Origin of the sequence: Sphingobium sp. S6 (assembly GCF_905120495.1) — a bacterium.
Lineage (GTDB): Bacteria > Pseudomonadota > Alphaproteobacteria > Sphingomonadales > Sphingomonadaceae > Sphingobium > Sphingobium agri.
Genome location: NZ_CAJHOG010000002.1, coordinates 673192 through 727950 on the forward strand (window position 1 = coordinate 673192; position 54759 = coordinate 727950).

A 54759-nucleotide genomic window follows, 5' to 3' on the forward strand; every position below is an offset into this window, starting at 1 on the left:
TCCTGCGCGAATTGTTCGGACGTGATCAACTCGCGGAAGGAGACGCCTTCGCGATTGGCGTTAGGCAGTTCGATGCCGATGACGGTGCGGCCGGGGATCGTGGCGACGCGGGCAGACAGCGCGGACATGTTGCGGGCGATGTCGTCAGCCAGCGCGATCACGCGGCTCGCCTTTATGCCGGGCGCGGGTTCCAGCTCGTACATGGTGACGACCGGGCCGGGGCGCACTTCGACGATGTTGCCTTTGACATGGAAGTCATCAAGCACGGATTCGAGCAGGCGCGCATTGCGTTCAAGCGCCGCCTTGTCGATCTTCTGCGCCTGGCCAGCCGGAATCGGGTTGAGCAGATCGGCCGAGGGAAGCGAGCTGTTGCCGAACAGGTCATCCTGAGACACCGGCGCCATTTGCCGTTGGGCGGGCGCAGGTTTGGGAGTCTGGATGGTGATTGGCGGCTTGGGCTCGTTCGACACGGCGCGCCGGGGCGCGATGACGCGTTCCTCTGCACCTTCATCATCATCGTCGGCTTCGGCGGGAGCGTTGCCTGCGAAGGCAAGCGCGGGCTTGGGCAGGCTGAGACGCGGCAGGGTCGGACGGCGCAGCGCTAATATCGGCTTTTCCAGCGCGAGACTGCGATACCAGGTGAAGAAACCGGCGATCAGCATCAAAATGACGAGAATGCCGGTGATCCACCCCTGCGCGGCGGGTGCGGCGGAGGTGAGGCTGCGCACGCCGTTGGCGGTGGCGAGGCCGATGAGGCCGCCCCAACCCGAAGGCAGGTCGATGAGCGAGTCCGGTTGGAACATCGCAAGCGCCATGCCGATGAGGACGATGCCGAGCAGGCATTTGCCGAACTGCCCTTTCCAGCCCGACATGTCCTGATCGCCCCAAAGCCGGCGGGCGGTGATCGCCAGCAGCGGCAGGACAAGGGCGACGGGGACGCCGAGCAGGGTGAAGAGGAAGGCGGAGACCCAAGCGCCGGGCCAGCCCATGATGTTCTGCACCTGATTGTCGGCGACAGTCATCATCGATGGGTCGCTCAGGCGGAAGCTGAGCAGCGCGAGCGCCAGGAACAGGGTAGCCAGCATCAACGCTATCGCGCTGATCAGCGCGCCGCTGCGGATGAGGCTGCGTTTCAGCATTTCGCGCCATTCCGGCGTGCGCTTGGCTCCGCGGCTGACAGCCATGGCTTTCGAATGTCCCCCAAATGTTCCGTTCCGGCACAATGCGCCGAGCGGGGAGTGTGCGTCAAGAGTCCGCTGTTTCGGCTGGTCGTGGGAAAGTCATGAAGGAAGTGGTGAGAAAAACGCGTTTTTCAGCGGACGTCGAAATCGACAAGTCATGCGATTCCTTCATGCATTTGCGCTGGTGGACCGGAGCGCATCGCGATGAGACAGCCCGCGACGATCAGGGCCGCGCCCGCGATGGTGGAGAGGGTCAGCCGTTCGCCAAAGGCAAGCCAGCCGATGATCGCGGCCCAGAGGAAGGCCGTATATTCAACCGGAATCAGATGCTGCGCCTCCGCCCGCGCATAGGCCCAGGCAAAAGCGGCGAGTGAGGTGAAGGCGAACGCCGCGCAGGCGGCGATCAGCAGGAAGGAGGCGGGCTCGGGCAGATCGAGACGGAGCGGCACGAGACCGGGTGCCGCCCAAGCAGCGATGGCGCAGAGACCAAAGAGGATGAACATGATGCCATGCTGGAAGAAGGCGACCTCCACCGGCGAGGCGAGCTGCGCCTGCTGACGCTGGATGATGAGGTTCCATGCGAAAAGGACAGCGGAAACCAGCACGGCGATGGCGCCGAGCAGGGCGTCCCAATCATAGCTGTCCTGCATCCGGCCGGACAGGATGACGGCAACGCCGACCAGGCCGAGCAGCGACGCGCTGATGGCGCGCTTGCCGATCCGTTCGCCAAGCAACAACGCGGCGAGATAAAGGGCGATGAGCGGCGCGATAAAGGATAGCGCGATGGCTTCGGCAAGCGGCATGCGCATCAGCGCCCAGAAGAAGAGGCTGGCCATCAGCGTCACGACGACGCCGCGCAGGACATGGAGGCGCAGCACCGCCCTGTCCGGCCAGCGGTGGCCGGTCGGCAGCATGATGGCGAGGCCGAGCAGCGTTCCGGCAAGCGCGCGCCAGAACAGGGCGTTGAAGAGGCCGATCGAGAGGCTCAAGCCCTTCATCGTCGCGTCCATGATGGCGAACAGCAGGACGGCGAGACAGGAGACCGCGAAGGGGATGGCGAGGGAGCGGCTCTGGGTCATGGGGTCATGGCATCGGTTAGGATGGTTGGAGTTTGCCTAAGAAAGGGCCTTCGGCTGCCTGCTTGCAGCAGACGCTCAGGAGGAGGCTTCGACAAGCTCAGCCCGAACGGGGGGTTGGGCGGAACAGCAGAGGAGAGGTCAAGCTCAGCGGGACCGTCTTAGGCAAGCAGGCTGGTGCGATCGAGAAGAAAGCCCCTCCCCTACTCCGCCGCCTCGGCCCGTCCTGCGTCCGTTGTTTCCGCCTCGATCTTTGCCGCTTCGATCTCCGCTGCCTTCGCTTCGACCAGCTGGACGATATGGTCGATCATGCCTTCGTCCTGGATGGTGTGGTCGGTGAGGCCGGAGAGATAGACCATGTGCTTGCCTGCGCCGCCGCCGGTAAGGCCGATGTCGGTTTCGCGCGCTTCGCCGGGGCCGTTGACGACGCAGCCCAGGACCGAGAGCGACAAGGGCGTGTGGATATGCTGGAGTCGTTCCTCCAGCGCCTGAACGGTGCGGATGACGTCGAAGCCCTGGCGCGCGCAGCTGGGGCAGGAGATGACCTTCACCCCGCGCGTGCGGATGCCGAGGGACTTCAGGATCTCATAGCCGACGCGCACTTCCTCTTCTGGTTCGGCGGAGAGGGACACGCGGATGGTGTCGCCGACCCCGGCCCAGAGCAGGTTGCCGATCCCGATCGCGCTTTTCACCGTGCCGCCGATCAGGCCGCCCGCTTCGGTAATGCCAAGGTGCAGGGGGCAATCGACCGCGTCGGCAAGTTGCATATAGGCAGCGACGGCAAGGAAGACGTCGCTCGCCTTCACCGCGACCTTATATTCGTGGAAGTCCTGATCCTGCAGCAGCTTGATATGATCGAGCGCGCTTTCCACCAGCGCTTCCGGGCAAGGCTCGCCATATTTTTCGAGCAGGTCCTTTTCGAGGCTGCCTGCATTGACACCGATGCGGATCGCGCAGCCATTCGCCTTGGCGGCGTCCACCACTTCCTTGACCCGCGCCTCCGATCCGATGTTGCCGGGATTGATGCGCAGGCAGGCCGCACCCGCGTCGGCCGCTTCGAGTGCGCGCTTATAGTGAAAATGGATATCGGCGACGATCGGCACGCGGGCGGCGCGCACGATCTGCTTCAATGCGGCAGTCGATTCCTCGTCCGGGCAGGACACGCGGATGATGTCGACGCCGACTTCCTCGCAGCGGCGAATCTGGTCGATCGTCGCGCGCACATCATGGGTCGGCGTGTTCGTCATCGTCTGCACGGTGACAGGCGCGCCGCCCCCGACCGGCACATTGCCCACCATGATCTGGCGGCATTGACGCCGGGCGATGTCGCGCCAGGGACGCAGGCCGGGATTATGGTCGGACATGAACTGGGGGCTCCGTGCTGATGGAGCCCCTATAGTCATTCGCGGGCCAAGTTAGAAGCGTGCCGTCACCGATGCGGCAATCTGATCGGCATTGCCGCTGATCCGGGACAGGGTGGTGACGGTCGTCGCCGCCGCAGTTCCGGCATAATAGGTGTCGGGGCGGACGATCGTCGCCTTTTCCACGAAATTATGCGCGTAGCTGAGATTGAGGGCGAGACTGGGCGAGACATTATAGGTCGCCCCTGCCGACAGCCAGGCGCGATCGCCATCGGGCACGCGGGTCGTCAGGAACTGCGCATTGGTGGGCGTGCGATCGAACATCGTGCCCGCGCGCAGGGTCAGCGCCGGATTGACATCATATTCGCCGCCCAGGCTGACGCTGTAGCCGTCCCTGTAATCCAGTTCCTTGACCGAGGTGCGGCCACCGGCCGTGATCGCGATCGATTTGAAAACCGACCAATTATACCAGCGCGCGCTGATCAAGGCGCGCAGGCGCGGCGTCAACCGGTGCATGAAACCGGCGGTCACGATGTCGGGAAGATTGAGCGGGGCGCTGACACCGGTGCTGCCATTCTGGGCGGCAAGGAGGCTTTGCAGGCCCGATATGGTCTGACTGCCCGTCATGCTATGATCGATGCCCGACCGATAGGAAATGCCAATATTTGTCACGCCGTTGGTGTAGAAAAGGCCAGCGTGCCATCCGACGCTCCAATCCTTCCCTTTCACCTCCGCAAGCCCATCGGCCGCGATGAGCGGCGAGAGCTGCGGCAAGGCGTTGGTCAGCGTGACTTTCACATATTGCACGTCCACGCCGCCGCCGATGGAGAAATGATCGTCCAGCTTGTAGGCGGCCGATCCCTGCATGTTATAGGTCTTCAGGTCGGTGTGGAGGGAGTCGTAGCGGCCAAAAAAGCCGTCATCATAGGCAAGCTTCAGCCCGAACGGCGCATTGACGCCCGCGCCGATCCAGAGCCGGTCCGTGACCTGCCCCGTGACATAGAAGCTGGGCACGGGGATGAGTTTGTCGAACGGATTGCCGCCGGAATTGCCAGCAACTGGAACGGTGGCGCCGGGCAGCCCGGGAACGGTGCGATTGCTGCCCTGATTTTGCTGGCTCGCAGTCGCGAACAGGGCAATCACGCCAGCAGACAGTTGAACGCCCGGAAGCTCCGTCATGGCGGCGGGGTTGAAATAGATGGCGGAAGGATCATCGGCTGCCCCGCCCGCACCGGAAAGCGCCCGTCCGGTCTCCTTGGGCGATTGTTCCTGAAGATAGAAGCCGCCTGCGAATGCTGGGAGTGGCAGTGCGACCAGCCCTGCGGACAGACAAGCGCTGGCAGCGCGGCGGCTTAGAAACATGCAGATCCCCCTTCTTCAAACCCGTGCGGCGCGAAGCGCGCAGATGTGGCACCGGCTATGGCAGCGATATGGTAAATTTCCCGTTCGGAAAATCCGCTGTGGCTGCTGGAGGCAAAAAAAAGCCGCCCCAAGGGACGGCCTGAAAGTTTTAGGAGAGGATGCCTGAAAGGCCCGTTCCTTGTGCAGATCAGCGCTGCTTTTCGCAACTGCGAAAGAAAACTACACGGTTGCGTTTATTGCAACTGTCGGTGAAACCGGCTGATGCCGTAGCGGAAGATGCAACCAAGAACGTTGACGATTGCCGCTCTTTTTTTCGCTTTCCTCGGCTTGTTTACTCATCAAGGCCCGGCACATGCGGTGACAGATAACTCCACAGGTCGGTCCGAAGACGCTCGAGTCCGGGTTGATCGTGCGACTCGATTCTGGCGACCAATTCCGCCTGGGTGTTGGAGGCGCGCAATAGCCACCAGCCATCTTGCCTCGTCACCCTGGCGCCATCGATGTCGTTCAGGGTCGCGCCCTCCGCCCGCAGCCGGGCGATGATGTCCCGCATGATTGCGAATTTGCGGTCCTCCTCGACGGCAAATCGCAGTTCGGGGGTGTTCACCAGCGGCGGCAGATCGTCATGCAGGGCGGTGATGGTCTTGCCCTCATAGCTTGCCATGCGGATGACGCGCAGCGCGGCGTACAGGCCGTCGTCAAAGCCCAAATAATCGTCGGCGAAGACGATGTGGCCGGTCATTTCGCCGCCCAAGGGGCTTCCGACCTGCTTCATCTTCGACTTGATATGGCTGTGCCCGGTTTTCCACATGAGCGGCTGGCCACCCAGCGCGGCGACCCGGTCGAACAGGATCTGGCTGCATTTCACATCGGCGACGATGGTGGCGCCGGGCCGTTCCTGAAGCACCGGCGCGGCCAGCAGGGCGAGCAGCTGGTCGCCCCAGATGGTGCGGCCCTGTGCATCGACGACACCGACACGATCGCCGTCACCGTCGAAGGCCAGTCCGAAATGGAGCTTGTTCGCGAGGACAAGGTTGCGAAGGTCGTGCAGATTCTCCTCGATTGTCGGGTCGGGGTGATGATGGGGAAAATTGCCGTCTATTTCGGTGAAAAGCGTGTGATGCTCACCCGGCAGCAGCTTGACGAGCTTGTCCACGACCGGACCCGCTGCGCCATTGCCCGCGTCCCAGCCGATGCGCCAGGCGCTGCCGTCAAATCCTTCCATGAGCCGCGCGACATAGCAGTCCATGACGTCGATGGCGGAGCTGCTGCCGCTGCCCTCTTCCCAATCGCCAGCGGCGGCGATGGCGCCAAGACGGGCGATGTCGGCGCCAAAAAAGGCTTCATGCGCAAGTACCAGCTTGAAGCCATTGTGATCGGCGGGATTATGGCTGCCGGTTACCTGGATGCCGCCATCAACATCGAGCAGCGTTTCGGCATAATAGAGCATTGGCGTGGGGCCGATGCCGATGCGCAGCACGTCGATGCCGCTGGCTTGAAGGCCATCAGCCACGGCCTGTTCCAGCATGGGCGAACTGAGGCGGCCGTCGCGCCCAAGCACGACCGCTGAACCGCCCCTGCGCCTGACGATCGTGCCGAAAGTGCGGCCGAGGGCATAGGCGTCTTCCTCGCCCAGTGTTTTGCCGACGATGCCGCGCATGTCATATTCGCGCAGCAGCGAAGGGTGGAAGTGGTGGGACATGAACCCTGTTCTACCGCCCTAGCGGCTGGGCGGCTGCTTTTTTTTGTCCGATTCAGACAGCAGCAGGTCGCGGGCGGCGTTGATTTCCGCCGCCAGGGCCTCGGTGCCGCCGCGATCGGGGTGGACCGAGGCGATCAGCCGCCGGTGGGCTGCGCGGATCATATTTTCGTCGGCATCCTGAGGGACGCCGAGCAGGGCGCGCGCTCTGGCGATGCTGGCGGGTTCGGGGGCTGCCTTGGGAGTGGCGGAGCGCTTTTTATGGCGCGACTGGTTCATAAAAAAGAGCGCCGCGCCAAGCAGCAACGGCGCTCCGGCGAGCGGCTTGCCCTTGGCGGCCATGACCGCGCCCACCAGCGCGCCCCCCAACACCATGCCATCCTTCACACTCATGCGCTGCAAACGTCCCGTCCAGATGAGCCAGGCGGCGAGCCCGAGAAGAAGAAAGGCGAAAAGGCCCATCAGGCCGCGCCGAGAAGATCGACCGGCGTCCTTTCTTCACGCGAGGGAAGGGCAAGGCCGGAGACCATCTCGCGCAGTTCCTGGCGGGCGGCGATGTGGCTGACGCCGAGGTCGCCCAGATGCCCCTTGTCGAGGAGGGTGAGACCGGAGGGGAAAAGCTCGCGGAAGATGACGCGCTCGGAGAGGCCGGGAATGACGCGGAACCCGACGCGGCGGGAGAGTTCCATCAGAGCGTCGCCGACGCGCTTCTTGTTGCGGGCGTCATGATGCTGGACGCGGTTGCGCAGGACGACCCAGTCGATCGAGACACCATCCGCCTTGGCGCGGGTCTTGCGGGCTTCGAAGATGAGTTCGGAATAGAAGGACAGGCGGCGGACCTTGAAGGTTTCCGCATCGACCTGGCCGATGAGGTCGAAGTCCACGAAGCTGTCGTTCATCGGCGTCACCAGCGTATGGGCGCGGGCGGCCATGTGGCGGGCGAACAGGTCATCGCGACCGGGGGTATCGACGACCAGGAAATCCTTGCCCTCGGCAACCGCGGCGGATTCTTCCTCCAGCGCTTCTATCGTGTCACCCTTCAGCACGGCGAAGTCCGGCGCGGGCAAGTCGATGTTGCGGCGGCGGGCGGTTTCGGCGCGATTTTCCATGTAGCGCGTGACGGTGCGCTGACGCGGGTCGAGGTCGATCATGCCGACCTTGTAGCCGAGCGCGGTCAAGGCGATGGCGGTGTGCACGGCGGTGGTCGACTTGCCGGTCCCGCCCTTTTCATTGGCGAAGACGATATGATGCGTTTGGGTGTTCGTACCCATTGATAACCCCGTTTATTGCCGCAACGATTCTTGACCCTATTGTCGGGTCGTGCCTTTAGCAGGATAGTCCCCGTGCCCCTGCCATATCGGAGCCCCTCGTCCCGTGCAAACCCTGCGTGACCTTCCTTCCTTAAGAACCGCGATCGATGCGATGAAAAGCGATGGGCGGCCCGTCGCGCTGGTGCCGACGATGGGCGCGCTACATGAAGGGCATATGGCGCTGGTCGAGGAAGCGCGGCGCCATGCCGGGCATGTCGTCGTGTCGATCTTCGTCAACCCGCGGCAGTTCGGCGCGAACGAGGATCTGGACGCCTATCCCCGGCGCGAGGCCAAGGACGCACAGATGTTGCAGGCCGCAGGCGTCGATGCGCTGTGGGCGCCGACGCCGGACGTCATGTATCCGGCCGGCTATGCCACCAACATTTCCGTTTCGGGGATCACCGAAGGGCTGGATGGCGCGGCGCGGCCGGGGCATTTCGATGGCGTGGCGACGGTCGTCACCAAGCTGTTCAACCAGGTGCAGCCCGATGTCGCCCTGTTCGGCGAGAAGGATTATCAGCAGCTCGCGATGATCCGGCAGATGGTGCGCGACCTCGACATGCGGATCGAGATCATCGGCGTGCCGACGCAGCGGGCCGAGGATGGGCTGGCCCTGTCATCGCGCAACGCCTACCTGACCGACGAGGAGCGCAAGGACGCGCTCGCCCTGCCCCGCGCTTTGGGTGAAGCGGCGCGGCAGATGGAGAAAGGCGCCAGTGTCGAAGCGGCGATTGCCAAGGCGATCACGATGCTGAGCGCGCATGGCTTTGAACCTATCGATTATGTGACGCTGTGCGACGCGGTGACGCTGGAGCCGATGCACGTGCTGGATCGCCCCGCGCGGCTGCTGGGCGCGGCGAAGCTGGGGCGGACGCGGCTTATCGATAATATTGCGGTGGAGCCTTCCTGAACCTCGTCATTCCAGCGGAGGCTTGAATCGGCCGACGTTCAGCGATGCCTCATGAGATCCCAGCTTTCGCTGGGATGACGCTGTTCAAAAAGGTTTGACGATCACGGCGACCACGATGACTGCGGCAGCGATGCCGGGGACTTCGTTGATCAGGCGCAGCTTCTTTTCGCTTAATGGGCGCAGGCCCTTGGCGAGTTTCTTCGCATAGCCCGCGATCCAGCCATGATAGGCGGAAAGGCCAAGGACGAAGAGCAGCTTCAAGTGGAACCAGCCGAAATGCCAGGCGCCGATTTCGACCATCAGCATGAGGCCGAAGACCCAGACCAGGATCAGCGAGGGGTTGAGGATGATCTTGAGCAGCCGCTGCTCGCGGTCGATCCATTTGCGGTCCTCATCCGATCCGACGGCACATTGATGATGATAGACGAAGAAGCGCGGCATCATGAACAGTCCCGCCATCAGGAAGATGACGAAGATGACATGGGCGGCCTTCACCCACAGATAGGCAGCTCCAAGATAGGGCATCAGCTTCTCTTTCCTTGCCGGACATAGGCGATGAGCGCCTCGACATGGGCGATCGGCGTATCGGGGAGAATGCCATGGCCGAGGTTCAGGATGTGGGGCCTTCTCGCAAAGGCGGCGCGGATGTTGTCGACCGATTCCTCGACCGCCCTGCCCCCGGCGATGAGCGCCAGCGGATCGAGATTACCTTGCACAGGCAGCCCCTCCGGCAACACCCGGTTCGCCCAATGGGGATCGATGGTTTCATCGACACCGATCGCGTCAACGCCGGTCCCTGCCGCATAGTCGGCAAGCTTCGCTCCAGCGCCCTTGGGAAAGCCGATGATCGGGACGCCAGGATGCAGGCTTTTCAGCTTTTCGACGATGCGGCGATTGGGTTCGATCACCCAGCGGTTGAACTGAAGCGGCGCCAGGCTGCCTGCCCAACTGTCGAACAGCTGCACCGCCTCTACCCCGGCATCGATCTGGCCTGACAGATAGGTGACGGTGGACTCGATAATGGCATCGATGATCGCGCCGAACCGTTCCGGGTCCTGATAGGCGAGACGTCGGGCCGCGCCCTGATCCTTGCTGCCCTGCCCGGCCACCATATAGGTGGAAATGGTCCAGGGGCTACCTGCAAAGCCGAGGAAGGTGACAGAGGGGTCCAGCGCCGCTTTCACCCGCCGCACTGTTTCATAAACGGCTTCATAGCGGCTGAGGTCAGGCTTCAGCGCTGACAGGTCGGTTTCGCTGAGGATGGGTGCGAGGCGAGGCCCCTCCCCCGTTTCGAACCAGAGATTTTGCCCCATCGCATAAGGAACGATCAAAATGTCTGAAAAGAGGATCGCGCCATCGAAGCCGAAACGGCGCAGCGGCTGAAGCGTGACTTCAGCGGCAGCCGGACTGTCATAGACCAGTTCGAGAAATCCGCCCTTCTGCGCGCGCAAGGCACGATATTCCGGCAGATAACGGCCCGCCTGGCGCATCAGCCACATGGGCGGCACGGACAGGCTTTCACCCTTCAGGACGGAAAGCAGCGGCTTGGAAGGTCCAGCGGAAAGGCCGGCATCTGGTCCCGTCATAATCTCTCTTATTTAGATTCTTAAAAGGATGATGGAGATAGTAGAGGCGTTGGCAGCGGGGTTTATGCGCTGTGCCCGGATTTGCCAACAGCTTGACTCCTTCACGTCAAGGATTCCGGTGCGAGTCAGTCCATTCATCCACGTTACCCACAGGCTGTGGATGAAAATGACGGCCTGTGGGAGCCATGTGGATAAGATTCCGGCTAATGGGGGCTACCTAAAAAGGGGTATTTCGTCCGCAACCTATCCCTTGCTTTATCCACAGGCTCCACACAGAGATATGCGTCATGTCGCGTATCCATCTGCATTTGCTGTCCGACTCCACCGGCGAGACGCTGGAAAATATCGCCAAGGCGGCGATCGGCGCCTTTGAAAATGTCGAGGCGGTGCGGCATTTCTGGCCGATGGTGCGGTCCGATGTCCATCTCGACCGGATCATGGAGGAGATTTCCGCCAATCCGGGCCTCGTCCTGTTCACCCTGTCCAATCACCAGTTGCGGCGGCGGCTGGAAACGCGCTGCCGGGCGCTGGGCCTGCCCCATGTCGCGGCGCTCGACAGCGTGACCGACGCCCTGTCCAACATATTGGGACAGGAAACCCGCAACCGGCCGGGACGCAAGCATATCCTCGACGAAGCCTATTTCGCGCGGATCGAGGCGATCCAGTTCACCATCGCCCATGATGATGGCGTGGGCCATGAAAATTGGGAGGAGGCGGACATCGTATTGGCGGGCGTGTCGCGCGCGTCCAAGACGCCGACGTCCATTTATCTTGCCAATCGCGGATACAAGACGGCGAACATTCCGCTGGTGGTGCAATCGCCGCCGCCGCGCAGCCTTTATTCGCTGAGGCACCCGATGGTCGTGGGGCTGACCGTCAGTCCTGAGCGGCTGGTGCAGATCCGCCGCAACCGGCTGCTCTCTTTGAACCAGGCGCCCGAAACCAGCTATGTCGATCTGGAAAAGGTGCAGGAGGAACTGGCCTTTGCCCGGCGCATGTTTGCCGACAATGGCTGGCCAGTGATCGACATGACGCGTCGCTCGATCGAGGAAGCGGCGGCTGCGATCATCAATCTGTTCAATGACCGCGTATTGGCGGAAGGAAGTGAATCATGATCGTGCTGGCGTCACAAAGCGCAAGCCGCCGGGCGCTGTTGCAGGCGGCGGGCGTTCCGTTCGAAGCGCTTTCGCCCGGCGTCGATGAAGAAGCGGCGAAGGAAGCGCTGCGGGCGGACGGGTTGGGCGCGCGGGCGCTGGCGGATGCACTCGCGGAGTTGAAGGCGCTACGCATATCGCGCCGGGTGCCGGGTGGATTGATCCTGGGATGCGACCAGACGCTCAGCCTCGATGATGGCAGCATGATCGACAAGGCTGTGGATCGCGCGGATGCGGAGCGGATTTTGCGGCTGTTGTCGGGACGGGTGCATCATCTGCATAGCGCGGCCGTCATCGTGCTGAATGGCGAGCCGATCTGGCGGCACATCGAACGGGTGCGGGTGACGGTGCGGCCCTTGTCCGATAGTTTCATAGCTAAGTATCTGGATGAGGAATGGGAGCAGTGCCGCTGGTGCGTTGGCAATTACCGGATCGAAGGGCCGGGCGTGCAACTGTTCAGCAAGGTGGAAGGGAGTCAGTTCGCGATTCAGGGGCTCCCATTGCTGCCGCTGCTTGACTTTCTGCGCGTGCGGGGCGTTCTGCCGTCATGACTGACACGCTTCCCTATGCAGAGGTGATCGGCGATCCGATCGCGCACAGCAAATCGCCGCTCATTCATAATTTCTGGCTCGATTGCCTGGGGATCGAGGCGGAATATCGCAAGACGCATGTCACCGCGGAGAGGCTTTCCGCCTATTTTCTGGAGCGCAGGGCGGATCCGGACTGGCTGGGATGCAATGTCACCATTCCGCACAAGATCGCGGTGATGGACTATACCGACGATCCGGGCGGCGTGCGCGAGAGGATCGGGGCGATGAACACGATCGCCAGCGAAACCGGCGGGCCGCTGATCGGGACCAATACCGATGCGGGGGGATTCCTCCAGCCGTTGCTCCGCGACAAGTGGAAAGGGGAGAGCGCCGTGCTGGTTGGCGCGGGCGGCGCGGCGCGGGCGATCCTGTTTGCGCTCACCAGCCTGGGCGTGGCCGATATCACCGTGATGGCGCGCGATGCCACCAAGGGGCAGGCCTTGCTTGACCGGGCGAAGGTCAAGGGGCGGGTGATCGGCATGGGCGACATGCTTCCGGCGGCGGATCTGCTGGTCAACACAAGTTCGCTCGGCATGGTGGGTCAGCCGGTGCTCGATCCGGATCTTTCCACGCTGCCCGATGGGGCGACGGTCTATGACATCGTTTATGCGCCGCTGGAGACTCCACTGCTCAAGGCAGCGCGGGCGCGCGGACTGAAGGCATTGGACGGGCTGGAGATGCTGATCGGGCAGGCGGCGCTGGCGTTCGATATCTTTTTCGACGCGCAGGCCCCGCGCGAGCGGGACGAGGAATTGCGCGCGTTGCTGCTGGCGGCCTGACGCGTCATGAAAATCTATGGGCTGACCGGATCAATCGGGATGGGGAAGTCGGCCGTGGCGGCCATGCTGCGGCGGGAGGGCGTGCCAGTCTTTGATGCGGATGCGGAGGTGCATCGGCTGCAAGGGCCAGGCGGCAGGCTGTTGCCAGCTATCGAGGCGCGCTTTCCCGGGACGACCGGGCCTGCGGGCGTCGACCGGGCGAAGCTCGGCGCGGCGGTGTTCGGGCATCCCCAGGAACTCAAGGCTTTGGAAGCGATCGTCCATCCGGCGGTGAAGGAAGAGCGGATGGCTTTCCTGCGTCGGCATCGCTCGCGCGCCTTTGTCGTGCTGGACATTCCGCTGCTGTTCGAAGGGCATATGGAGCGCAAGCTGGCAGGCGTCATCGTCGTGACGGCGCCAGCCTGGAAGCAGCGCAAGCGCGTGCTGGCGCGCAAGGGCATGACGGTGGAGAAATTCCGCAGAATCCTGCACTTGCAGACGCCCGATGCTGAAAAGCGGCGGCGGGCGGACTATATCATCCATACAGGCACTACATTTGCGGCCACGCAGCGCCAAGTGCGGCGCTTGGTTGCTTGCCTTGCATCAAAGACCGGCCGATAAGGGACAGGCCGACAGGGTGAGCCGCAGAGTCGGCATGAAGAGGTCAATGCGCGAAATCATATTCGATACCGAAACGACTGGATTTGACCCCGCTTCCGGGGATCGAATGGTGGAAATCGGGTGCATCGAACTCGTGAATCGGGTGCCCACAGGCCGCACCTTCCATGCTTATTACAATCCCCAGCGATTGATGCCCGCCGCGGCCGAGGCGATCCACGGGCTGTCGGACATATTCCTGAAGGACAAGCCGCTTTTCGCCCATGGCGTGGAGGAGTTGCTGGACTTTCTGGAAGACAGCCATCTGGTCGCGCACAATGCGCGGTTCGATTTCGGCTTCCTCAACCATGAGCTGAAGCTTTGCGGCCTGCCGGAAGTCGGCATGCACCGGATGATCGATACTGTCGCGATCGCGCGGCAGCTGCATCCGGGCGCCAAGCATAGCCTCGACGCGCTTTGCACCCGCTACGGCATCGATCGCAGCCATCGCGTCAAGCATGGCGCGTTGCTGGACGCCGAATTGCTGGCGCAGCTGTATATCGAGCTCAAGGGAGGCCGTCAGATCGGCCTTGGTCTTGCACAGGAGGAAGAGAAAGACGCCATTCGGGTGGAACTTGCGGCCAATATCGCGGTTCGCCCTGTTCGTCCCGCGCGGGTTTTCACGGCCAGCGCGATGGAGCTGGAAAGGCATGCAGCGTTTGTCGCGACGCTGGAAAAGCCGCTCTGGCTGGAGGAGGCTTGAAGGCTGGTTTGACATACTGCCCTTCACGCTTCGCCCAACCGGACTGCCTCCCGCAGCCCGGCAAGAACAAGGAGAAGGCATATGGATATTCGTGTTTCCGGACATCAGGTCGATACGGGCGACGCTCTAAAAGAGCATGTGGCGACCCGGTTGGAGGCGATGGCCGAGAAATATTTTTCGCGCACGATTTCCGCCCAGGTCACGTTCCGGCCTGCGCCCCACGGGGCTTTCCACTGTGATATCGTCTGCCATGTGATGACCGGCCTGATCCTGAAAGGAGCGGGCGAGGCGCAGGAAGCGCATCCGGCCTTCGACCAGGCGGCAGAAAAGATCGAGCGGCAGCTGCGGCGCTACATGCGCCGCCTGAAGGACCGTCATCCCCAGGCCGTCGCGGCCGAGGCGCAGCGGGCCAATGGCTATGACCTCAACGGATTGGATGGCGCGGGCTATACCATTTTCGCTTCGTCGCCAGAGGAAGAGGAACCGGCTGACGCACCGTTGATCGTGGCGGAAACGCGGGTCGATATTCCCGAAGCGAGCGTTTCTGACGCGGTGATGATGCTCGACCTGCGCAACACCAACGCGCTGCTGTTCCTGAACGCGGGCACATCGGCCTATAACATGGTCTATCGCCGTCAGGATGGGACGATCGGCTGGGTGGAACCACGGGAGCAAGCACGCGCCTGACCATCGGGTCCGGTCCCGGGCCGCCATTGACCCGAAGCGGCAGGCGGCTTATGGGGCCGGGCTTTATATCCCCGGGCACGCGTGATCAAAAGGGGCGTGGCGCGCGCCCGGCTGTTCCAGGTTGGTCATGGTTCATTTCAACGACATCGTCGCGCCACAAGCACTTGCAACGGACGTTTCGGCTAACGGCAAAAAGCCGCTGTTCCAGAAGATCGCGCAACTCGCCGCTTCCGCTTACGGGCTGGATGCGGCCGCGGTATCGGATGCCCTGTTCGAACGGGAGCGGCTTGGGTCGACTGGCTTTGGCGGCGGCGTTGCCATTCCGCACGCGAAGATTCCCGGCCTGGAACGGATGAGCGGCGTCGTGGTGCAGCTCAATCCACCGCTCGCCTTCGATTCGGTCGATGACGCGCCCGTGGACATCGTCTTCGCCTTGCTTTCCCCTGTGGACAGCGGGGCGGAGCATCTGAAGACATTGGCCCGCGTGTCGCGCTATTTGCGCGACGAGGGACATGTCGCGCGGCTGCGGGGGGCGAAATCGGCCGAGGCGCTGCATGCGCTGCTGGCTGGCGGCGAAGCGCGTGACGCCGCCTGACATGGCCGATGTGCCGAGCGGCGAGACAGCGCATTTTCGTGCGCTGGAGAATCTCTACCGCTCCGCACCGATCAACCGGATGTTCCGGTCGGAACTGACGATTGCCGAACCCGGCCGTTCCATCATCGAATTCGATGTCGATGAAGAGCAGTTCCATGCGGCAGGTGCTGTCCATGGCACCGTCTATTTCAAGATGATGGATGATGCGGCCTTCTATGCGGCGAACAGCCTGGTCAGCGATCGGTTCCTGCTGACGACCGCGTTCAACCTGCTGTTCACCCGGCCGATCGGACCAGGGCGAATCCGTGCGGAAGGCCGTTGGATCAGCGGCAAGCGACGCGTGTTCGTCGCCGAAGCCAGCCTGGTCGATATGGACGGCGAAGAGGTCGGCCGGGGAACGGGCACGTTCATGCGGTCGCACATCCCGCTGTCGTCATTGCCCGGTTATGCTGGCTGACCGGCTGACCAGCGCGATGCTGGTCGGCGTGCTGGTAAGGCGCGCAGCGGCGGCAGGGGGCTTCGCCACGGTTCTGGTCAAGGGCGACGAGATCAGCGGCGTGATCCTGATCGAAGCGGCGGAAAAAGGGCAGTTCGCGGGGCTGTTCGAACGGGTGTCGGACTTTGCTGGCGGGTACAGGATGGAACGGTGCGGGCCTGCGGCGGAAGAGGGAACCGATTCCCTCAATCAATATCTAGCGAGGCGGCGACGTTCGGACCCCGATCTGTGGGTAATCGAACTCGATATCGCGGATGCGGAACGGTTCGCCGCTGAAACGATCTGCTAATCGTTGACTCCCCGGCTGGTCGAAGGCACTGGCCCCTCCCAACGCTTAACGCGCAGGTTGCCAAATTCGCCCGTGGGGGGCGGGGGAGGTAAACACGCAGACGGGGGGCGGCCTGACGTCGATAGTTGTGTGGGGTTTTTCCTGACGTCCCTGGCCAAGAACCGCATGTTTCTGAGTTGTAATGAGTTTTCGTTTGAAGGCCGCGACTGCCGCGGCATTTGCCCTGACCGCCACCGTCGCGGTAACTGCGGCCGACATGTCGAGCGCTAGCGAAGTCGCTCCATCGGTCGTTTCCCTTCCCGGAAATCAAGAGCTGAATGCAGCTCCGGCGGCTTCCAAGCCCGCTGTTGTTTTCGCCGCGCCGCGCGAAGTCGCGCAGCCGCTGGCCAATCTTTCCGACAGCGCCGATGTGCGCGCCGACAATCTGTCTGCCCTGGTCGCCTCGCACGGCGAAGCCGAAAGCGTCGAAGGCGACATGAAGTGCCTGGCTGGCGCGGTCTATTTCGAATCCAAGGGCGAAAGCCTGGAAGGCCAGCTGGCCGTCGCTCGCGTGATCATCAACCGGGCGAAGTCGGGCCGTTTCGCCAGCAGCCTGTGCGGTGTCGTCTATCAGCCGGGCCAGTTCAGCTTCGTGCGTGGACGCGGCATGCCCGCCATTCCGATGGCAAGCGAAAGCTGGCGCGAGGCGGTTGCGATTGCCCAGATCGCCATGCAGGACAGCTGGAACAGCAAGGCGGAAGGCGCCCTGTTCTTCCATGCCCGCCGGGTTTCGCCGGGCTGGGGCAAGCGTCAGCTCGCCGCGATCGACAATCATATCTTCTATCGCTGATCCTCGGGTCGCACATCACAAGGACAGCGGGCCGGTTCAGGAAACTGAATCGGCCTTTTCTTTTGTTCCCTTCCTGTTCTAAAAGCTGAGCCATGAGTCCGGCTTCTTCCCTGTCCGCGCCTGATGAGGGCTGCTCTCCACTGACGGATGGCACGGCGCTGGCCGTCGCGCGTGGGACGTTGCGGCTGTTCTTTCGGCACGACATGAGCGGAATATTGGAAGTGCCGCTGCCCAACGGCCGCCGTGCCGACATCATGGCGCTGGATAGCGCGGGACGCATCACCATCGTCGAAATCAAATGCAGCCGCGCAGATTTGCTGGGCGACATGAAATGGCCCGATTATCTCGATTATTGCGACCGCTTCTTTTGGGCGGTGCCTTCCGGCTTCGACTTGTCGCTCTTCGACAGCGAGGCGCTGTGGCCCGCGCGCACCGGTCTGATCGTGGCGGATCAATATGATGCGGAATTGCTGCGGCCTGCGCCGGTGGAGCCGCTTGCGGCTGCGCGGCGGAAGGCCGAGACGCTGCGCTTTGCCCGGCGGGCTGCGCGGCGGCTGACCGCGCTGGCGGACCCGGACCATGCCGCGGAATTGGGGTGGTGAGGGCTAAACGCCACCACCTTCATCCTTATCGGGGGCGCGTGCCCCAATATTCGTCGGCCAGGAATCGGTTGAGCGCAGTGGAACCCTGCCGCGCCGCAGTTCGGGCCATGTGGCGGCGGATGTCGTAGCTGCTGTTGGTCAGGCTGCCGTGAAATGAGTCCAGCGCCTTCTTCATGTCATGCGGGGCATGCGTATAGGGCTGGAATATATTGCCGAGTGCCTGTTCCCAGGCCTTTTCGATATCGTTCTTGCGCTCCATGACCGGCCTCTCCAGGCTTTCAGGATCATCGAGAGAAGATGGGAAGGCGCGGGGCCGGAGACAAGGCGGTTCGGGCGATATCGATCCTGCCCACATTGCTAACGCCCCGTTCGGGCTGAGCTTGTCGAAGCCCTTTTCTTATCTTGAAGGAAGTAAGACCCCTTCGACTGCCTGCTTGCAGCGGGCGCTCAGGACAGGCTTCGACAGGCTCAGCGCGAACGGTGGACTTAGACTAGCGCGTTCGTTCTAGACCGCGGGCTCGGCGACTTTAAAACGTCGGGCCTTGGACCGGACCCGATGGCGTGGCTTTCGGCTTGGCAGCTGCCAGCGCTTCGACGATTCCCGAAGTGCGGGCGTCCCGTTCAGCATAATCACGCGCGGACATGCCAGCGATCGTGTCGCGCTTGTCGGCATTCGCTCCCTGCGCGACGAGCAGGCGGACCATGCCGATGTCGCGTAACTGCACCGCGCGGATCAGCGGGGTTTCGCCGCTGCCGTTGGTCTTGTCGATCTGCGCGCCGTTGCCGAGCAGCGTGCGGACGCCATCCTCGAAACGGGCCTGGACCGCATTCATCAGCGGCGTGTTGCCGCGATTGTCGGCAAGATTGGGATTGGCGCCCTTAGCGAGGAGGAAGGACAGCCACGTATTGTCGCGCCGGGCGATGACGAGATGCAGCGCGGTCTCTCCGCTGGTGACATCGCGGCTGTTGATGACGGTCGATCCCGGCTTCTGGATCAGGTCGGTGACTTTCTGCCCATCGGCGTCCTTCACCGCCTTCAGGAAATTATAGGCGTCCGAAAATTGCGCCTGCGCCGCGACCGGCGAGAGCAGTGTCAGCGCCAGGGCTGCTGCGCGAGCCCCCTTCATCCAAGCCGGAAAAGCCTTCATCATCGTTCTTGAGCCCCGTTGGCATTTGCAATGGCGCCCATAGCAGGGCATGGCTGGCGGCGCCATGAACAAAGCGATCCGTCCCCTCATCCTGCCGCTCATAGCGCTGCTGGCCGCCTGCAATATGGGTGGCGGCGGCAACGCATCAGGCGAGGCGGAGAGCATGCGCGGTGATCTGGCCGGAGCGCGCATCGGTGCGCCTTTCACCCTGACCGATCAGGATGGGAAGAAGGTGCGGTGGGACGATTTCAAGGGCAAGTACCGGCTGGTCTATTTCGGCTACAGCTATTGCCCCGACGTCTGCCCGCTGGACTTGCAGCATATCATGCAGGGCTTTTCCCAATTCGAGAAGGCGGATGCGGCACGCGCCGCGAAGGTGCAGCCGATCTTCATCAGCGTCGATCCGGATCGCGACACGCCGGCCGTGCTGAAGACCTATGTCGCGGCGTTTCACCCCAGGCTGATCGGCCTCACCGGTACGCCGGAGGACGTCGCGAAGGTGGCGAAGGATTTCGTCGTCATCGCCAACAAGGAAAAGGCGGAAGGAGCGAGCGGCTATCTGGTAAGCCATAGCCGCACGCCTTATCTGTTCGGGCCCGACGGTCAGCCCGTGGCTCTGGTGCCGGTGGATGATCCGGGAACGGCGGACAAGCAGGAAGGCACGGCGGATGATGTACGCGCCTTCCTGGAAAAATGGGTCAAGTGACGGTTTGAACTTCTGGGAAAAGCCCCTCGACAAGCTGGACCGCGCGGAGTGGGAAGCGCTGTGCGACGGGTGCGGCAAATGCTGCCTGCACAAGGCGGAGGATGAGGATACGGGGCGCGTCTATCCGACTAACGTCGCCTGCCGTTTGCTCGACCGGCATAGCGGGCAGTGCAGCAATTACAGCGAACGGCGGCGCTTCGTGCCCGATTGCGTCCGGCTGACGCCGCAAAAGGTGAAGACCATCAGCTGGCTTCCGCGGACTTGCGCGTATCGGCTGCGGGGCGAGGGCAAGCCGCTGCCGTCCTGGCACTATCTGATCAGCGGCGATCGCGAGGCGGTGCATCGCGCGCAAGAATCAGTGCGCGGCTGGACGATTGCGGAGGCGGACGCGGGCGATTGGGAAAATCATCTTGTCGACCGCGAACTCTGACAGCAGCATCACGATCGACGGGGTTGCCGTTCCGGTCCGCATCCGCCGGTCAGCGCGGGCCAAAGCTTATCGTCTGTCGCTCGACCATGCGCGCGGGGAATTGCGGCTGTCGCTGCCGATGCGGGCCAATCTCAACCGCGCGCTGGGGTGGGCGCAGGGGCATGAAGGCTGGGTGCGGACGCAGATGGCGGCCCGGCCCGCGCTGGTGCGATTAGAGGATGGGACATGCTTTCCTCTGGAAGGGCGGGAGGTCCGCATCTGCTGGATCGCGGACGCGTCGCGCACGGTGCGGATCGAGGGCGACCGGCTGACGCTTGGCGGCGTGCGCGAATCGGTGGGGCCGCGTGTGCTGCGCTGGCTCAAGGCGCGTGCGAGGGTGGTGATGGAAGAGGAAAGCCATGCGATGGCGCGCGATCATGGCTTGGTCGTGGCGTCGGTCGGCATAGGCGATCCGCGCAGCCGTTGGGCCAGTTGCGCGTCAAGCGGGGCTATCCGCTACAGCTGGCGCCTGATCCTGTGCCCGCCGCATGTCCGGCGCGCGACGGTGGCGCATGAACTCGCCCATCTGCTGCACATGGACCACAGCCCCGCCTTTCACGCCGCCCATGCGCGGATATTGGGAGAAGATCCCAAGCCCGCGCGCGCCTGGCTAAGGGAGCATGGGTCGGGGCTGCACCGCTATCACGCCTGAGATGAGGCGGTGTCACCTTCTGCCACGCAGACATGCGCGGCGTCTTGGCGATGGGCGAGGCCACAGCTGCGGCAGATGATGTGGTTGCCGGGCGTCAGGCCGTGGCCGACCGACACGCGTTCATCGAACACATAGCAATCGCCCTGCCAGCGGCTCTGGTCTTCCGGCATTTCCTCCAGATAGCGCAGGATGCCGCCGCGCAGATGATAGACATGCTCAAAGCCGCGCGAGCGCACCAGCGCCGTCGACTTTTCGCAGCGGATGCCGCCGGTGCAGAACATCGCGATGCGCGGCTCGCGGCCGTCTTCGCGCAATTGCTCGGCGAAGCGGTCGAACCAGGCGGGAAATTCGCGGAAGGAGCGCGTGCCGGGATCGATCGCGCGGTCGAAGCTGCCGACCGCGACCTCATAGGCGTTGCGGGTGTCGATCACGATCGTGTCGGGATCGGCGATCAGCGCGTTCCATTCGGCCGGGTCGAGATAGCGCCCGGCTTGGGAGGCGGGGTCGAGGTCGCCTGCGCCCAGCGTCACGATCTCCGCCTTCACCTTGATCTTCATGCGGGCGAAGGGCGGTTCTTCCGCCGTGGCGAATTTGACGTCGAGATCGGCGCAGCCCGGAAGCGTTCGGATATGGGCGAGGAGGGCGTCGATCGCTTCGGCATTGCCCGCGACCGTGCCGTTGATGCCTTCGCGCGCGAGGATCAGCGTGCCGCATGTGCCGAGCCGCGCGCATATTTCGCGCAGCTCAACCGCCAGAGCTTCAGGATCGGCAAAGCTGGCGAAGCGGTAAAGCGCGGCGATGGTGAAGGGCGAAGCCATGGCGCGCCCATAGCGGCTTCAAACCGCTCTTGAAAGGGCGGGCGCGAGCGCGCATAGGCGAGCCATGGTTCCCTTTTCGTTCGCGGGTCACGAATTCATGGCTTTGCCGGAGGCGGCGCTGTTCTGGCCCGCGCGATCGGCTTTGCTGGTGGCGGACCTGCATTTCGAGAAGGCGAGCTGGTTCAGCCGGTTCGGCCAGTTCCTGCCCCCGCATGACAGCCAGGCGACGCTGGACGTGATCGAGGCGCTGGTGGCGCGGACGGGCGCGCGGGCGGTGTGGTCGCTGGGGGACAGCTTTCACGATGCCGATGGCGCGGCGCGGCTGCCGTCCAGGGCCCGCGAGCGGCTGGAGGCGCTGACGGCGCGGCTGGATTGGTTGTGGATCACTGGAAATCATGACGCCGGCATGGACGCGACGCCGGGTGGACGGCGCGTCGTGGAAGCCGAGGTCGATGGCATCTGGCTGCGGCATGAGGCCGATCCGGTCGATCCGCGCCCGGAAATTTCAGGGCATTTCCACCCCAAGCTCCGGCTGTCGTTGCGTGGGCGGCGGGTGTCGCGGCGGTGCTTTGTCGGCTCTTCTTCCAAGCTGATTCTGCCTGCTTTAGGCGCGCTAACCGGCGGGCTGGACGCAGGACATGGCGAAATCCGTCGCGCCGTCGGGCCCGGCGCCATGGCGATGGTGCCGGTGGCCGACCGGATGCTGCGTTTCCCGCTTGGCTAGCAACGCTACGGAAACGTAGCGTTAAGCTGTTGCTGCTAAGCCACAGAAACCTGTAATCAGGTAAAGCAACGGACGCAAAGGGTTGGAAAAGCTGGCTTGCCTTGCCTTTGGCCTGCTGTGTCCGCATAATCGCACTCCGTAGACGACATGGGACAATCATGCGCTGCAGGAGAGGAAAGGGTCTCATGAGCAAGAAGAATCTTTGGCTGTTGTCCGCCGGCATGATCGCGCTGGCTGGATCCGTATCCCATGCGCAGGCGCAGGAAACCCAACCGCAGACCAGCGCGGCAGAGGATGAAGGCATCATCATCGTAACGGCGACGCGCCGGGCCAGTCCGCTGTCGGACGTGCCGATCGCGGTATCAGCCGTGACGGCGCAGGCCATGCAGAATAGCGGCGCCAGCGATATCCGGTCGCTCAACCAGCTTGCGCCATCGCTGCTGGTGTCTTCGACCGGGTCGGAAGCCAATGCGTCCGCCCGCATTCGCGGCATCGGCACGGTCGGCGACAATCCGGGGCTGGAAAGCTCGGTCGCGGTGTTCATCGATGGCGTCTATCGCTCTCGCACTGGGGCGGGCCTCAATGAACTGGGCGAGATCGAGCGCGTGGAAGTGCTGCGCGGGCCGCAGGGGACGCTGTTCGGGCGCAACGCCTCGGCTGGCCTCATCAACGTGATCAGCAAGGCGCCGGAATTCGAATTGGGCGGCAAGGCCGAGGTCACCTACGGCAATTACGACTATTGGCGGCTCGCCGGGCGCATCACAGGGCCCGTGTCCGACAAGCTTGCGCTCAGCCTGGATGGGGTCTGGTCGAAGCGGGACGGCTTTTTCGACCTGGTGGACGCGAGCGGAAACAAGGTCGGCGAGACCAATGATCGCGATCGCTATTTCCTGCGCGGGCAGGCGTTGTTCGAACCCAATGACGCGCTGTCGATCCGGTTGATCGGCGATTATACCAATCGTGACGAAAGCTGCTGCGGCGCGGCCTATATCGAGACGCGCGAGCGGCGGCCGGTGGCGGGCGGCGGGTACAGCACGGCTCCCTTCAATCGCATCGCCGCGATCCTGGCGGGACAGGGCAGTGTCTTTCCGTCCGATCCCTACGACCGCGAGCTGACGATCACGCCCGGGCGCGATTACGTCAGCAAAGTCAAGGATTGGGGCCTGTCGGGCGAGGTCAATTACGACTTGGGCGGCGCGAAACTGACCAGCATCACCGCCTATCGCGATTATAAGAGCCAGGACTATGGCGATTATGATTATAGCGGCGCTGACCTGCTGTACCGCGACCCCAACACCTATCGTCAGTTCCGCACCTTCACCCAAGAATTGCGCGCGCAAGGCTCCGCCTTTGGCGAGGTTCTCGACTGGCTGGTGGGCGGCTACTATGCGCATGAGAAGCTGACGCTGGAGGACAACATCGTCTTCGGCGACGACTATGGCCGCTTTGCCGCGTGCCGCCTGATGGCCGGGGCTGGGGTCAACAGCAACCTGACGGCGCAGCAACTCGCGGCGTGCGGTAGTGGCCTCGCGACACAGGCGCTGATCAGCGGGACGCAGGCCCAGCTCAATGCCGGTCTGACGCCTGCGATCGGCGCTGGCGCCGCGGGCGCACTTTCAACCGGCCTTGGCAACGGGCTGCGCGCATTGGCAGCGATTCCCGGCGGCACGGGCGATCTGGCGTCGGTATATCGTCAGAAGAGCGAAAATTGGGCGCTCTTCACCCACAACATCATTCACATCACCAAGCAGCTCGATCTGACGCTGGGCCTGCGCTACACGCATGAGACAAAGCGTTTCTCGGCAGATTTCAGCAATAATAACGGAACTTGCGCTGCGTTGCAGGCGCGCAATCCCGGGGCGCTGAACGACCTGTTCGAGATCGCCACCACCCCTGCATTGGGTAGCGCTGCCGCGTTGGCGCAGGGCATATTGACGCTGGGTTGCCTGGGCAACAGTTCGACCGGGCTCAACACGCTGAACCTCAACGACAGGATCAGCGATGGCGAGTTTTCCGGAACGGCCGTGCTGTCATGGAAGCCTTTGGACGAAATGCTGGTCTATGGCAGCTATTCGAAGGGATATAAGGCGGGCGGCTATAATCTCGATCGGTTCCAGCTTGGATCGACCGGGCTGAACCCCGTTCCCGCCGTCTTCTCTCCGCGCAGCAATGCCGATGTGAGCAGCCTTCGCTTTGCCGCGGAGAAGGTCGATGCCTTTGAAGTGGGGCTGAAATATACCCAACCCAAGTGGAGCGTGAACATCGCGGCGTTCCGGCAGGAGTTCAAGAATTTCCAGCTGAACACCTTCAACGGCACCAGCTTCGTCGTCCAGAATATCAATGGCTGTGATGGATCGCTTTCGGCAGGCCGCACCTGTGACAGCGATGATGTGGGACCGGGCCTGATCAGCCAGGGCGTCGAACTGGAACTGTCGGCGTCGCCAGTGCGCAATGTCCGCGTGGCGGGCGGATTTACCTATGCGCGGGCGAAATTCGCCAACCGGCTGGTGGGCAGTGGCGACGGGTCCGTACCGCTCGATCCGGCGCTGTTCCTGCTGCCGGGATCGCTCAACAGCCAGGCGCCCGAGGTGGTGACGACGGTCAGCGCATCCTGGACGCCGGAGATCGGCTCCTCCGGGCTATCCGCGCTTTTCTATATCGACGGGCGCATGACCAGCGACTTCAACACCGGGTCGGACCTGTTCCCCGAAAAGCGGCAGGATGGCTTTGCCGTGTTCAACGCGCGGGTCGGCATTCGGGGACCCGAGCAGCGCTGGGCCGTGGAATTCTGGGGCCAGAATATCTTCAACCAGGATTATACACAGGTGGCGTTCAGCAGTCCGTTGCAGTCGAGCAGTCCCTGCACCTCATCGACGGGGCAGTTCGGCGGAACTTGCGGAACCCCGCCTGCTTCCGTCGTGATGGCAAACCAGCTGATTTCAGCCTATCTGGCTGAACCGCGCACCTACGGCATTACCCTTCGCGGGAGTTTCTGATCATGCCTCTCCCGCTCGCCGGAACAGGGCGGGCGGGAGAAGGCCTTTCGCCGAACAGGGCCGTGCCGACGCGAATATGGGTGGCGCCCAGCATGATCGCCGTTTCGAAATCGCCCGACATGCCCATGGATAGCTGATCCATGCCCTCGTCCCGGGCGATCTTTGCCAACAGCGCGAAATAGGGCGCGGGCTCGACGTCCGCGGGGGGGACGCACATCAGGCCGGCCACGGGGATGCCGGCGTCGCGGGCGGCGCGGATCAGTGCCGGGGTTTCCGCGATTGGGCAGCCGCCCTTCTGCTCTTCCGCGCCGATATTGACCTGAATGAAGCAGGGGACGCGCTTGTCGGCCGCATCCATGGCCTTGGCGAGCGCGGTGAGCAGGGAAGGGCGATCGAGCGAATGGATGACGTCGAACAGGGCGACGGCGTCGGCCGCCTTGTTCGATTGCAGTTGGCCGACAAGATGCAGGGAAAGGCCGGGGGTTTCCTCTCGCAGCATGGGCCATTTGGCCTGGGCTTCCTGAACACGGTTTTCGCCGAATATGTGCTGGCCCGCGGCGATGAGCGGCCGGATGGCGGCGGCTTCCTGCGTCTTGGAGACGGCGATGAGGGTTATGTCATCGGTGGTGCGGCCGGTGAGGCGGGCCGCACGCCCCATTGTGTCGCGCAGGGCGTTCAGCCGGTCGGCGGCTTCGATGCTGTCGGTCGTCATAGGGGCTGCTATAGGCGAGGGCGATGAGAGCCCGCTACGCTAAAAATCTGCCCTCGATCTGGCTGGTGACGGACGAGCGTGTGTCGGATGATGCGCTGCTGGCGAGCGCTGCGCGGTTGCCGAAGGGGCGAGGAGGTATTCTGTTCCGCCATTATCATACCAGCGTGGGTGCGCGACGGGACCTGTTCCACAGGCTGGCGCAGGTGGCGCGGCGGCGGGGCCTCATGCTGCTGCTAGCGGGATCGGCGCGTGAGGCAGCGGCCTGGGGTGCCGATGGCTGGCATGGGCGGGGATACTGGCGGGCGGCGCGGCCTCTGGTTCGCAGCATGGCCGTTCACAATGCGCGCGAATTGCGAGCGGCTGAGCGGGCGGGGGTGGACCTTGTCTTCCTCTCGCCGCTCTTTGCGACGCGGTCGCATCCGGGGGGGAGGGTGCTGGGGCGGGTCGCGTTCGGGGCTCTGGCGCGCAGGGCGAGGGTGCCGATCGTCGCATTGGGAGGCGTTCGTGCGGAACATCGGCTGATGCTGAAGGGGATCGGCGCTTCGGGCTGGGCGGCGATTGATGGTCTTACTGAGGGATCATAGTGGCTTGCACAGGAGTGAATTCTCCCTCTCCCCTTCAGGGGAGAGGGTTGGGAAAAGGGGATTGAGGGAACGTCGCCCTAATCGTCCCCGCTCCCGCCTTCACTTCGCTCGGCACCTCGGCCAGGGTCAGGTGCCTCTGGCTGATCCCTGAAGGGAACAGGGGAATGTTTTGGATCCTGGCCGCTAGACAATGCGCCCCAGGCCTGTTGGTTTTTGACAGCGCTCACCCTCACGAAATCCCAACATTCGCAGGGATGACGGGGGAGTGGCTCAAATCATAGGTTGAAGGCAGCTGGAGACCAGGATCAGAACTTGAATACGGTGCCCAGATACACCGCCTGATTATCCTGGCGGTCGTCGGTCATCGGGGTCAGGCGGCCGATCACACTATTATTGTAGCGAAGACCAGCGGTGACGTTCAGGTTGCGCGTCAGCGAATAGGAGCTGGCGAGATCCAGCGAATAATCCTTGTCCGCGTTCGGGTTGCGGATCGCGGTGCCCGGATCGCGGCGGCTTTCGATCATCACCTTGGTGCTGAAACGATTCTTGCCCTGATCCAGCGAGAAATTCTTCGCGCCAGCCATCTGCTCGATCGAAACCGGGTCCAGTTCCTTGCGACCCACCGCTTCGGGCAGGGCGAACTTGCGCCAGTTATGCGCATTGTTCAGGCTGAAGGCGACGGGCGCGATGCCGACCGGGTCGATCGTGCGGCTGACCGTCACGCGATCATTGAGGTCGGCCGCGCGGACCATGACCGTTACCGAGCGCTGTCCGCTGAGCGAACCGCTGGTGGGCGTGAACTTGAAATTCTGACGCCCGGCCGAAGCTGCGATGCGCGCATAGGCGGCAGCGAGGCGCGGATCCTTGGTCGTGGGCGTGAAGGAGGAGATGCTGCCCAGCGCGCCGAGCGAAACCGGGACATCGGCGCGGAGCTTCACAAGATCGGTGGCAGCGCCAATGGCAGGAGACAGCATGAAGCCAGCGACGGCAACTGCCGCGCCCGCTAACGCCAAATGTCCCCTATTCATGCGCATCACACGAATCTCTTCCCCACCGACTAATTTTTTAAAGCTGTACACCTATGTGCCTGCAATGGGTAGTGCGTCATGACCTTTTTGTCCGCGCTGTTGCACGGAACACACAGAGTCCAAACGCACGGCGCGGCGAAGCGTTTCTTGGGCGTCCGCCCTCCCCCTTGCCCATTGCCACGGCTTCTCTATAGAAGCGGGGCGTTTTTCCTCAATATGGGACATGCCTGATGGTCCGCCGCCTACCCGCCCCTGTTTCCGCCGGTCTGCTGCTGGCCGCGCTTCTGCCGCTTGCCGCCTGCGGTGGCGGGTCCAAGGAGCGCCCCAAGGCCGATCTGGCCGCGTCCAAGGTGACGACGATCGGCGTCAACAGCTATCTGTGGCGGGCGACGTTGGACACGCTGTCTTTCATGCCGATGGTGCAGACGGATTCGAACGGCGGCGTCATCGTCACCGACTGGTATGCCAACCCCAATTCGCCCAATGAGCGGATGAAGCTGACCGTGTCGATCCTGGATCAGGACCTGCGCGCCGATGCGCTGCGCGTCGCGGCCAGCCGCCAGGTCAATCAGGGCGGCCAGTGGATCGACGCGCCCGTCCAGGCCGCGACCGTGCAGAAGCTGGAAGAGATTATCCTGACCAAGGCGCGCGACCTGCGCCGCATGGCCATTGCAGGATAAGCCATTCCCTTCAAAGGATTTCCTGAATAACTGGGGCTGAGCTTCTCGAAAGCTCAGCCCGCCTGCATTTTGAGGACTTGGAATAGATGCAAAGGCGCTTCAACCCGCTGGAGGCGGACGCCCGCTGGCAGGCCGTCTGGGACGAGAAGCAGACGTTCAAGGCGTCGGACAGCAGCGACAAACCGCGCTCCTACGTGCTGGAGATGTTTCCATATCCCTCCGGCCGCATCCACATCGGCCATGTGCGCAACTATTCGATGGGCGATGTGCTGGCCCGATTCCGCCGGATGACGGGGCATGAAGTGCTGCATCCGATGGGCTGGGACGCCTTCGGCATGCCGGCCGAGAACGCCGCGATGGAAAAGAAGGTGCATCCCGGCAGCTGGACGCGTGAGAATATCGCGACGATGCGGGCGCAGCTCAAGAAGCTGGGCTTTGCGCTGGACTGGAGCCGCGAGCTAGCGACCTGCGAGCCCGATTATTACGGGCAGGAGCAGGCGCTGTTCCTCGACATGATGGAAGCAGGGCTGGTTTACCGGAAGGAATCGGCGGTCAACTGGGACCCGGTCGATATGACCGTGCTGGCCAACGAACAGGTGATCGACGGCAAGGGCTGGCGGTCGGGCGCACCGGTCGAGAAGCGCAAGCTCAGCCAGTGGTTCCTGAAGATCACGCAGTTTGCCGAAGACCTCCTGAACGGCCTGAAGACGTTGGATCAGTGGCCCGAGAAGGTGCGACTGATGCAGGAAAACTGGATCGGCAAGTCGGTCGGCCTGCAATTCCGCTTCAAGCTCGACGAGGCGGTAGGCGGCATCAGCGAACTGGAGGTGTTCTCCACCCGTCCGGATACGATCTTCGGCGCGAGCTTTGCGGCGATCGCGGCGGACCATCCGCTGGCGTTGTTGCTGGAGGCGAAGGATGCGGATCTGGCCGCATTTGCGGAGGAATGCCGCCATACCGGCACTGCGGCGGCAGAGATCGAGACGCAGGAGAAGAAGGGCTATGACACCGGCCTGTCGGTGATCCATCCCTTTACCGGGCGGAAGCTGCCGCTGTTCGTCGCCAATTTCGTGCTGATGGATTATGGCACGGGCGCGGTGATGGCGGTGCCGGGTCATGACCAGCGCGACCTGGACTTTGCGCGCAAATATATGCTGCCCGTCGAGCGCGTGGTCGCGGCCGAGGGCGACGAGGACAAGGGCATCGGTGACGAGGCCTATACGGGCCCCGGACGCATGGTGAATTCCGATTTCCTCAACGGCATGACGGTTGAGGACGCCAAGGCCGAAGTTATCCGCCGCGCCGAGAGCGAAGGCTGGGGCACTGGCACCACCGTGTTTCGCCTGCGCGACTGGGGTGTGTCGCGCCAGCGCTATTGGGGTACGCCGATCCCGGTGATCCATTGCGAGGATTGCGGGCCGGTGGGCGTGCCCAAGGAGCAGCTGCCCGTCCTGCTGCCCGAGGATGTCAGCTTCGACGTTCCCGGCAACCCGCTCGACCGGCATCCGACCTGGAAGCATGTCGACTGCCCGAAATGCGGCAAGGCGGCGCGGCGCGAGACGGATACGCTGGATACCTTTGCGGATTCCAGCTGGTATTTCATCCGCTTCGCGAGCCAGCCTAAGGACAAGCCGTTCGACCGGGAAACGGTCGAAAAGTGGCTGCCGGTGGGTCAGTATATCGGCGGCGTGGAACATGCGATCCTGCACCTGCTCTATGCCCGTTTCTGGACCCGCGCGCTCCAGTATATGGGGCAGATCGGTTTCGCCGAGCCGTTCACCGGCCTGTTCACCCAGGGCATGGTGACGCACGAGACCTACAAGTCGCCGGAAGGCGCCTGGCTCGCCCCGCAGGATGTGGAGCGGCAGGGCGACAAGGTGGTGATGCTCGCCAGCGGCGCGCCGGTCACGGTTGGCCGCGTCGAGAAAATGTCCAAGTCCAAGAAGAATGTCGTCGATCCCGATGACATCATTGCCCAATATGGCGCGGACGCGGTGCGCTGGTTCATGCTGTCCGACAGCCCGCCGGAGCGCGATCTGCCCTGGACGGAGAGCGGGATCGAGGGCAGCTGGCGCTTCATCAATCGCCTGTGGAGGCTGTTCGGTGAGGCCGACAAGGCTGCCGAGGGGCAGGACAAGGCGCTCGACCGCAAGCTGCACCAGACGATCGACGGCGTGGCGAAGGATATCGAGGCGCTGTCCTTCAACAAGGCGGTAGCGAAGATCTACGAGCTGACCAATGCGGTGGAGAAGGCCAAGCCATCCGCCAGTCGAAGCGCGGCGATCCGGGCTTTGGCCCTTCTGGTCGCGCCGATGACGCCGCATCTGGCGGAGGAAGCCTGGGCGGACATGAGCGAGGACGGCCTGATCGCCGACGCAGCCTGGCCGCAGGTCGATCCGGCATTGCTGATCGAGGATGAAGTGACGATCGCCTGCCAGGTGATGGGCAAGCTGCGCGATACCATCACCGTGCCCAAGGGGACGGCCAAGGAGGAACTCGAACGGCTCGCGCTGGCGGCGCCCAATGTGGCACGGACGCTGGACGGCGCGACGCCGAAGAAGGTGATCGTGGTGCCTGACAGGCTGGTCAATCTGGTGATTTGAAGATTGCCGTTCGGGCTGGGCGGGCTTGGGCACTTTTCTTTCGAAGAGGAAGAAGGGGGCTTCGACAGGCTCAGCCTGAACGGATATAGGGTTGCTGATGAGATACGCTGTTCCCCTCTTGCTCCTCGCTACTCTTTCCGCCTGCGGGCTGCGTCCCGTTTATGGCGGCGGCAGTCATGGCGCTGTTGCGCAGAAGTTGGGTAGCATCGACATCGCGCCGATCGAGGGCAAGGCTGGTTGGCTGGTTCGCAACGCGCTGAACGATCGCCTGGCCGCGATGAGCGGCGAGGGGCCGAGATATCGGCTGGTGGTGAAGCTGGATGACCAGATCAGCGGCTTCGGCCTGCGCGCCGACCAGGCGATCACGCGCGAGCGGCGGACCTTGCGGGCGCGCTATCAGTTGATTGATGACAAGGGCGCACAGATTATCGACGACACGGCCGGATCGGATGCCGGCATCGACGTCACGTCGAGCGAATATGCGACGATCGCGGCGGAAGACACTGCGCTTGAGCGCTTGTCGCAGACGATCGCGGATCAGATCATATCCCGGCTCGCCCTGTTCGCGGCGAGGGACCAGCGGCGTTGAAGGCCAATCGCGGCCAGATTGAAAAGGCGCTCGACGCACCGCCGGCCGATATCCGTTTCTTCCTGCTCTACGGTCCCGATGAAGCGGGAAGCGCCGCGCTAGGCAAAAGGCTTGAGCGGGCGATGGGACCCGAGGCCGAGCGCGTCGATCTGGACGGGCCCATTTTGCGGGACGATCCTGCGCGGCTGGCTGATGAAGCTGCGTCCTTTTCCATGTTCGGCGACCGCCGATGGGTGCGGGTGAATGGCATGGGCGAGGAATCGCTGGCTGCCGTAACGGCGCTGCTGGAGGCGGAGGCGGCAGGCAATCCCGTGATCGCGACGGCTGGGGCGTTGAAGGGCACGTCGAAGCTTTTGAAGCTGGTGCTCGATAGTCCGCGAGCCATGGCGTTCATTTCGTACCAGCCGGACGCTCGAGACGCCGAGCAGATCGCTGTCGCGGTCGCGCGGGAAGGGGGGCTGCGTCTGCCCAACGACCTCGCCAAGCGGATCGTCGACCTTACCAATGGCGACCGCGCGCTGATGAGCGGCGAGATTGAGAAGCTGATCCTCTATCTCGACGCCGCGCCGGATCGCCCTGCCGAGGCGACGGCGCAAGCACTGGACGCCTTGTCGGCCGACAATCCCGATGCGGACGCTGCTCCGCTGGTGAACGCGGTGCTGGGAGGCGACTTGCGCGCGATGCACCGGGAATTGGGCCGCCTGGGCGAGGCGGGAACAGCGATGGCGGCGGTGCTGCGGCCGCTGCTGACGCGGGCGATGTTGATCGCCAATATTCGTACGTCCTTCGATGAAAGCGGGCGGCTGGAAGGCGCGGTCGAGGCGGCGGGCAAGCAGGTGTTCTGGAAGGACAAGCCTGTCGTGACCCGGCAGGTACGGCTGTGGGACGCGCATGGCATCGCCCGCGTGATCCAACGGCTAAGCCAGGCGGAGCGGGCGAGCCGATCGGGCAGGGGGCTCGGCGACCTGATGGTGCGGCACGAATTGCTCGCCATTACCCGGCAGGCGGCGCGGGAGCGCTAGGCGCTTGATCGCAGGAAGAGCCGTCGCCATATTGCGGCCATGGACAAGCTCAACCTGACCGATGCCGAATGGCGCGAGCGCCTTTCCCCCGAACAATTTCATGTGTTGCGAGAGGCGGGGACCGAGCGGGCCTTTACCGGCAAATATAATGGCAACAAGGCCGATGGTGTCTATTATTGCGCCGGATGCGGGGCCGAGCTGTTCGATGCCGAGGAAAAATATGACAGCGGGTCTGGCTGGCCGAGCTTTACCGCGCCCGTGGACATCGACGCGGTGGAAGAGGTGCGCGACAGCAGCCATGGCATGATCCGCACCGAAGTACGTTGCGCCAAGTGCGAAGGGCATTTGGGCCACGTCTTCCCTGATGGTCCGGGCGTCAACGGCCTGCGCTATTGCATGAACAGCGCGTCGCTGGATTTCAAGCCGCGCGACGAGGTTGAATAATCATTCATCGCCGGTAAAGCGTCGTCCCTCTTGAGAAACAGGCTCATGGGCAGGCTCGCGTCCGATTTGCGCTGGCGGCTCTATCAGTTAGCGCGTATCCGGGCGGGATAGATGGCACGATCAGGCAAGAGCAAGGACACGCCCGGGGGCGCGAAGCGGTGGCTCGTGAGGGCGTTCAAGTTCGGGCTGCTCGCGACCCTTGGCGCTTTGTTCGCGATCATCGTTGCGGTGGTGATCGCCTATCAGTCGCTTCCCAGCTATGAATCGCTGAAATCATCGCCCAATGGCCAGATGATCCGGGTCCATGCCGCCGACGGTAGCGTGATCGTCTCTCTGGGGCCGAGCTTTGGCCGCTGGCTGTCCTATGATCAGATCCCCACGGTCATGGTCGATGCGATGGTATCGACCGAGGACAAGCGTTATTACATGCATCCCGGTGTCGACCCGATCGGCATGGCGCGCGCGACCTGGGTTGCGCTGGAGAACCGGGGCAAGGGCCGCCGCTGGCAGGGTGCGTCGACCATCACCCAGCAGGTGACGCGCAACATCTTCCTCAACAACAGCTATAGCTGGGGGCGCAAGGTCAGGGAGATGATCCTGGCGCTGGCGCTGGAGCGGAAATTTTCCAAGCGGCAGATTTTGGAGCTGTACCTTAACAAGGTGTATTTCGGCGGAGGTGCCTATGGCATCGATGCCGCAAGCCGCAAGTTCTTCGGTCATCCCGCGACCACGCTTGATCTGCCGGAAGCCGCGATCATCGCAGGCCTTGTGAAGGCACCGTCGAGCTACTCCCCCACCGCTGACGCTGAAGCGGCGATCGGCCGCGCGGGCGTGGTGTTGCAGTTGATGCAGGAAAATGGCGCGATCAGCGCGGCCGAGCGCGCGAGCGTCGACCTGGACGACGTCAAGATGGCGCCGGAGCCGCCGCAAAACAGCGTCCGTTACTTCACGGATTGGGCTTTGCCGCAGCTCGACGTGCTCGTCGATGAGCCGAATGAACCGCTGGAAGTGTATACGACTATCGACCTTGGCATGCAGAAGGCCGCCACCGCGGCGATCCAGGCCAATGTGCCGGGGGGCGCACAGGGCGCGCTGGTGTCGCTTGATCGCGATGGGGCGGTGCGGGCGATGGTCGGCGGGCTCGATTATGTGACGTCCAACTATAATCGCGCGACCACCGCAACGCGACAGCCGGGTTCGGCGTGGAAGATCTTCGTGTACATGGCGGCGCTGGAGGCGGGTTACACGCCGGATACGGGCGTGACCGACAAGCCCGTCACGATCAATGGATGGAGCCCGCGCAACAGTTCGGGGCGCTTTTCCGGCGACATCGATGTGCGCACTGCCTTCGCTTATTCGATCAATACGGTCGCGGCGCAGCTGGGCGTGGAAGTCGGCTTTCCGACGGTGGCGGACATGGCGCGACGCTTTGGCGTGACGACGCCGATTAACACGCATCCTTCGATGGTGCTGGGCACGTCCGACGTGCGCCTGATCGACATGACGCGCGCCTTTGCCTCCATCGCGCGCAAGGGCGTGGCGGTGACGCCCTATGGCATCACCAAGGTAACGACGGCCGACGGGCGGCTGCTTTACCAGCATCAGGATGATACCAGCCGCGTGCTTGTCGCGCCCTGGGTGGCGGCGGGCATGACCGACCTCATGCAGACGGCGGTCAGCACAGGCACCGGCAAGGCCGCGCAGATTGGCCGCCCTGTGGCGGGCAAGACCGGCACGACGAGCAGCAACAAGGATGGTTGGTTCCTAGGCTTTTCCAGCGGCATCACGACGGGCGTCTGGATGGGCCGGGACGATGCGCGCCCTGTCGGCGTGTTGCAGGGGGGACGCGCGCCCGCCCATGCCTTCGCCGACTATATGAAGGTCGCCGTTTCGCGCCGACCCGTGGAACAGTTCGAGACGCAGGTGACGCTGCCCGAATGGCAATTGGAGCCGGACGAGGAAGCCTATTATGGCGAGCCCGACAATGGATCGGGCGGTGGCATGATGGTGGATGAAAATGGCATGCCGATCAGCCAGGACCAGCAGCAAGAGGATGACGGCACGGAGCCGGACGACCAACCCGTCGAGCAGGCGCCTCCCGCCCGCACGACGCCGCCCCGGTTGGATCAGCAATGGATCGACCAGGTGCTCGGCCGCGAAGGGCGGCGGCCCCCGCCGCGCTAACCGGCCTTACGCGGTGCGCTGGCCAGGCGCTGCCGGTCGAGGGCGCTCGCGTCCGGCATCAGGAAGTCGATTTTTCCCCGGCCGAAATCGATGGCGACGCGGTCGAACATCTTGAGCGCCTGAATGCCGAGCAGCAAAGTGGGCTTGTCGGCCAGGCCGAGTTCCCGGAAAGGCTGCGCATCGGCGAACATGACCGGCAGGTCGGTTAGAGAGATCGGCCCCATGCGGATCTTGCCGATGCGCCCGAGTTGCCCGGTCAAGGTCTCGCCCGTGACACTGATCAGGCTGACTTCGCTCATCAAGGGCGCACGTTTCTTGCGGATCAGCTTGTCGCGCAGGGCCAGGTTCCCGACGCTGAGGTGTGTGCCGGTGTCGAGGATGATGTTGACCTTCAGCCCGTTCGCGTCGGAATGGAGCAGGATCAACTGTCCCTTGCGCCGCCGCGCCTCGACGATGATCGCATTGGGATCTCGCCATGAGGGACGGCTGGCGCCGATTTCCATGCGTCCGGTGCGGAAATTGAGGAGGAGACGCTTGGCATGCAGGCTGTCGAGCCCCAGCAGTCCAGCCGCGCCGAGATGATCAGCCTCCAGAACCGGAGCCTCGATATCGTCGATCATTTCCTTGCCATAGCCGAGGCGGGGGAGGGCAACCGTTCGCGCTTCGCTGCGCCCAGCCATGCTGACGATGGTGACGGGGCGGCGGGCGGGCAGGGCGAGTTGATCGGCAAGGTCACGGGATATGACGGTGCGTTGCGAGCCCGTATCCACGATGAAGTTCCAAGGGCCCCGGCCACCAATGTGGATCGGAATGGAAACGCGGTCATCGCTGGCGGCAAGGGTGCGGACAATAGCGGGCGGATCGACCGCCGGGACGGGCTGACCGGCAGCAGGCAGGCAGAACATCAGCATTGCCAATGGCGGGACGAGACACGCGTTTCTCATGCCCTTCGCCTCTTCCGCGGGAAGGCCAGATCATAGCATGTTGAGCGGCGCGGGTCCATTGCCGCAACTGTTGCACCATTTGCCGACAGGAGCGGCGGAGCGCGCATTTTCCGGGAACGGGACGCGACGCGGTGCCTTGACTTGCATGGGCGCTGATCGCTAAACGCGGACAGTCTATCCCGGCCGTCCCGCGCCGGAGTCCCGTGTTTCTCCATACCGGGCAGATCTCTCCTTTTCTATCGCAGTTTCGTTCCTCATCTCTCTCCATCGGACTCAAGTCGAATGCACCTTAAGGACCTCAAGAAGAAATCCCCCGCCGATCTTGTCACCATGGCGGAAGAATTGGGCGTGGAAGGCGCGTCGACCCTGCGCAAGCAGGACCTGATGTTCGCCATCCTCAAGGCCGAGGCGGAGAATGGCGAGCAGATCATGGGCGAGGGCACGATCGAAGTGCTGCCCGATGGCTTCGGCTTCCTGCGCAGCCCGGAGGCAAACTTCCTTGCCGGTCCCGACGACATCTATGTGTCGCCCAACCAGGTTCGCAAGTTCGGCCTGCGCACCGGCGACACGGTGGAAGGCGAAATCCGGGCACCCAAGGATGGCGAGCGCTATTTCGCGCTGACCAAGCTGATCTCGGTCAATTTCGACGATCCCGAAGTCGTCCGGCACCGCGTCAATTTCGACAATCTGACGCCGCTCTATCCGACGCAGAAGTTGGTGCTCGACACGCTTGATCCCACGGTCAAGGACAAGTCGGCCCGCGTCATTGACATCGTGTCGCCGCAGGGCAAGGGCCAGCGCGCGCTGATCGTCGCGCCGCCGCGCACCGGTAAGACGGTGCTGTTGCAGAACATCGCCAAGGCGATCACCGACAATCATCCGGAAGTCTTCCTGATCGTCCTGCTGATCGACGAGCGTCCGGAAGAAGTCACCGACATGCAGCGCAGCGTGAAGGGCGAGGTGGTGTCCTCCACCTTCGACGAACCGGCGCAGCGGCATGTGCAGGTTGCCGAGATGGTGATCGAAAAGGCCAAGCGCCTCGTGGAACACAAGAAGGATGTGGTGATCCTGCTCGATTCGATCACCCGTCTGGGCCGCGCCTACAACACGGTTGTTCCTTCGTCGGGCAAAGTTTTGACTGGTGGTGTCGACGCCAATGCGCTCCAGCGCCCCAAGCGCTTCTTCGGCGCGGCGCGCAATATCGAGGAGGGCGGTTCGCTCTCGATCATCGCAACCGCGCTGATCGACACCGGCAGCCGCATGGACGAAGTTATCTTCGAAGAATTCAAGGGCACCGGTAACTCGGAAATCGTGCTGGACCGCAAGGTTGCGGACAAGCGCATCTTCCCGGCGCTGGATGTCGGCAAGTCGGGCACCCGCAAGGAAGAGCTGCTGGTGGACAAGGCCAAGCTCAGCAAGATGTGGGTGCTGCGCCGTATCCTGATGCAGATGGGCACGGTCGATGCGATGGAATTCCTGCTCGACAAGATGAAGGATTCGAAGACCAACGAAGATTTCTTCGATTCGATGAACCAGTAAGCGGAGTTATATCAGGCCGTTATGATCGACCTTCTTACGACTGCCGCTGCCGCTGCGCAGGGTCTGGGATCGCCCGCCGACATTTGGGGGCACATCGTCAACGACTTCAGCAATATCGGCTCTCCGACTGCTCTGGCGGCCTTTGGCCAGGTGCTGATGATCGACATCCTGCTAGCTGGCGACAATGCGATTGTCGTGGGCGCCCTGGCAGCGGGGCTGCCGGTGCAGCAGCGTCAGCGCGTCATCCTGATCGGCATCATCGCGGCGTTGGTGCTGCGTATCGGTTTCGCATTGGTCGTGACGCAGTTGATGCAGATCGTCGGCCTCATCCTGGCCGGTGGGTTGCTGCTGCTGTGGGTCAGTTGGAAGATGTGGCGCGAACTGCACCCGAAGCGGGGTGCGGATACGCCGGACCCCAGCGACGACGACGTTTCGGGGCTGCGGCCCGCCAAGAGCTTCGCGGCCGCAGCTTGGGCTGTTGCCGTAGCCGACGTGTCGATGAGCCTGGACAATGTGCTGGCTGTCGCGGGCGCGGCGCGGGATCATCCCGGCATCCTGATCATCGGGCTTGTTCTGTCGGTCGCTCTGATGGGCGTCGCGGCGAACATCATCGCCAAATATATCGAGCGTTTCCGGTGGATCGCTTATCTGGGTCTCGCCGTGATCATCTATGTCGCGGTGAAGATGATCTATGAAGGTTTCGTCGACCATCAAGTCGGCGTCCTGACGCTCTTCAGCTAATGAGCGGCGGCGGCGGGTTTGATGCCCGCCGCCTGCTTTCCTGCTTTTTTAAACCCCGTCGGGCACCAATATGGTGCTGCCCATCGTCTTCCGCCCTTCCAGCGCCTGGTGCGCTTCGGCAACATCCGATAAGGCGTAGCGCTGCCCGATATGCGGGCGAACGATGCCGCGGCGCATGCGATCGAACAGACGCGCGCTGACATGGTCCAACTCTTCCCGCGTGGCGATATAGTCGAACAGGGTGGGTCGGGTCACATAGAGCGATCCGGCTCGGCTGAGCTCCAGCAGCGAAATGGGCGACACCGGACCCGACGCATTGCCGTAGCTCACCATCATGCCGCGCCGCTTGAGCGAAGCGAGTGAGGCCGTCCAGCTGTCCCTGCCCACGCCATCATAGACCACATCGACGCCGTTTCCTTCCGTCAGCTCACGCACTTGGCCGGCAAGGTCTGTGAATGAGCAGTACAGGCTATGGTCCGCCTCGACCTGAGCGGCTTTTTCTGGAGAGCCGCTATGCGCGATGACGGCCACGCCCTTGTCGCGAAGCCAAGGCACCAGCACTGATCCGACACCGCCCGCCGCGGCATGAACCAGCGCCACCTGGCCGGACCGCAAGGTCAGTGTGTCTTCGGCCAGGAAGCATGCGGTCATCCCCTTCAGCATCATCGCGGCCGCTTCGTCCGTGGCGATTTCCGCCGGAATCTTGATCACCCGGTCGGCCGCGACGGTACGATGGGTGGCGTAGGCGCCAAAGCCACCCGCCGCACCGACTTTGTCCCCGACGGCCAGGCCCTCAACGCCCGGCCCGACGGCCGCGACATAGCCCGCGCCTTCCACGCCGAGGGTGAGCGGGAGCGGGGTGCCGTAGAGGCCGGAGCGGTGATAGGTATCGATGAAGTTCAGGCCTATGGCGTCCTGCGCGATCAGCACCTCACCCTTTGCCGGGGGAGCGGGATGGAAATCCTCCCGCTCGATCACCTCCGGACCGCCGGTCTCGCGAATGACCATGCGCCAAGCCTGAGCCATTGATTGCGGCCTGTTTAGAGATGTGTAGCGAAGAAGTCGGCTGTCCGCTGGTCCGCCAATTGAGCGGCTTCTTCCACCCGGCGGACGCCCATCTCGGCGGCGAAGCCGTGATCAAGCCCTTCATAATCATGAAGGACCACATGGCGATTGTCCTTCAGGCCCTCATGCATCTTCTTTTGCACGTCCGGCGGCACGAAGCCATCAGCGGTGGGAATATGCAGCATCACCGGCTTGCCGATCGCATGTTGCTCACTCAGGAGATTGTCGATGCCAACGCCATAATAGCCGACAAAAGCGTCGCCATCGGTCCGGCAGGCAGCCATGAACGTCAGGCGGCCGCCGAGGCAGTAGCCGACAACGCCAACCTTGCCATCACCACCAAGCTGGGCCCGCGCGAACTTGATCGCTGCTTCGATATCATAAATGGCGCGGTCCTGATCCAGCTTCTGCATATGGTTGATCGCTGCCTGGAAATCCTCGGCGACATCCGCGTTCAGTTCGACATGCGGGGTATCGCGCCAAAACAGATCGGGCGCGACGGCCAGATAGCCCTGGGCCGCCCAATTTTCGCATTTGCGCCGGATGCCCTCATTCACTCCGAAAATTTCTTGAATGACGATGATCGCTGCGCGGGGCGTGCTTTGCGGCTGTGCAACATAGGCGTCGAATTGGCCATCGCCTTCCAGGGTCGAAACTGACGTGAATGATCCCATGGCTGTTATCCTTCCCTATATCGGAGTTTAGGGTGAGGATAATCGGCTTTGGGTGAGCCGCCAACGCCGCTTTTGCCAATTTATTTGCGTTTGTGGCCCATGTTGCGGCATGACGATCAGGGTTCCGCAGACGAAGGCGCATGACATGAAAGTGACCGTGGACGTAGATTGTACCCCAGCCGAAGCACGGTCTTTCCTAGGCCTTCCCGACGTGACGCCGATACACGACAAATATGTGAAGACTATGCTCGACAGCTTCGACGGCATTGCCAATGTCGAGCAGATGGAAACCATGTTCAAAAGCTTCTCTCCGCTGGGTGATGCGGGGATGCGCTTGTTCCGGCAGATGATGGATATCGGCTTGGCCAGCGTTCCGGGGAAGAATGGCGACAAGCCTTGAGCCATTGATGGCTGACACGATCTTTGCATTGTCGAGCGGTGCGCCGCCGGCAGCCATTGCCGTCATCCGGATTAGCGGGCCTTCTGCGGCGGCGGTGCTTCAGAGTCTGGCGGGACACCTTCCTGAGCCCAGGCGCGCGCGTTTGGCATTATTGAAGGACCCCCGCAACGGGATGCCGCTCGATCGGACGCTGATATTGTGGTTTCCTGGGCCGACAACTGCGACCGGTGAAGATCTGGCTGAAATCCATTGTCATGGCGGGCGCGCGGTGGTGGCCGGGATTGAAGACGCACTGAAATCCTTCTCCGGCCTGCGGCCTGCGGCTCCGGGTGAATTCACGCGGCGTGCTTTTGCACACGGGCGCATGGATCTGAATGAAGTCGAAGGACTGGCCGATCTGCTCGCTGCCGAAACACAGCAGCAGCGGCGCGCGGCCTTGCTCATGTCGGAAGGGCATTTTTCTCGACGGCTGGAGGCGTGGCAGACGCGGCTGCTTGATCTGTCCGCGATGACTGAGGCCGTGCTGGATTTCTCTGACGAGGATGACGTACCGGAGGCTGGTGCCGAAGCGTTCGTTGCCAGTGGCGCTCGAGAGTTGGCCATTGAGGTGAGATCGGTTCTCGCTGCCCCCTCGGCCGAGCGGCTGCGCGACGGTATCAGGGTGGTGCTTGCCGGACCGCCCAATGCCGGGAAATCGACACTGCTGAATGCGCTCGTTGGGCGTGATGCCGCGATCGTTTCCGAAGTTGCCGGGACGACGCGCGACCGGATCGAAGTACCTGCGGCGCTGGGGGGCACAGCCTTCCTCTTTACCGACACCGCTGGACTGCGGCATAGCACTTCGGACGCCATCGAGATGATCGGGATGGATCGCGCGCGCGCGGCGTTGGATAGCGCGGATATCATCTTGTGGCTCGGTGACGCTGCGGAACTGCCCCGGCCCGACGCAATACTGGTCGCCGCCCAATGCGACCGCCGGGCCGTTGCCCAAGGCTTGCCGATATCCGCCGTCACAGGGGAAGGAATGGCCGAACTCATATCCACATTGCTGGAGCGAGCCGCTGCTCTCTTGCCTGGCGAAAGCGAATATGCGTTGCATGAGCGCCAGCGGCGCGGGGTTATGTCGCTTGCCGAACATTTGAGCAGCGCAGCGGCAAGTGGCGACTTCCTGATAGTTGCGGAGGAATTACGCCACGCTCGCGCAGCCATCGACAGTCTGACTGGCCGCGCCAGTACCGAGCATATGCTGGACCGCCTTTTTGCGGGATTTTGTATCGGCAAATGAGCTCTGTTCCACGTGGAACAGTTTTGCCCCGATCCACCAAGTCTGTTATGGGCACGGCCATGCGGACAGCTTTTGATGTGATTGTGGTTGGCGGCGGCCATGCCGGGTGCGAAGCAGCGGCTGCTGCTGCCCGAAAGGGTGCGCAAGTGGCACTTCTCACCTTTGAGAAGGCGACCGTAGGCGCGATGTCCTGCAATCCTGCTATAGGCGGCTTGGGCAAGGGCCATCTGGTCCGAGAGGTTGATGCGCTCGATGGCCTAATCGCGAGAGCTGCGGACGCTGCAGCCATCCACTATCGCATGCTCAACAGCAGTAAGGGCGCCGCGGTTCAGGGGCCAAGAGTGCAGGCGGATCGAGCGCATTATCGCGCCGCGATCCATCGTATGATCGAGGCTCAGGTGGGATTGACCTTGGTTGAAGGTGAAGCCTCCGCCTTGTTGCTGGACAAGGGTGAAGTGGCTGGACTGGCGCTGGCGGATGGCACGCGCCTGTCGGCACCGGCCGTCATTCTGGCAACCGGCACCTTCCTTGGCGGAAAGCTTTTCCGAGGCGAAGAAACAAGCTTTGGCGGGAGGACGGGAGAGCGGTCTGCGGCGGCGCTTGGGCTGCAACTCCGCGAGCTTGGGCTGCCGATCGCGCGGTTGAAAACTGGTACGCCGCCGCGGCTCGACGGTCGTACAATCAACTGGGCTGTGCTGGAAGAGCAGGCATCGGATGAGGGGGGCTGGACGATGTCGGCGCTGTCGAAGCACCGGCAGCTTCCTCAATTGAGTTGCGCGATCACGCGTACGAATGCGGTTACGCACGCAATCATACGGGATGGCTTGGGGCGGTCACCTTTGTTCAGCGGCGCGATCGAAGGGCGGGGGCCGCGCTACTGCCCGTCGATCGAGGACAAGGTGATCCGTTTCGGGGATCGGGATGGTCACCAGATTTTCCTGGAACCGGAAGGGTTGGATACGGAGCTGGTCTATCCGAACGGGATCAGCACGTCTCTGCCCGCAGATGTCCAAGAAAGGATGGTCCGCTCTATGATCGGGCTAGAGCAGGTCGAGATCGTTGTTCCGGGCTATGCGGTCGAATATGATCATATCGATCCGCGCGCCCTTCAGCATACGTTGGAGATGCGGGACGTGCCGGGTCTCTTCTGTGCAGGCCAGATCAATGGCACGACCGGGTATGAGGAGGCCGCCGCCCAGGGGCTCGTCGCCGGCGTGAATGCGGCGGCGCGGTCGCGTGGCGTCGAGCCGATGATCCTTGACCGGGCGAGTAGCTACATCGGCGTCCTGATTGATGATCTGGTGCTTCAGGGGGTGACTGAACCTTACCGGATGTTGACCGCGCGGGCGGAGTATCGGCTACGACTGCGGGCAGACAATGCGGGTTCGAGGCTTGGGGATATCGGCCGGGAGCATGGCCTTCTGGGTGAAAAGCGGCTCGCTCACCATGATAACTTGTCGGCGCAAAGGGTCGTTGTCGACAAGGAGCTCGCAGAGCAGTTCAGCGCCACCCAGCTTGCCCGTGCCGGAGCAAATGTCCGGCAAGACGGCGCGCGGCGAAGCCTGTTTGAATGGGCGCGTTTTCCGGAGGTGCAGCGGGAACTACTGTTTGCCCTCGCGCCGTCGCTTACCAACATCGACCCTGACCTCCGGGAAGAGATTTTGGAAGATGCGCATTATGCTCCCTATCTCGAGCGCCAGGCTGCCGAGATTGCGGCTCTGCGCCGTGACGAGCGGGTGATCATTCCGATGGATTTTGATTTCGCCTCAGTCGGTGGCCTTTCCAGTGAAATGGTGGAGCGTCTCGACCGGGCTCGTCCCGATACGCTCGCAGCGGCAGCGCGCATAAGGGGCATTACGCCTGCGGCCCTGGCGGCCTTGCTCGTTCATGTGCGTCGGCAGGCGGCATGACCGAGGACGAAGCGAAGACGTGGCTGAAGGCGAATTTCGACGTTCCACGTGAAACATGGGCACGCTTGGACGGCTATGTGCAGATGCTTTTGGCGGAAATGGATCAGCAGAATTTGATCGCGGAATCAACGCGCGAGCATGTGTGGTCGAGGCACATCGTAGACTCTGCTCAGTTGATGAAGTTACATGGCGCTGCGAACGAAGGGCTATGGATCGACTTGGGATCAGGAGCAGGGCTGCCGGCGATCGTGGTCGCTATATTGAGTGAACGGCCCGTTCTGATGATAGAGTCGCGCAGAAAGAGGATCGATTTTTTGAACCGGCTTGTCGGTGAATTGTCGCTCAACAATGCAGGTGTGTATGGCGGTCGGGTCGAGAGTGCCCCCGCGAGTGAGGCAGCTGTGATTAGCGCGCGGGCCTATGCGCCTCTGGACCGACTGTTTTCATCGGCGCTGCATTTATCCACGGATAAAAGCCTGTGGATCTTACCAAAAGGGCGCAATGCGCAAATTGAACTGGAGGCGGCGCGATCCTCATGGCAGGGTGTGTTTCACGTGGAACGCAGCATCACTGATCCGGAAAGTGCAATTATTATAGCACGGTCAGTCGCACCAAGGGGCAAGAAAGGTCGCAAATGATCCGTATCGCCATTGCCAATCAGAAGGGCGGGGTGGGGAAAACCACGACCGCGATAAACTTGGCTACAGGGCTGGCAGCGACGGGGTTGCGAGTGCTGCTAATCGATCTAGATCCGCAAGGAAATGCATCCACGGGTTTGGGCGTTAATCAAGCTGACAGGACATGGTCGAGCTACGATCTGCTGGTTGGTAATTGCGCCATCGAAGACGCTATCCATCCAACGCGCGTGCCCAAGTTGGACATCGTCGCTGCAACCCAGGACCTGTCTGGTGCTGAAATCGAGTTGATCGAATATGAAGAGCGGACCCATAGGCTGGAGCGGGTTCTCAGTGAAGCCCAAGCAGGGCGATGGGACATTTGTCTGATCGACTGTCCTCCTTCTCTTGGCTTGCTCACCATCAACGCGATGGTGGCGGCGCAATCACTTCTTGTCCCTCTTCAATGTGAGTTCTTTGCGTTGGAAGGGCTGTCGCAGTTGTTGCAAACGGTTGAGCGGATACGTGGACGTTTCAATCCCGGTCTTTCGATCCTGGGGGTGGCTCTTACGATGTATGACCGTCGAAACCGGCTGACCGATCAAGTTGCTGATGATGTCCGGGCGTGCTTGGGAGACTTGGTATTTTCCACGGTGATTCCGCGTAATGTCAGGCTTTCTGAAGCGCCAAGTCATGGCGTGCCCGCACTTATCTATGATTTTCGTTGCTCCGGATCGGAAGCCTATATGCGCCTTGCCCGCGAACTGATTTCACGACTGCCCCGACAGGAGGCTGCAGCGTGAGCAGCGATAGTGATGATAAGCTGAAGGTGGCTAAACGTCCCCATGGACTTGGCCGCGGTTTGTCAGCATTGTTGGGCGATGTTTCCCGAGAAGAGCCGGTGGCGCCTCAAACGCCTTCAGCTTCGACCAAGGCGATCCAGAGCATCGAGGTGGCGCTGATCCAGCCTCACCCGGAACAGCCCCGCCGCCATTTTGACGAAGGCGCTTTGGCGGAACTCGCCGACAGCATCGGGAAACGCGGCGTCATACAGCCGATCATCGTCCGTCCGCATGGTGGCGGATTTCAGATCGTTGCGGGGGAACGCCGCTGGCGCGCCGCCCAGCGCGCGCAACTACATCGTATTCCAGCAATCGTTCGTGATTTTGACGAAGCAGAGACGCTGGAAATCGCGCTCGTGGAAAATATCCAGCGCGAGGATCTCAATCCGATCGAAGAGGCGGAGGCTTACCGGAAGCTGATCGCCGACTTTCATCACAGCCAGGAAGCGTTGGGCCGGATCGTCGGCAAATCGCGTAGCCACATCGCCAATTTGATCCGGCTGCTGGACTTGCCAGCATCCGTACAGCGGCAGGTGGTGGAGCAGAAGCTGTCCATGGGGCACGCTCGGGCCTTGATTGGCGCTCCCGATTGCGAAACGCTGGCGCAGACTGTCGAAGCCAAGGGCCTGTCGGTCAGAGATACCGAGGAACTGGTTCGCCGGTCGAAGAAGGGGGAAGGGGCAGCCCCGCGCAGCCGCGCGCCCTCCGCGCCTTCATCAGGCAAGGATCCCGACATCGCTGCGTTGGAGCAGCATCTTGCCGACATTCTCGGGGTCAAGGTAGAGATCGGGCATGGCGAAGGTGCGGGCGGCACATTGTCCTTGCGTTATTCGACACTCGACCAGCTGGACATGCTGTGCCAGCGGCTTTCAGGCGAACGGATCTGATGGGATTGGCTGCCGTCTGACAGACGCGAACCACTGGCCTTTTGACTGCGGGCTTCTTAGGTTGCGGTCATGGCTGACATTCAATCGACAAGCGCTTCCTCTCCTATAGTCGTTCGGCGTCGGGATTACCGTCCACCCGACTGGCTTGTTCCTACTACCGATCTTGATTTCAGCCTTGATCCGGCGCTTACGATTGTCCGGGCGAGCCTTAGCGTTACTCGCAACGGAGGGCATGACCGGCCACTCAGGCTTGACGGCGACGGGCTGACGCCGATCGAGGTGAAAGTCGATGGGCGCGCGCTCGGGCCGGGCGAGTGGAGTATCGAACAGGGCGCTTTGGTCATCCCTCTGCCTGAAACCGCGCATCAGGTGGAAACTGTGGTCGCGTTGGCTCCTGAGCAGAACAGCAAGCTGATGGGCCTTTATGCCAGCGGCGGGCTGCTGTGCACGCAATGCGAGGCGGAGGGATTTCGCCGGATCACCTTCTTCCCCGACCGGCCTGATATTCTCTCGCGCTATTCCGTTCGCCTGGAAGCCGACCAGGCCCGCTATCCGATCCTGCTTTCGAACGGCGACCCGACAGAGCAAGGCGAGCTGCCGGACGGGCGGCATTGGGCGAAGTGGGTCGATCCATTCCCGAAGCCTTGCTATCTTTTTGCCGTCGTCGCCGGAGATCTTGCCTGCAACAGCGACAGCTTTGTCACGATGAGCGGACGCGCCGTTAAGCTGGGCATCTGGGTCAAAGAGGCCGACTTGCCCCGCACCAGCCACGCCATGCAGGCTTTGAAGGACAGCATGGCCTGGGATGAACGGGTCTATGGCCGCGAATATGATCTCGATGTGTTCAACATTGTCGCCGTAGCTGATTTCAATTTCGGAGCGATGGAGAATAAGGGGCTTAACATCTTCAATTCGCGCTACATTCTTGCCGATGCGGAGACCGCTACGGACGCCGATTATGATGGCGTCGAAGGGGTGGTGGCCCATGAATATTTCCACAACTGGTCGGGCAACAGAGTGACGTGCCGCGACTGGTTCCAACTGTCGCTGAAGGAAGGGTTCACCGTCTTTCGGGACCAGAATTTCTCGGCCGATATGGGCAGCCACGCCGTCAAGCGGATCGAAGACGTGCGCGTTTTGCGAGCCGCGCAGTTTCAGGAGGACTCAGGACCGCTGGCTCATCCGGTGCGGCCGGAATCCTATATGGAGATCAGCAACTTCTACACAGCGACGATCTACAACAAAGGCGCCGAGCTGATCAGGATGATTGCCCTGATGCTTGGCCCGGATCGCTTTCGCGCAGCTACCGACCTGTATTTTGAGCGGCATGATGGAGAAGCGGCGACCTGCGAGGATTTTATCCGGGCAATGGAAGAGGGCGGCAGGATCGATCTCACCCAATTTCGCCGCTGGTATGAACAGGCGGGGACACCCCGTGTCAGGGCTAGCTTGACGCATGATCCGATCACGCAGTCGGTGGAACTGGTGCTGGAGCAGAATACGCCGCCGACGCCGGGGCAGCCCGACAAAGCGCCGCTGGCTATGCCGCTGCGCGCTGCGCTGTTCGACCGGCATAGCGGCCGCAGCAGTGGCGAGACGCTGCTGATGCTGACGGAGGAGCAACAGCGCTTCACCTTCAATGGCTTTGCCGTGGCTCCTGTTTTGTCGATCAATCGCGGCTTTTCAGCGCCGGTGATTGTCGAGACCAGCAGGAGTCAGGCCGATCTCGCCTTCCTCGCCGCGCATGATGATGATCCCTTCGCCCGGTATGAGGCAATGCAGCAATTGATGGTCAACGCGCTGGTGGGCAGAGTGGCGGGGCAGGAGGTGGATGAGACAGCAGTCATCGCGGCGATCCGCGATACAGTAAACGATCCGCATCTCGACAGCGCCTTCATCGCCGAAGCTATTCGGCTGCCCAGCGAAGCATATATCGGCGATCAGATGGTGCAGGTCGATCCGGACGACATCCATGCGGCGCGTGACGCGTTGCAGCGGCGCGTCGGAAAGGAACTGGAACCACTTTGGCGCGATGTCCATGCCCGGACCAGAGCCAACGGGTTCTCGCTCTCGGCTGCTGCGAAAGGCGCTCGCAAGCTGCGCAACAGCGCCCTGATCTATCTGGTGGCGTCGGGCGCGGTGGATGGGCCCACAGTGGCCTTCTCGCAATTTGACGAAGCCGACAACATGACGGAGCGGCAATCGGCGCTCGCTACCTTGGCGAATGACCGCAGTGACGAGCGCGAGGCGGCACTCGACATCTTCTACAATCGGTATCGGGATGATGCGTTGACGCTCGACAAGTGGTTCCAGACGCAAGCCTTTGCCTCGCATCCGGACACCGTTGATCTGGTCGAGGAGCTGGCCGGGCATCCTGATTTTACATTGGCCAATCCCAACCGGGTGCGTTCGCTCTTCGGCGCCTTTGCAGGCAACCAGTGGGCGTTCCATCATCGGTCTGGGAAGGGCTACAGGCTTGTGGCGGACTGCATCATCGCGCTGGACAAGCTCAATCCGCAAACGGCTGCGCGCCTGGTCCCGCCGCTCGGACGCTGGCGTCGTTTCGACGAGGAGCGAGCCGCTTTGATGCGCGGGGAATTGCAGAGAATATTGTCGCAGCCCGGTCTGTCAAAGGACGTCACCGAACAAGTGAGCAAGAGCGTGGAGTAAAGCTGAGGATGCCATGCTGAACGTCATCCAGAATGGCATCCTTCAGAGGGTTTAGCGTCCGCTAGCAGTGAGCCATGCGGCCACGTCAGCAGCAACCTTGTTCGCCGCGCTGTTGAGCGGTGCGCCGATCGTGGTTGCGTCGATCTTGCCACCTACAGGCACGCTGGCAGTAAAGCGCTGCCGTGCAATTGCCGTGCCGCCGGGGCCCGCAAGGATGGCATCATAGGTGACGACGGCGCTGTTGCTTGCCTCATCCAGGCCGAAATCGACCAATTCGCCCATCAGTCGCTGGCCCGCATCCGCTGAATATTGACCGGGATCGAGTACGATGCGGTTGCTGCTGGCGGCGATCGTTTCGGACAGCAGCTTCTGGAACAGGTGGCGCGGCGTGTCGGCCCACTGCACCTTGGTCACATAGGCGAGCGACGTGGGCGAAGTGCGTACGGGAACGCGAACCGTGTCGAGGAGCTTGGGGGACTCCGGATCCGCGACCGTGATGGTTGTTCCCGCAGCGATGCTGCGAAGCGTGCCCGGTGCGACCTTCCGCGCGGCATCCAGCGACAGCAGCCGTTCGGGCGGCTTGCCGCCGAAGGACACGCAGCCTGTCAGTGCGGCGGCGAAGGCCAGCATAATCGGGAGGGCGGCAGGTTTCTTGTGGAACGTCATCGCTGTCCCTCTCATCGCTTGTAGTCGGGCAGTTTGGGCGACCCGACGATCGAACCCGCACCCTGTTGATCCAGTTTTTCGGCAACGCCGCGGAACGCGCGCGACATTTCACGCAGGTCGCGCACCAGCTGATTGACCTCCGGCATCGTCTGATTGCTGAACGCGCGGACGCCCGGTTGCGCTTCGGCAATCGTCCTGTCGAGCGTTTCGATGCTGCGGGTGGCCGACTGCACGCTCTTGCGCAGATCGGCCATCAGCGGCTTGCCTTCTTCGGTGAGCATCGAGTCCGTCGTCGCGGCGAGTTTGCCGATCTGTTCCGCCGCTATGCCCGTGCGCTGAACCGCAATGCGCGCTTCGGCAAGGGTGGCGGCGATTTCGGGGCTGCGATCTGCGAGAGCGCCCGATACGCGTTCGACATTGGCGAGGATGCCCGCGATCGATTGCTGATTCTTGTCGTTCAGAAGTTCGGTCAGCCGCTCGGTCAGGGTGGAGAGCCGCTCCAACAGTTGCGGAGCGTTGTTCAGCAATTCACCCAGCGCACCCGGCTTTGTGGGGATGACCGGCACGCCGTCAGGGCAGGCAGTCAGGGGATTTTCTTCCGGACAGGTGATGGGCGGGGCGCCCTTCACAGCGCCATCCAGCACGATTTCACTGACCCCGGTGAAGCCAACCCCGGCGATCGTTGCGGTGGTCCCTTGAAGGACCGGCGTGCCTTCCTTGACGGAAATGCGCACCTTCACGAAGCTTGGATCGCGCTTCCAAAGCTCGATCTTCTCAACCTGTCCCGACGGAACGCCGGAATAATTGACGCTCGACCCCTTGGCGAGGCCGTTCACCGACTGTTTGAAGAAGATGTCATATTCCATGTTGTCGCCCTCGGAGAGGCGCGAAAACCAGAAGGCGGCGACCATGATCGCCGCCAGCAGCAGCAATGTGACCGTGCCCACCAGCACATGGTTGGAGCGGGTTTCCATATCCTATCGCCTTCCGTCCGATGGCTGCGGCGCCGTCTTTTCCCGTTCGCGGGTCACGGCCGCCGTCGCGGCGCGCCCGCGCGGGCCATTGAAATATTCCTGAATCCAGGGGTGATCCGTCGCCAGCAGCTCATCGATGGTGCCGACAGCGATCACCTTCTTATCCGCCAGCACCGCAACGCGATCGCAAATCGAATAGAGCGTGTCGAGGTCATGGGTGATGAGGAAGACCGTGAGGCCGAGCGTTTGCTGGAGCTTTCGCGTCTGATCATCGAAGGCTGCTGCGCCGATCGGATCTAGCCCGGCAGTGGGCTCGTCAAGAAACAGCAGGTCCGGGTCCAGCGCCAGCGCGCGGGCGAGGCCTGCCCGCTTCTTCATGCCGCCTGACAATTCCGCTGGATATTTCGGGCCAGCTTCGGCTGGGAGGCCAGTCAGCCGGATCTTATAGGCGGCGATCTCGTCGCGCAGTTGCGGCCCGATGTTGGGATAATATTCGCGGATCGGCACTTCGACATTCTCGGCCACCGTTAGGGTCGAAAAGAGCGCGCCGCCCTGGAACAGCACGCCCCAGCGCTTACGGATCGCCAAGGCCTCGTCATCCAGGCGGCCGATCATCGATTCGCCGAAGACGTGGATTTCGCCTTCATCCGGCGTCTGAAGACCGATGACCGAGCGCATCAGCACCGACTTGCCGGTGCCAGAGCCGCCAACGACGCCCAAAATCTCGCCCTTACGCACATCGAGATCGAGATTTTCATGCACGACCTGATCGCCGAAGCTGTTCTTGAGGCCCCTTACGGAAATGGCGACATCGCTTTTCTCGACAGCCTTGTCGACACGCGCTTCCTCGGCGGCCGCTTCCTCTTCCTCGGCCATCAATTCCACCCCAGCCAAGTGAAGAAGACGGCGAAGAAAGCGTCGATCACGATCACGAGGAAGATGGCCTGGACCACGGCAGATGTCGTCCGCAGTCCTACTTCCTCCGCATTGGCCTTCACCTGCATGCCCTGAAAACAGCCGGAAAGCGCGATGATGATCCCGAACACTGGCGCCTTGAGCAAGCCGACCCAAAGGTCGGTAATCGGCACGACCTCTCGCAGCCGCTGAATGAAAGTAATGGGCGGAATGTCGAGTGACACGGCGCAGAGAAAACCGCCGCCGATGACCGCGACGATGGACGAATAGAAGCCGAGCAGCGGCATCATGATGACCACGGCCAGCGTACGGGGAAGGACGAGCGCCTCCATGGGCGACACGCCGATGGTGCGCATCGCGTCCACTTCCTCGGTCAGCTTCATGGTGCCAAGCTGCGCCGCGAAGGCTGATCCCGAACGGCCTGCGACCATGATCGCCGTCATCAGTACGCCCAATTCGCGGAAGGTTAGCCGGCCGACGAGGTTGATCGTCAGCATTTCCATGCCGAATTGCCGCAGCTGTACCGAACCCTGCTGCGCGATCACGATGCCGATCAGGAAGCTCATGAGGCCGATGATGCCAAGCGCCGAGACACCGACGACCTCAAAACGTTGCACGACGGCGTTGACGCGGAACTTGCTGGGGTGCCGGATGACGTTCCAGCTTGCCACCAAGGTCGCGCCGAAGAAGCCGAGCAGGCCAAGGAGCGTGGTGAAGGAGTTGACTACCGCCTCGCCGATCTGGCCGACGACGCGTTGGAGGGGGGGGACATAATCGGGGCGGATGTTGACCGGTTCATCCAGCTTGCCCACGGCCTCGATCAGGCGCTGTGCGTCATCATTGCCGCCAGTCACCTCAGAGCCCAGCCGCTTGGCCGTGCGGTGCACGGTCCAGGCGCCAATCGTGTCCATATGTTCCACGCCGGACAGATCGATAGCCGAAACGGGGCCCGTCACAGCATCGAGGCGCGCAGGCAGGTCGCGCAGACAGGCGATGGAGAGATGCCCGAGAAGCCGAATGACAGCACCGCCATCGCGCGTTTCTTCGACAAGATCGGCGGCTTTGTTCATCAAAGGCGGTTAGTGGTCCATTATCGGTTGCACGGCAAGCCGAAACGGCCCATCCGCACGGTAGAACGACAATAGCGGCCAAAAAGTTTCGGACACGGCATGACGCACCGCCTGGCAATCTACGACATGGACAGAACGGTGACCTTTTCGGGCACCTATACCGGCTTCCTCATTCATGTATCCAAAGCGATGGCGCCATGGCGGCTGGTCCTGCTGCCCTGCGTCATCCTGTTGATGCTGGCCTATGTCTTCAAGCTGATCAGCCGGCAACGGCTGAAGGAACTCAATCAGGCGTTGATGATCGGCTTCAATGTCGAACGCACCAAGCTGATGCCACATGTGGAAAGCTATGCGGCGAAGGTCGTGGCCAACAATGTTCGAGCGGGCGCTCTCGAGCAGATCGCGCGGGACCGGGCGGACGGCTACCGGCTGGTGCTCGCCACCGCGTCCTACCGCCTTTATGTGGAACCCATCGCCCGCAGGCTGGGGTTCGACGCCGTGATCGCGACCGATCATCTGAGCCAGGATCTGCGCTATGTTCGTGCGAAGATCGCGGGCGAGAATTGCTACGACACCGGCAAGCTGCGGATGATCAAGGCGTGGATGGCGGCAGAGGCCATCGACCGCGAGCAGGCGCAGATCAGGGCTTATTCAGACCATGTGTCCGACGCGCCGATGCTGGAATTTGCCGACATGGCCTTTGCTTCCAATCCGCACAAGCCGCTCGCCAGGCTGGCGGCGGCGAAGGGGTGGCCACGCGTGGACTGGCTCTAAGGCTCGCCTAGTCAATCAGGCCTGACGCGGTTCGGCAGTGCTTCTCCGGCGAAAAAGGCCTCAAGGTTCGCCAGCACCATCCGGGTCATGCGCGCTACCGCTTCATGGGTGGCGCCGCCCATGTGCGGCGTCAGGACGCAGTTGGGGACATCCGCCCAGATATCGGCCGGAGTAGGCTCCTGTTGGAACACGTCCAACGCCGCGCCGCCGAGTTTCCGCTGTCGCAGCGCCTGCCTTAAAGCCGGTTCGTCCACCAGTTGCCCGCGCGCGACATTGACGAGGAGCCCGTTCGGGCCGAGCGCATCCATAACGCCCGCATCGATCATCCCGCGATTGCCGCTGTCGGCACGTGCTGCGACGAGTAATATATCGCTATCACGCGCCAGCGCGTTCAGGCTTTCCGATCGCGGCCAAGGCAGTGCCGGCTTGTCGCGCGGGCCCCACCAGCCGATCTGCATCCGCATCGCCTCCGCGCGCCTGGCGACTGCTTGCCCGATATGGCCCATGCCGACGACGCCGAGCCTTGCTTCTGCCAGCGAATGCGACAGCCTTTCAGGGCCAGCGATCCACAGGCCCGTCCGTAACAGCCGGTCACCTTCGACAATGCCCCGGCGGTGCGAGAGCATGAGCCCTATAGCGTGGTCCGCAACATCTTCCGCATTGGCGTCGGCACCATGGGTTACCACTATACCGCGCCGATCCGCCTCCATCAGGTCGACGCCATCATAGCCCACGGTGAAGCAGGCGATGAGGCCAAGTTGCGGCATGATGTCGAGCAGCGCTGGCGCCAGCGGGAATTCTCCGGCCCAAACAACTGCCCGGGCCTCACTGCATCGGCGTTCGCCCTCATCTTCCCACAGCGGCCAGGCGTCATAGAGTGGCCGCAGGATTGGCAGCAGCGGAGCGAGAAGCCGCTGTCCGACCAGGACGACGGGACGGCCATCGCTCATCCCACGGCTTTCAGCGCCTGCGCAAAGTCTGCGATCAGGTCGTCGGCATCTTCGCAGCCGATCGATATGCGCACCATATTGTCGCTGATCGCCAGAGTTTTCTTGCGCTCAGGGGGCACGGATAGGTGCGTCATGGCTGCCGGGTGGCTGGCCAGCGTTTCTGTGCCACCCAGGCTAACCGCCAGCTTCGCGATCTTCAGCGCGTCGAGGAAGGCGAAGGCTTCGGCCTCGCCGCCCTTCAGATAGAGGGAGAAGGTCGAGCCCGCCCCTTTGCAGTGGCGGCTGTATATGTCTGCCTGGCGCTCCGTTTCCGGGAAACCGAGATAGACGACCTTCTCCACCTGCGGCTGGTCCTTGAGCCACGCGCAGACCTTCGCTGCGTTGTCGCCAGCCCTGCTCATGCGCAGTTCGAGCGTTTCCAGGCTACGGAGCAGCATCCAGGCGCTATGTGGGTCGAGGATCGTGCCGATGGTGTTGCGCATCAGCCGGATAGTGTTGATGAGGTCCTTCGGCCCTAACACCCCGCCTGCCACCAAGTCGCTATGCCCGCCCGCATATTTGGTGAGGCTGTAGATGACGAGGTCGGCGCCATGGGCGAGCGGATGGTGCCAGAGCGGCCCGAGAAACGTATTGTC

The 54759-nt window shown here is 62.7% G+C and carries 57 protein-coding genes (2 of these 57 cut by a window edge); 34 read left to right on the forward strand and 23 right to left on the reverse strand.

The genetic code is table 11. The annotated features are described in order from the left end of the window. The 7 genes from SPHS8_RS10350 to SPHS8_RS10380 form a co-directional block, all read right to left on the reverse strand. Positions 1-1184, reverse strand: the 5' portion of a protein-coding gene (locus SPHS8_RS10350) for an FtsK/SpoIIIE family DNA translocase (RefSeq protein ID WP_201515404.1). The gene continues 1138 nt to the left of window position 1, outside the view; 1184 of the gene's 2322 nt are visible here — the first part of the coding sequence; its start codon is at positions 1182-1184; the stop codon falls past the left edge of the window. Positions 1185-1336: 152 nt separating this feature from the next. After that, entirely contained in the window at positions 1337-2260 is a 924-nt protein-coding gene (locus SPHS8_RS10355) for a DMT family transporter (RefSeq protein WP_201515405.1), read from the reverse strand. Between the two features lie 200 nt (positions 2261-2460). Further along, entirely contained in the window at positions 2461-3621 is a 1161-nt protein-coding gene (ispG, locus tag SPHS8_RS10360; RefSeq protein ID WP_201515406.1) for a flavodoxin-dependent (E)-4-hydroxy-3-methylbut-2-enyl-diphosphate synthase, read from the reverse strand. 51 nt (positions 3622-3672) lie between these two features. Continuing rightward, positions 3673-4980 (reverse strand): OmpP1/FadL family transporter, encoded by a 1308-nt coding sequence (locus SPHS8_RS10365; RefSeq protein ID WP_201515407.1) that lies wholly within the window; start codon positions 4978-4980, stop codon positions 3673-3675. A gap of 331 nt (positions 4981-5311) precedes the next feature. Further along, on the reverse strand, positions 5312-6682 hold the full coding sequence (gene pgmG, locus SPHS8_RS10370) for a phosphoglucomutase/phosphomannomutase PgmG (RefSeq protein ID WP_201515408.1): 1371 nt from the start codon (positions 6680-6682) through the stop codon (positions 5312-5314). Between the two features lie 18 nt (positions 6683-6700). Beyond that, a complete protein-coding gene (locus SPHS8_RS10375; RefSeq protein ID WP_201515409.1) occupies positions 6701-7141 on the reverse strand; it encodes a J domain-containing protein in 441 nt (146 codons plus the stop codon). Next, positions 7141-7950, reverse strand: coding sequence for a division plane positioning ATPase MipZ (locus SPHS8_RS10380; protein WP_201515410.1), 810 nt, complete (start codon positions 7948-7950; stop codon positions 7141-7143). The genes SPHS8_RS10375 and SPHS8_RS10380 overlap by 1 nt, the downstream gene beginning before the upstream one ends. Before the next feature lie 103 nt (positions 7951-8053). On the opposite strand from SPHS8_RS10380, the gene panC reads away from it, so the two are divergent. Continuing rightward, positions 8054-8899 carry a pantoate--beta-alanine ligase gene (panC, locus tag SPHS8_RS10385; RefSeq protein ID WP_201515411.1) on the forward strand — a complete coding sequence of 282 codons (846 nt, stop codon included), beginning with the start codon at positions 8054-8056 and terminating at the stop codon, positions 8897-8899. Positions 8900-8983: 84 nt separating this feature from the next. Here the strand turns inward: panC and SPHS8_RS10390 are convergent, their stop codons facing one another. After that, positions 8984-9424, reverse strand: a complete 441-nt coding sequence (locus tag SPHS8_RS10390) for a CopD family protein (RefSeq protein ID WP_201515412.1) — start codon at positions 9422-9424, stop codon at positions 8984-8986. Next, complete coding sequence (hemE, locus tag SPHS8_RS10395; RefSeq protein ID WP_201515413.1) at positions 9424-10485, reverse strand: uroporphyrinogen decarboxylase; 1062 nt, start codon at positions 10483-10485, stop codon at positions 9424-9426. Before hemE ends, SPHS8_RS10390 begins: the two co-directional genes overlap by 1 nt. Before the next feature lie 287 nt (positions 10486-10772). Between hemE and SPHS8_RS10400 the strand changes: the two genes are divergently transcribed. From SPHS8_RS10400 to SPHS8_RS10450, 11 genes are all read left to right on the forward strand, one after another. Continuing rightward, positions 10773-11600, forward strand: a complete 828-nt coding sequence (locus tag SPHS8_RS10400) for a pyruvate, water dikinase regulatory protein (RefSeq protein WP_097090563.1) — start codon at positions 10773-10775, stop codon at positions 11598-11600. Continuing rightward, positions 11597-12190 (forward strand): Maf family protein, encoded by a 594-nt coding sequence (locus SPHS8_RS10405; RefSeq protein ID WP_201515414.1) that lies wholly within the window; start codon positions 11597-11599, stop codon positions 12188-12190. The genes SPHS8_RS10400 and SPHS8_RS10405 overlap by 4 nt, the downstream gene beginning before the upstream one ends. Then, positions 12187-13008, forward strand: coding sequence for a shikimate dehydrogenase (gene aroE, locus SPHS8_RS10410; protein ID WP_201515415.1), 822 nt, complete (start codon positions 12187-12189; stop codon positions 13006-13008). Before SPHS8_RS10405 ends, aroE begins: the two co-directional genes overlap by 4 nt. A 6-nt stretch (positions 13009-13014) precedes the next feature. Then, positions 13015-13608: a dephospho-CoA kinase gene (gene coaE, locus SPHS8_RS10415; protein ID WP_201515416.1), complete on the forward strand. Its 594-nt coding sequence runs from the start codon at positions 13015-13017 to the stop codon at positions 13606-13608. Between the two features lie 46 nt (positions 13609-13654). Continuing rightward, complete coding sequence (gene dnaQ / locus SPHS8_RS10420; protein ID WP_201515417.1) at positions 13655-14347, forward strand: DNA polymerase III subunit epsilon; 693 nt, start codon at positions 13655-13657, stop codon at positions 14345-14347. A gap of 81 nt (positions 14348-14428) precedes the next feature. After that, entirely contained in the window at positions 14429-15034 is a 606-nt protein-coding gene (gene hpf, locus SPHS8_RS10425) for a ribosome hibernation-promoting factor, HPF/YfiA family (protein WP_097090558.1), read from the forward strand. A 127-nt stretch (positions 15035-15161) separates the two neighbouring features. After that, positions 15162-15629 carry a PTS sugar transporter subunit IIA gene (locus SPHS8_RS10430; RefSeq protein ID WP_201515418.1) on the forward strand — a complete coding sequence of 156 codons (468 nt, stop codon included), beginning with the start codon at positions 15162-15164 and terminating at the stop codon, positions 15627-15629. Next, positions 15589-16086 carry a PaaI family thioesterase gene (locus SPHS8_RS10435; protein ID WP_201515419.1) on the forward strand — a complete coding sequence of 166 codons (498 nt, stop codon included), beginning with the start codon at positions 15589-15591 and terminating at the stop codon, positions 16084-16086. The genes SPHS8_RS10430 and SPHS8_RS10435 overlap by 41 nt, the downstream gene beginning before the upstream one ends. After that, positions 16076-16414 carry a DUF1491 family protein gene (locus SPHS8_RS10440; protein ID WP_201515420.1) on the forward strand — a complete coding sequence of 113 codons (339 nt, stop codon included), beginning with the start codon at positions 16076-16078 and terminating at the stop codon, positions 16412-16414. The genes SPHS8_RS10435 and SPHS8_RS10440 overlap by 11 nt, the downstream gene beginning before the upstream one ends. A 181-nt stretch (positions 16415-16595) precedes the next feature. Beyond that, entirely contained in the window at positions 16596-17243 is a 648-nt protein-coding gene (locus tag SPHS8_RS10445) for a cell wall hydrolase (RefSeq protein ID WP_097090555.1), read from the forward strand. A gap of 92 nt (positions 17244-17335) precedes the next feature. After that, positions 17336-17845 (forward strand): MmcB family DNA repair protein, encoded by a 510-nt coding sequence (locus SPHS8_RS10450; RefSeq protein WP_201515421.1) that lies wholly within the window; start codon positions 17336-17338, stop codon positions 17843-17845. A 25-nt stretch (positions 17846-17870) separates the two neighbouring features. On the opposite strand, the gene SPHS8_RS10455 is transcribed toward SPHS8_RS10450, so the two are convergent. Together SPHS8_RS10455 and SPHS8_RS10460 are read right to left on the reverse strand one after the other, a co-directional pair. After that, positions 17871-18104, reverse strand: a complete 234-nt coding sequence (locus tag SPHS8_RS10455) for a hypothetical protein (RefSeq protein WP_201515422.1) — start codon at positions 18102-18104, stop codon at positions 17871-17873. Positions 18105-18372: 268 nt separating this feature from the next. Next, positions 18373-18996, reverse strand: coding sequence for an ankyrin repeat domain-containing protein (locus SPHS8_RS10460; protein WP_236575079.1), 624 nt, complete (start codon positions 18994-18996; stop codon positions 18373-18375). Between the two features lie 46 nt (positions 18997-19042). Here SPHS8_RS10460 and SPHS8_RS10465 point away from each other — a divergent pair, with 46 nt between their 5' ends. Genes SPHS8_RS10465 through SPHS8_RS10475 form a run of 3 tightly spaced genes read left to right on the forward strand, consistent with a single transcriptional unit; the run spans position 19043 to position 20820 of the window. Then, entirely contained in the window at positions 19043-19699 is a 657-nt protein-coding gene (locus tag SPHS8_RS10465; RefSeq protein ID WP_201515424.1) for an SCO family protein, read from the forward strand. Positions 19700-19703: 4 nt separating this feature from the next. After that, on the forward strand, positions 19704-20129 hold the full coding sequence (locus tag SPHS8_RS10470) for a YcgN family cysteine cluster protein (protein WP_236575080.1): 426 nt from the start codon (positions 19704-19706) through the stop codon (positions 20127-20129). Then, positions 20110-20820 carry a M48 family metallopeptidase gene (locus SPHS8_RS10475; protein WP_201515425.1) on the forward strand — a complete coding sequence of 237 codons (711 nt, stop codon included), beginning with the start codon at positions 20110-20112 and terminating at the stop codon, positions 20818-20820. The genes SPHS8_RS10470 and SPHS8_RS10475 overlap by 20 nt, the downstream gene beginning before the upstream one ends. Here the strand turns inward: SPHS8_RS10475 and trhO are convergent. Further along, positions 20811-21638 carry an oxygen-dependent tRNA uridine(34) hydroxylase TrhO gene (gene trhO, locus SPHS8_RS10480; RefSeq protein ID WP_201515426.1) on the reverse strand — a complete coding sequence of 276 codons (828 nt, stop codon included), beginning with the start codon at positions 21636-21638 and terminating at the stop codon, positions 20811-20813. The genes SPHS8_RS10475 and trhO overlap by 10 nt on opposite strands. 64 nt (positions 21639-21702) lie before the next feature. On the opposite strand from trhO, the gene pdeM reads away from it, so the two are divergent. Together pdeM and SPHS8_RS10490 are read left to right on the forward strand one after the other, a co-directional pair. After that, on the forward strand, positions 21703-22362 hold the full coding sequence (gene pdeM, locus SPHS8_RS10485; RefSeq protein WP_201515427.1) for a ligase-associated DNA damage response endonuclease PdeM: 660 nt from the start codon (positions 21703-21705) through the stop codon (positions 22360-22362). Positions 22363-22547: 185 nt separating this feature from the next. Next, on the forward strand, positions 22548-25358 hold the full coding sequence (locus SPHS8_RS10490) for a TonB-dependent receptor (RefSeq protein WP_201515428.1): 2811 nt from the start codon (positions 22548-22550) through the stop codon (positions 25356-25358). Here the strand turns inward: SPHS8_RS10490 and SPHS8_RS10495 are convergent. Then, on the reverse strand, positions 25336-26070 hold the full coding sequence (locus SPHS8_RS10495; RefSeq protein WP_201515429.1) for a YggS family pyridoxal phosphate-dependent enzyme: 735 nt from the start codon (positions 26068-26070) through the stop codon (positions 25336-25338). The two genes, SPHS8_RS10490 and SPHS8_RS10495, sit on opposite strands and share 23 nt — an antisense overlap. A gap of 23 nt (positions 26071-26093) precedes the next feature. Here SPHS8_RS10495 and SPHS8_RS10500 point away from each other — a divergent pair, with 23 nt between their 5' ends. Continuing rightward, positions 26094-26654: a thiamine phosphate synthase gene (locus tag SPHS8_RS10500; protein ID WP_201515430.1), complete on the forward strand. Its 561-nt coding sequence runs from the start codon at positions 26094-26096 to the stop codon at positions 26652-26654. Between the two features lie 305 nt (positions 26655-26959). Here SPHS8_RS10500 and SPHS8_RS10505 read toward each other — a convergent pair whose 3' ends face one another. Further along, positions 26960-27688, reverse strand: coding sequence for a hypothetical protein (locus tag SPHS8_RS10505; protein ID WP_097090544.1), 729 nt, complete (start codon positions 27686-27688; stop codon positions 26960-26962). A 224-nt stretch (positions 27689-27912) separates the two neighbouring features. Here SPHS8_RS10505 and SPHS8_RS10510 point away from each other — a divergent pair, with 224 nt between their 5' ends. The 6 genes from SPHS8_RS10510 (at position 27913) to SPHS8_RS10535 (ending at position 35204) form a co-directional block, all read left to right on the forward strand. Next, positions 27913-28362: a DUF3576 domain-containing protein gene (locus SPHS8_RS10510; RefSeq protein WP_201515431.1), complete on the forward strand. Its 450-nt coding sequence runs from the start codon at positions 27913-27915 to the stop codon at positions 28360-28362. Between the two features lie 86 nt (positions 28363-28448). Beyond that, the gene (leuS, locus tag SPHS8_RS10515) at positions 28449-30965 is read left to right on the forward strand and encodes a leucine--tRNA ligase (RefSeq protein WP_201515432.1); all 2517 of its coding nucleotides are present in this window, start codon (positions 28449-28451) and stop codon (positions 30963-30965) included. Between the two features lie 97 nt (positions 30966-31062). Beyond that, on the forward strand, positions 31063-31554 hold the full coding sequence (gene lptE / locus SPHS8_RS10520) for an LPS assembly lipoprotein LptE (RefSeq protein WP_201515433.1): 492 nt from the start codon (positions 31063-31065) through the stop codon (positions 31552-31554). After that, positions 31551-32576, forward strand: a complete 1026-nt coding sequence (holA, locus tag SPHS8_RS10525; RefSeq protein ID WP_201515434.1) for a DNA polymerase III subunit delta — start codon at positions 31551-31553, stop codon at positions 32574-32576. The genes lptE and holA overlap by 4 nt, the downstream gene beginning before the upstream one ends. Before the next feature lie 39 nt (positions 32577-32615). Then, complete coding sequence (gene msrB / locus SPHS8_RS10530) at positions 32616-33020, forward strand: peptide-methionine (R)-S-oxide reductase MsrB (RefSeq protein WP_097090540.1); 405 nt, start codon at positions 32616-32618, stop codon at positions 33018-33020. A 111-nt stretch (positions 33021-33131) separates the two neighbouring features. After that, positions 33132-35204 carry a transglycosylase domain-containing protein gene (locus SPHS8_RS10535; RefSeq protein ID WP_201515435.1) on the forward strand — a complete coding sequence of 691 codons (2073 nt, stop codon included), beginning with the start codon at positions 33132-33134 and terminating at the stop codon, positions 35202-35204. Here the strand turns inward: SPHS8_RS10535 and SPHS8_RS10540 are convergent. Further along, on the reverse strand, positions 35201-36115 hold the full coding sequence (locus tag SPHS8_RS10540; RefSeq protein WP_236575091.1) for a retroviral-like aspartic protease family protein: 915 nt from the start codon (positions 36113-36115) through the stop codon (positions 35201-35203). The genes SPHS8_RS10535 and SPHS8_RS10540 overlap by 4 nt on opposite strands. 315 nt (positions 36116-36430) lie before the next feature. Between SPHS8_RS10540 and rho the strand changes: the two genes are divergently transcribed. Together rho and SPHS8_RS10550 are read left to right on the forward strand one after the other, a co-directional pair. Beyond that, positions 36431-37687, forward strand: a complete 1257-nt coding sequence (gene rho, locus SPHS8_RS10545; RefSeq protein ID WP_097090538.1) for a transcription termination factor Rho — start codon at positions 36431-36433, stop codon at positions 37685-37687. Between the two features lie 21 nt (positions 37688-37708). Next, positions 37709-38428 carry a YjbE family putative metal transport protein gene (locus SPHS8_RS10550; protein ID WP_201515437.1) on the forward strand — a complete coding sequence of 240 codons (720 nt, stop codon included), beginning with the start codon at positions 37709-37711 and terminating at the stop codon, positions 38426-38428. 48 nt (positions 38429-38476) lie between these two features. Here the strand turns inward: SPHS8_RS10550 and SPHS8_RS10555 are convergent, their stop codons facing one another. Beyond that, positions 38477-39454 carry a quinone oxidoreductase family protein gene (locus tag SPHS8_RS10555; RefSeq protein WP_236575081.1) on the reverse strand — a complete coding sequence of 326 codons (978 nt, stop codon included), beginning with the start codon at positions 39452-39454 and terminating at the stop codon, positions 38477-38479. A 14-nt stretch (positions 39455-39468) separates the two neighbouring features. Next, entirely contained in the window at positions 39469-40167 is a 699-nt protein-coding gene (locus tag SPHS8_RS10560) for a dienelactone hydrolase family protein (protein ID WP_201515438.1), read from the reverse strand. Between the two features lie 145 nt (positions 40168-40312). On the opposite strand from SPHS8_RS10560, the gene SPHS8_RS10565 reads away from it, so the two are divergent. The 7 genes from SPHS8_RS10565 (at position 40313) to pepN (ending at position 48775) form a co-directional block, all read left to right on the forward strand. Beyond that, on the forward strand, positions 40313-40567 hold the full coding sequence (locus SPHS8_RS10565) for a DUF6489 family protein (RefSeq protein ID WP_097092615.1): 255 nt from the start codon (positions 40313-40315) through the stop codon (positions 40565-40567). 7 nt (positions 40568-40574) lie between these two features. Continuing rightward, entirely contained in the window at positions 40575-41852 is a 1278-nt protein-coding gene (mnmE, locus tag SPHS8_RS10570) for a tRNA uridine-5-carboxymethylaminomethyl(34) synthesis GTPase MnmE (protein WP_201515439.1), read from the forward strand. A 59-nt stretch (positions 41853-41911) separates the two neighbouring features. Continuing rightward, complete coding sequence (gene mnmG, locus SPHS8_RS10575) at positions 41912-43762, forward strand: tRNA uridine-5-carboxymethylaminomethyl(34) synthesis enzyme MnmG (protein WP_201515440.1); 1851 nt, start codon at positions 41912-41914, stop codon at positions 43760-43762. Continuing rightward, complete coding sequence (rsmG, locus tag SPHS8_RS10580) at positions 43759-44400, forward strand: 16S rRNA (guanine(527)-N(7))-methyltransferase RsmG (protein ID WP_201515441.1); 642 nt, start codon at positions 43759-43761, stop codon at positions 44398-44400. The genes mnmG and rsmG overlap by 4 nt, the downstream gene beginning before the upstream one ends. Then, positions 44397-45179, forward strand: a complete 783-nt coding sequence (locus tag SPHS8_RS10585) for a ParA family protein (RefSeq protein WP_097090534.1) — start codon at positions 44397-44399, stop codon at positions 45177-45179. Before rsmG ends, SPHS8_RS10585 begins: the two co-directional genes overlap by 4 nt. Beyond that, a complete protein-coding gene (locus SPHS8_RS10590) occupies positions 45176-46105 on the forward strand; it encodes a ParB/RepB/Spo0J family partition protein (RefSeq protein ID WP_201515442.1) in 930 nt (309 codons plus the stop codon). Before SPHS8_RS10585 ends, SPHS8_RS10590 begins: the two co-directional genes overlap by 4 nt. Before the next feature lie 69 nt (positions 46106-46174). Next, positions 46175-48775, forward strand: a complete 2601-nt coding sequence (gene pepN, locus SPHS8_RS10595) for an aminopeptidase N (RefSeq protein ID WP_201515443.1) — start codon at positions 46175-46177, stop codon at positions 48773-48775. A 51-nt stretch (positions 48776-48826) separates the two neighbouring features. Here the strand turns inward: pepN and SPHS8_RS10600 are convergent, their stop codons facing one another. From SPHS8_RS10600 to SPHS8_RS10615, 4 genes are read right to left on the reverse strand one after another with little or no spacing between them, the layout of a single operon-like run. After that, positions 48827-49441, reverse strand: coding sequence for an ABC-type transport auxiliary lipoprotein family protein (locus SPHS8_RS10600; protein ID WP_201515444.1), 615 nt, complete (start codon positions 49439-49441; stop codon positions 48827-48829). An 11-nt stretch (positions 49442-49452) separates the two neighbouring features. Further along, the gene (locus SPHS8_RS10605) at positions 49453-50415 is read right to left on the reverse strand and encodes an MlaD family protein (RefSeq protein WP_201515445.1); all 963 of its coding nucleotides are present in this window, start codon (positions 50413-50415) and stop codon (positions 49453-49455) included. 3 nt (positions 50416-50418) lie between these two features. Further along, positions 50419-51291: an ABC transporter ATP-binding protein gene (locus tag SPHS8_RS10610; RefSeq protein ID WP_097090529.1), complete on the reverse strand. Its 873-nt coding sequence runs from the start codon at positions 51289-51291 to the stop codon at positions 50419-50421. After that, positions 51291-52400 (reverse strand): ABC transporter permease, encoded by a 1110-nt coding sequence (locus tag SPHS8_RS10615; RefSeq protein ID WP_201515446.1) that lies wholly within the window; start codon positions 52398-52400, stop codon positions 51291-51293. The genes SPHS8_RS10610 and SPHS8_RS10615 overlap by 1 nt, the downstream gene beginning before the upstream one ends. A 99-nt stretch (positions 52401-52499) precedes the next feature. Here SPHS8_RS10615 and SPHS8_RS10620 point away from each other — a divergent pair, with 99 nt between their 5' ends. Beyond that, positions 52500-53174 carry an HAD family hydrolase gene (locus SPHS8_RS10620; protein ID WP_201515447.1) on the forward strand — a complete coding sequence of 225 codons (675 nt, stop codon included), beginning with the start codon at positions 52500-52502 and terminating at the stop codon, positions 53172-53174. Between the two features lie 11 nt (positions 53175-53185). Here SPHS8_RS10620 and SPHS8_RS10625 read toward each other — a convergent pair whose 3' ends face one another. Continuing rightward, a complete protein-coding gene (locus SPHS8_RS10625; protein ID WP_201515448.1) occupies positions 53186-54124 on the reverse strand; it encodes a 2-hydroxyacid dehydrogenase in 939 nt (312 codons plus the stop codon). Then, a protein-coding gene (locus tag SPHS8_RS10630; RefSeq protein WP_201515449.1) for a cystathionine gamma-synthase family protein crosses the window boundary here: on the reverse strand, positions 54121-54759 show its 3' portion. Its footprint extends 687 nt past the window's final position; only the last 639 of its 1326 coding nucleotides appear in the window; its start codon lies beyond the right edge, outside the window — the gene reads right to left on this strand; it ends in the stop codon at positions 54121-54123. The genes SPHS8_RS10625 and SPHS8_RS10630 overlap by 4 nt, the downstream gene beginning before the upstream one ends.

What these genes read in the sequence shown, in the direction of transcription:
- SPHS8_RS10355 (WP_201515405.1), bottom strand. Translation starts at nt 2,260, where the DNA reads ATGACCCAGAGCCGCTCCCTCGCCATCCCCTTCGCGGTCTCCTGTCTC.
- ispG (WP_201515406.1), bottom strand. Translation starts at nt 3,621, where the DNA reads ATGTCCGACCATAATCCCGGCCTGCGTCCCTGGCGCGACATCGCCCGG.
- SPHS8_RS10365 (WP_201515407.1), bottom strand. Translation starts at nt 4,980, where the DNA reads ATGTTTCTAAGCCGCCGCGCTGCCAGCGCTTGTCTGTCCGCAGGGCTG.
- pgmG (WP_201515408.1), bottom strand. Translation starts at nt 6,682, where the DNA reads ATGTCCCACCACTTCCACCCTTCGCTGCTGCGCGAATATGACATGCGC.
- SPHS8_RS10375 (WP_201515409.1), bottom strand. Translation starts at nt 7,141, where the DNA reads ATGGGCCTTTTCGCCTTTCTTCTTCTCGGGCTCGCCGCCTGGCTCATC.
- SPHS8_RS10380 (WP_201515410.1), bottom strand. Translation starts at nt 7,950, where the DNA reads ATGGGTACGAACACCCAAACGCATCATATCGTCTTCGCCAATGAAAAG.
- SPHS8_RS10390 (WP_201515412.1), bottom strand. Translation starts at nt 9,424, where the DNA reads ATGCCCTATCTTGGAGCTGCCTATCTGTGGGTGAAGGCCGCCCATGTC.
- hemE (WP_201515413.1), bottom strand. Translation starts at nt 10,485, where the DNA reads ATGACGGGACCAGATGCCGGCCTTTCCGCTGGACCTTCCAAGCCGCTG.
- SPHS8_RS10400 (WP_097090563.1), top strand. Translation starts at nt 10,773, where the DNA reads ATGTCGCGTATCCATCTGCATTTGCTGTCCGACTCCACCGGCGAGACG.
- SPHS8_RS10405 (WP_201515414.1), top strand. Translation starts at nt 11,597, where the DNA reads ATGATCGTGCTGGCGTCACAAAGCGCAAGCCGCCGGGCGCTGTTGCAG.
- aroE (WP_201515415.1), top strand. Translation starts at nt 12,187, where the DNA reads ATGACTGACACGCTTCCCTATGCAGAGGTGATCGGCGATCCGATCGCG.
- coaE (WP_201515416.1), top strand. Translation starts at nt 13,015, where the DNA reads ATGAAAATCTATGGGCTGACCGGATCAATCGGGATGGGGAAGTCGGCC.
- dnaQ (WP_201515417.1), top strand. Translation starts at nt 13,655, where the DNA reads ATGCGCGAAATCATATTCGATACCGAAACGACTGGATTTGACCCCGCT.
- hpf (WP_097090558.1), top strand. Translation starts at nt 14,429, where the DNA reads ATGGATATTCGTGTTTCCGGACATCAGGTCGATACGGGCGACGCTCTA.
- SPHS8_RS10430 (WP_201515418.1), top strand. Translation starts at nt 15,162, where the DNA reads ATGGTTCATTTCAACGACATCGTCGCGCCACAAGCACTTGCAACGGAC.
- SPHS8_RS10435 (WP_201515419.1), top strand. Translation starts at nt 15,589, where the DNA reads ATGCGCTGCTGGCTGGCGGCGAAGCGCGTGACGCCGCCTGACATGGCC.
- SPHS8_RS10440 (WP_201515420.1), top strand. Translation starts at nt 16,076, where the DNA reads ATGCTGGCTGACCGGCTGACCAGCGCGATGCTGGTCGGCGTGCTGGTA.
- SPHS8_RS10445 (WP_097090555.1), top strand. Translation starts at nt 16,596, where the DNA reads ATGAGTTTTCGTTTGAAGGCCGCGACTGCCGCGGCATTTGCCCTGACC.
- SPHS8_RS10450 (WP_201515421.1), top strand. Translation starts at nt 17,336, where the DNA reads ATGAGTCCGGCTTCTTCCCTGTCCGCGCCTGATGAGGGCTGCTCTCCA.
- SPHS8_RS10455 (WP_201515422.1), bottom strand. Translation starts at nt 18,104, where the DNA reads ATGGAGCGCAAGAACGATATCGAAAAGGCCTGGGAACAGGCACTCGGC.
- SPHS8_RS10460 (WP_236575079.1), bottom strand. Translation starts at nt 18,996, where the DNA reads ATGATGAAGGCTTTTCCGGCTTGGATGAAGGGGGCTCGCGCAGCAGCC.
- SPHS8_RS10465 (WP_201515424.1), top strand. Translation starts at nt 19,043, where the DNA reads ATGGCTGGCGGCGCCATGAACAAAGCGATCCGTCCCCTCATCCTGCCG.
- trhO (WP_201515426.1), bottom strand. Translation starts at nt 21,638, where the DNA reads ATGGCTTCGCCCTTCACCATCGCCGCGCTTTACCGCTTCGCCAGCTTT.
- pdeM (WP_201515427.1), top strand. Translation starts at nt 21,703, where the DNA reads ATGGTTCCCTTTTCGTTCGCGGGTCACGAATTCATGGCTTTGCCGGAG.
- SPHS8_RS10490 (WP_201515428.1), top strand. Translation starts at nt 22,548, where the DNA reads ATGAGCAAGAAGAATCTTTGGCTGTTGTCCGCCGGCATGATCGCGCTG.
- SPHS8_RS10495 (WP_201515429.1), bottom strand. Translation starts at nt 26,070, where the DNA reads ATGACGACCGACAGCATCGAAGCCGCCGACCGGCTGAACGCCCTGCGC.
- SPHS8_RS10500 (WP_201515430.1), top strand. Translation starts at nt 26,094, where the DNA reads ATGAGAGCCCGCTACGCTAAAAATCTGCCCTCGATCTGGCTGGTGACG.
- SPHS8_RS10505 (WP_097090544.1), bottom strand. Translation starts at nt 27,688, where the DNA reads ATGCGCATGAATAGGGGACATTTGGCGTTAGCGGGCGCGGCAGTTGCC.
- SPHS8_RS10510 (WP_201515431.1), top strand. Translation starts at nt 27,913, where the DNA reads ATGGTCCGCCGCCTACCCGCCCCTGTTTCCGCCGGTCTGCTGCTGGCC.
- leuS (WP_201515432.1), top strand. Translation starts at nt 28,449, where the DNA reads ATGCAAAGGCGCTTCAACCCGCTGGAGGCGGACGCCCGCTGGCAGGCC.
- lptE (WP_201515433.1), top strand. Translation starts at nt 31,063, where the DNA reads ATGAGATACGCTGTTCCCCTCTTGCTCCTCGCTACTCTTTCCGCCTGC.
- msrB (WP_097090540.1), top strand. Translation starts at nt 32,616, where the DNA reads ATGGACAAGCTCAACCTGACCGATGCCGAATGGCGCGAGCGCCTTTCC.
- SPHS8_RS10535 (WP_201515435.1), top strand. Translation starts at nt 33,132, where the DNA reads ATGGCACGATCAGGCAAGAGCAAGGACACGCCCGGGGGCGCGAAGCGG.
- SPHS8_RS10540 (WP_236575091.1), bottom strand. Translation starts at nt 36,115, where the DNA reads ATGCTGATGTTCTGCCTGCCTGCTGCCGGTCAGCCCGTCCCGGCGGTC.
- rho (WP_097090538.1), top strand. Translation starts at nt 36,431, where the DNA reads ATGCACCTTAAGGACCTCAAGAAGAAATCCCCCGCCGATCTTGTCACC.
- SPHS8_RS10550 (WP_201515437.1), top strand. Translation starts at nt 37,709, where the DNA reads ATGATCGACCTTCTTACGACTGCCGCTGCCGCTGCGCAGGGTCTGGGA.
- SPHS8_RS10555 (WP_236575081.1), bottom strand. Translation starts at nt 39,454, where the DNA reads ATGGCTCAGGCTTGGCGCATGGTCATTCGCGAGACCGGCGGTCCGGAG.
- SPHS8_RS10560 (WP_201515438.1), bottom strand. Translation starts at nt 40,167, where the DNA reads ATGGGATCATTCACGTCAGTTTCGACCCTGGAAGGCGATGGCCAATTC.
- SPHS8_RS10565 (WP_097092615.1), top strand. Translation starts at nt 40,313, where the DNA reads ATGAAAGTGACCGTGGACGTAGATTGTACCCCAGCCGAAGCACGGTCT.
- mnmE (WP_201515439.1), top strand. Translation starts at nt 40,575, where the DNA reads ATGGCTGACACGATCTTTGCATTGTCGAGCGGTGCGCCGCCGGCAGCC.
- mnmG (WP_201515440.1), top strand. Translation starts at nt 41,912, where the DNA reads ATGCGGACAGCTTTTGATGTGATTGTGGTTGGCGGCGGCCATGCCGGG.
- rsmG (WP_201515441.1), top strand. Translation starts at nt 43,759, where the DNA reads ATGACCGAGGACGAAGCGAAGACGTGGCTGAAGGCGAATTTCGACGTT.
- SPHS8_RS10585 (WP_097090534.1), top strand. Translation starts at nt 44,397, where the DNA reads ATGATCCGTATCGCCATTGCCAATCAGAAGGGCGGGGTGGGGAAAACC.
- pepN (WP_201515443.1), top strand. Translation starts at nt 46,175, where the DNA reads ATGGCTGACATTCAATCGACAAGCGCTTCCTCTCCTATAGTCGTTCGG.
- SPHS8_RS10600 (WP_201515444.1), bottom strand. Translation starts at nt 49,441, where the DNA reads ATGACGTTCCACAAGAAACCTGCCGCCCTCCCGATTATGCTGGCCTTC.
- SPHS8_RS10605 (WP_201515445.1), bottom strand. Translation starts at nt 50,415, where the DNA reads ATGGAAACCCGCTCCAACCATGTGCTGGTGGGCACGGTCACATTGCTG.
- SPHS8_RS10610 (WP_097090529.1), bottom strand. Translation starts at nt 51,291, where the DNA reads ATGGCCGAGGAAGAGGAAGCGGCCGCCGAGGAAGCGCGTGTCGACAAG.
- SPHS8_RS10615 (WP_201515446.1), bottom strand. Translation starts at nt 52,400, where the DNA reads ATGAACAAAGCCGCCGATCTTGTCGAAGAAACGCGCGATGGCGGTGCT.
- SPHS8_RS10620 (WP_201515447.1), top strand. Translation starts at nt 52,500, where the DNA reads ATGACGCACCGCCTGGCAATCTACGACATGGACAGAACGGTGACCTTT.
- SPHS8_RS10625 (WP_201515448.1), bottom strand. Translation starts at nt 54,124, where the DNA reads ATGAGCGATGGCCGTCCCGTCGTCCTGGTCGGACAGCGGCTTCTCGCT.